Origin of the sequence: Thermosipho sp. 1074 (genome assembly GCF_001999655.1) — a bacterium.
In the GTDB taxonomy this organism is placed as follows: Bacteria; Thermotogota; Thermotogae; order Thermotogales; family Fervidobacteriaceae; genus Thermosipho; species Thermosipho affectus.
The window spans coordinates 1-57,671 of record NZ_LBEX01000013.1; the positions used below are offsets into that span (position 1 = coordinate 1).

Annotated in this window: 59 protein-coding genes, 11 tRNA genes and 1 rRNA gene (1 of these 71 running past the window's edge); 27 read left to right on the forward strand and 44 right to left on the reverse strand. The window is 32.8% G+C overall.

Features of this window, described 5'->3' with window-relative positions; all coding sequences use genetic code 11:
- Window positions 1-130, reverse strand: a 16S ribosomal RNA gene (locus XO08_RS09330); the annotation flags it as partial.
- A gap of 352 nt (window positions 131-482) precedes the next feature.
- On the opposite strand from XO08_RS09330, the gene XO08_RS03525 reads away from it, so the two are divergent.
- Genes XO08_RS03525 through XO08_RS03535 form a run of 3 tightly spaced genes read left to right on the forward strand, consistent with a single transcriptional unit; the run spans window position 483 to window position 5,444 of the window.
- Window positions 483-2,429, forward strand: coding sequence for an anaerobic ribonucleoside-triphosphate reductase (locus tag XO08_RS03525; RefSeq protein ID WP_075665671.1), 1,947 nt, complete (start codon window positions 483-485; stop codon window positions 2,427-2,429).
- 10 nt (window positions 2,430-2,439) lie between these two features.
- On the forward strand, window positions 2,440-2,973 hold the full coding sequence (locus XO08_RS03530; protein WP_075666696.1) for a 4Fe-4S cluster-binding domain-containing protein: 534 nt from the start codon (window positions 2,440-2,442) through the stop codon (window positions 2,971-2,973).
- Window positions 2,955-5,444: an adenosylcobalamin-dependent ribonucleoside-diphosphate reductase gene (locus tag XO08_RS03535; RefSeq protein WP_075665672.1), complete on the forward strand. Its 2,490-nt coding sequence runs from the start codon at window positions 2,955-2,957 to the stop codon at window positions 5,442-5,444. Before XO08_RS03530 ends, XO08_RS03535 begins: the two co-directional genes overlap by 19 nt.
- A 107-nt stretch (window positions 5,445-5,551) precedes the next feature.
- On the opposite strand, the gene XO08_RS03540 is transcribed toward XO08_RS03535, so the two are convergent.
- The 15 genes from XO08_RS03540 to XO08_RS03610 all read right to left on the reverse strand — a co-directional run bounded on the left by XO08_RS03540 (window position 5,552) and on the right by XO08_RS03610 (window position 20,275).
- Window positions 5,552-7,420: an isoamylase early set domain-containing protein gene (locus XO08_RS03540; protein WP_077287264.1), complete on the reverse strand. Its 1,869-nt coding sequence runs from the start codon at window positions 7,418-7,420 to the stop codon at window positions 5,552-5,554.
- A gap of 13 nt (window positions 7,421-7,433) precedes the next feature.
- Window positions 7,434-8,609 (reverse strand): hypothetical protein, encoded by a 1,176-nt coding sequence (locus XO08_RS03545; protein WP_075665674.1) that lies wholly within the window; start codon window positions 8,607-8,609, stop codon window positions 7,434-7,436.
- Window positions 8,610-8,618: 9 nt separating this feature from the next.
- The gene (locus XO08_RS03550; RefSeq protein WP_077287267.1) at window positions 8,619-9,302 is read right to left on the reverse strand and encodes a hypothetical protein; all 684 of its coding nucleotides are present in this window, start codon (window positions 9,300-9,302) and stop codon (window positions 8,619-8,621) included.
- Window positions 9,303-9,371: 69 nt separating this feature from the next.
- Complete coding sequence (locus XO08_RS03555; protein ID WP_075665676.1) at window positions 9,372-10,133, reverse strand: hypothetical protein; 762 nt, start codon at window positions 10,131-10,133, stop codon at window positions 9,372-9,374.
- Window positions 10,134-10,268: 135 nt separating this feature from the next.
- A tRNA-Arg gene (locus tag XO08_RS03560) sits at window positions 10,269-10,345 on the reverse strand.
- A gap of 45 nt (window positions 10,346-10,390) precedes the next feature.
- A tRNA-Ser gene (locus tag XO08_RS03565) sits at window positions 10,391-10,480 on the reverse strand.
- 56 nt (window positions 10,481-10,536) lie between these two features.
- Complete coding sequence (locus XO08_RS03570) at window positions 10,537-11,310, reverse strand: thermonuclease family protein (protein WP_075665677.1); 774 nt, start codon at window positions 11,308-11,310, stop codon at window positions 10,537-10,539.
- Window positions 11,311-11,356: 46 nt separating this feature from the next.
- Window positions 11,357-12,919 carry a DNA-binding protein gene (locus tag XO08_RS03575; RefSeq protein ID WP_077287270.1) on the reverse strand — a complete coding sequence of 521 codons (1,563 nt, stop codon included), beginning with the start codon at window positions 12,917-12,919 and terminating at the stop codon, window positions 11,357-11,359.
- A gap of 61 nt (window positions 12,920-12,980) precedes the next feature.
- Window positions 12,981-13,667 carry a hypothetical protein gene (locus XO08_RS03580; protein WP_077287272.1) on the reverse strand — a complete coding sequence of 229 codons (687 nt, stop codon included), beginning with the start codon at window positions 13,665-13,667 and terminating at the stop codon, window positions 12,981-12,983.
- A gap of 66 nt (window positions 13,668-13,733) precedes the next feature.
- Window positions 13,734-14,285, reverse strand: coding sequence for a glycerol-3-phosphate responsive antiterminator (locus XO08_RS03585; protein WP_077287274.1), 552 nt, complete (start codon window positions 14,283-14,285; stop codon window positions 13,734-13,736).
- 2 nt (window positions 14,286-14,287) lie between these two features.
- Window positions 14,288-15,757 carry a glycerol kinase GlpK gene (glpK, locus tag XO08_RS03590; RefSeq protein ID WP_077198080.1) on the reverse strand — a complete coding sequence of 490 codons (1,470 nt, stop codon included), beginning with the start codon at window positions 15,755-15,757 and terminating at the stop codon, window positions 14,288-14,290.
- A 16-nt stretch (window positions 15,758-15,773) separates the two neighbouring features.
- Entirely contained in the window at window positions 15,774-16,133 is a 360-nt protein-coding gene (locus XO08_RS03595; protein ID WP_077287276.1) for a DUF1667 domain-containing protein, read from the reverse strand.
- Window positions 16,126-17,352, reverse strand: coding sequence for an NAD(P)/FAD-dependent oxidoreductase (locus tag XO08_RS03600; RefSeq protein WP_077287279.1), 1,227 nt, complete (start codon window positions 17,350-17,352; stop codon window positions 16,126-16,128). Before XO08_RS03600 ends, XO08_RS03595 begins: the two co-directional genes overlap by 8 nt.
- Window positions 17,349-18,785 carry an NAD(P)/FAD-dependent oxidoreductase gene (locus XO08_RS03605; protein ID WP_077287281.1) on the reverse strand — a complete coding sequence of 479 codons (1,437 nt, stop codon included), beginning with the start codon at window positions 18,783-18,785 and terminating at the stop codon, window positions 17,349-17,351. Before XO08_RS03605 ends, XO08_RS03600 begins: the two co-directional genes overlap by 4 nt.
- 101 nt (window positions 18,786-18,886) lie before the next feature.
- Window positions 18,887-20,275 carry a GGDEF domain-containing protein gene (locus XO08_RS03610; RefSeq protein ID WP_143609919.1) on the reverse strand — a complete coding sequence of 463 codons (1,389 nt, stop codon included), beginning with the start codon at window positions 20,273-20,275 and terminating at the stop codon, window positions 18,887-18,889.
- A gap of 172 nt (window positions 20,276-20,447) precedes the next feature.
- On the opposite strand from XO08_RS03610, the gene XO08_RS03615 reads away from it, so the two are divergent.
- Complete coding sequence (locus XO08_RS03615) at window positions 20,448-21,242, forward strand: flagellin (RefSeq protein WP_075665685.1); 795 nt, start codon at window positions 20,448-20,450, stop codon at window positions 21,240-21,242.
- A gap of 47 nt (window positions 21,243-21,289) precedes the next feature.
- On the opposite strand, the gene XO08_RS03620 is transcribed toward XO08_RS03615, so the two are convergent.
- Window positions 21,290-21,378: transfer RNA gene (locus tag XO08_RS03620), tRNA-Leu, on the reverse strand.
- 25 nt (window positions 21,379-21,403) lie between these two features.
- A complete protein-coding gene (locus XO08_RS09390) occupies window positions 21,404-22,537 on the reverse strand; it encodes an HAD-IA family hydrolase (protein WP_232218219.1) in 1,134 nt (377 codons plus the stop codon).
- Window positions 22,538-22,584: 47 nt separating this feature from the next.
- Between XO08_RS09390 and XO08_RS03630 the strand changes: the two genes are divergently transcribed.
- The 3 genes from XO08_RS03630 (at window position 22,585) to tsaD (ending at window position 25,241) form a co-directional block, all read left to right on the forward strand.
- Window positions 22,585-22,941: a DUF123 domain-containing protein gene (locus tag XO08_RS03630; RefSeq protein ID WP_075665686.1), complete on the forward strand. Its 357-nt coding sequence runs from the start codon at window positions 22,585-22,587 to the stop codon at window positions 22,939-22,941.
- Window positions 22,942-23,039: 98 nt separating this feature from the next.
- On the forward strand, window positions 23,040-24,263 hold the full coding sequence (gene clpX / locus XO08_RS03635; protein WP_075665687.1) for an ATP-dependent Clp protease ATP-binding subunit ClpX: 1,224 nt from the start codon (window positions 23,040-23,042) through the stop codon (window positions 24,261-24,263).
- Window positions 24,264-25,241 carry a tRNA (adenosine(37)-N6)-threonylcarbamoyltransferase complex transferase subunit TsaD gene (gene tsaD, locus XO08_RS03640; protein ID WP_075665688.1) on the forward strand — a complete coding sequence of 326 codons (978 nt, stop codon included), beginning with the start codon at window positions 24,264-24,266 and terminating at the stop codon, window positions 25,239-25,241. It abuts the gene before it with no gap.
- On the opposite strand, the gene XO08_RS03645 is transcribed toward tsaD, so the two are convergent.
- The 8 genes from XO08_RS03645 to XO08_RS03680 are packed head-to-tail and all read right to left on the reverse strand — an operon-like array spanning window position 25,231 to window position 33,094.
- Window positions 25,231-26,154 (reverse strand): CBS domain-containing protein, encoded by a 924-nt coding sequence (locus XO08_RS03645; protein ID WP_075665689.1) that lies wholly within the window; start codon window positions 26,152-26,154, stop codon window positions 25,231-25,233. The genes tsaD and XO08_RS03645 overlap by 11 nt on opposite strands.
- A gap of 43 nt (window positions 26,155-26,197) precedes the next feature.
- Window positions 26,198-27,049, reverse strand: coding sequence for a protease modulator HflC (gene hflC, locus XO08_RS03650; protein WP_075665690.1), 852 nt, complete (start codon window positions 27,047-27,049; stop codon window positions 26,198-26,200).
- Window positions 27,046-27,975: an FtsH protease activity modulator HflK gene (gene hflK / locus XO08_RS03655; RefSeq protein WP_077287286.1), complete on the reverse strand. Its 930-nt coding sequence runs from the start codon at window positions 27,973-27,975 to the stop codon at window positions 27,046-27,048. Before hflK ends, hflC begins: the two co-directional genes overlap by 4 nt.
- A 41-nt stretch (window positions 27,976-28,016) precedes the next feature.
- Window positions 28,017-28,523, reverse strand: a complete 507-nt coding sequence (locus tag XO08_RS03660; RefSeq protein WP_075665692.1) for a rubrerythrin family protein — start codon at window positions 28,521-28,523, stop codon at window positions 28,017-28,019.
- Between the two features lie 26 nt (window positions 28,524-28,549).
- On the reverse strand, window positions 28,550-30,535 hold the full coding sequence (glyS, locus tag XO08_RS03665) for a glycine--tRNA ligase subunit beta (RefSeq protein ID WP_075665693.1): 1,986 nt from the start codon (window positions 30,533-30,535) through the stop codon (window positions 28,550-28,552).
- The gene (locus XO08_RS03670) at window positions 30,535-31,386 is read right to left on the reverse strand and encodes a glycine--tRNA ligase subunit alpha (RefSeq protein ID WP_077287288.1); all 852 of its coding nucleotides are present in this window, start codon (window positions 31,384-31,386) and stop codon (window positions 30,535-30,537) included. Before XO08_RS03670 ends, glyS begins: the two co-directional genes overlap by 1 nt.
- Before the next feature lie 14 nt (window positions 31,387-31,400).
- Window positions 31,401-32,030 (reverse strand): hypothetical protein, encoded by a 630-nt coding sequence (locus XO08_RS03675; RefSeq protein ID WP_075665695.1) that lies wholly within the window; start codon window positions 32,028-32,030, stop codon window positions 31,401-31,403.
- On the reverse strand, window positions 32,030-33,094 hold the full coding sequence (locus XO08_RS03680) for an FtsW/RodA/SpoVE family cell cycle protein (protein WP_077287290.1): 1,065 nt from the start codon (window positions 33,092-33,094) through the stop codon (window positions 32,030-32,032). Before XO08_RS03680 ends, XO08_RS03675 begins: the two co-directional genes overlap by 1 nt.
- Before the next feature lie 98 nt (window positions 33,095-33,192).
- On the opposite strand from XO08_RS03680, the gene XO08_RS03685 reads away from it, so the two are divergent.
- From XO08_RS03685 to rplA, 13 genes are all read left to right on the forward strand, one after another.
- A tRNA-Cys gene (locus tag XO08_RS03685) sits at window positions 33,193-33,269 on the forward strand.
- Between the two features lie 9 nt (window positions 33,270-33,278).
- Window positions 33,279-33,354, forward strand: a tRNA-Met gene (locus tag XO08_RS03690).
- A gap of 89 nt (window positions 33,355-33,443) precedes the next feature.
- Window positions 33,444-33,803 carry a 30S ribosomal protein S6 gene (gene rpsF / locus XO08_RS03695; RefSeq protein ID WP_077287292.1) on the forward strand — a complete coding sequence of 120 codons (360 nt, stop codon included), beginning with the start codon at window positions 33,444-33,446 and terminating at the stop codon, window positions 33,801-33,803.
- Window positions 33,800-34,198: a single-stranded DNA-binding protein gene (locus XO08_RS03700; protein WP_077287294.1), complete on the forward strand. Its 399-nt coding sequence runs from the start codon at window positions 33,800-33,802 to the stop codon at window positions 34,196-34,198. The genes rpsF and XO08_RS03700 overlap by 4 nt, the downstream gene beginning before the upstream one ends.
- Window positions 34,199-34,224: 26 nt before the next feature.
- Window positions 34,225-34,449 (forward strand): 30S ribosomal protein S18, encoded by a 225-nt coding sequence (rpsR, locus tag XO08_RS03705; RefSeq protein ID WP_077198092.1) that lies wholly within the window; start codon window positions 34,225-34,227, stop codon window positions 34,447-34,449.
- 39 nt (window positions 34,450-34,488) lie between these two features.
- Window positions 34,489-34,564: transfer RNA gene (locus tag XO08_RS03710), tRNA-Thr, on the forward strand.
- 9 nt (window positions 34,565-34,573) lie between these two features.
- Window positions 34,574-34,660: transfer RNA gene (locus tag XO08_RS03715), tRNA-Tyr, on the forward strand.
- 28 nt (window positions 34,661-34,688) lie between these two features.
- Complete coding sequence (rpmG, locus tag XO08_RS03720; protein ID WP_075665700.1) at window positions 34,689-34,838, forward strand: 50S ribosomal protein L33; 150 nt, start codon at window positions 34,689-34,691, stop codon at window positions 34,836-34,838.
- A 9-nt stretch (window positions 34,839-34,847) separates the two neighbouring features.
- Window positions 34,848-34,923, forward strand: a tRNA-Trp gene (locus XO08_RS03725).
- A 22-nt stretch (window positions 34,924-34,945) separates the two neighbouring features.
- Window positions 34,946-35,134 carry a preprotein translocase subunit SecE gene (gene secE, locus XO08_RS03730; RefSeq protein ID WP_075665701.1) on the forward strand — a complete coding sequence of 63 codons (189 nt, stop codon included), beginning with the start codon at window positions 34,946-34,948 and terminating at the stop codon, window positions 35,132-35,134.
- 17 nt (window positions 35,135-35,151) lie between these two features.
- Window positions 35,152-36,222 carry a transcription termination/antitermination protein NusG gene (gene nusG, locus XO08_RS03735; RefSeq protein ID WP_075665702.1) on the forward strand — a complete coding sequence of 357 codons (1,071 nt, stop codon included), beginning with the start codon at window positions 35,152-35,154 and terminating at the stop codon, window positions 36,220-36,222.
- A 46-nt stretch (window positions 36,223-36,268) separates the two neighbouring features.
- On the forward strand, window positions 36,269-36,694 hold the full coding sequence (gene rplK, locus XO08_RS03740) for a 50S ribosomal protein L11 (RefSeq protein ID WP_075665703.1): 426 nt from the start codon (window positions 36,269-36,271) through the stop codon (window positions 36,692-36,694).
- Window positions 36,695-36,720: 26 nt separating this feature from the next.
- On the forward strand, window positions 36,721-37,416 hold the full coding sequence (gene rplA, locus XO08_RS03745; RefSeq protein ID WP_075665704.1) for a 50S ribosomal protein L1: 696 nt from the start codon (window positions 36,721-36,723) through the stop codon (window positions 37,414-37,416).
- A 166-nt stretch (window positions 37,417-37,582) separates the two neighbouring features.
- On the opposite strand, the gene XO08_RS03750 is transcribed toward rplA, so the two are convergent.
- The 5 genes from XO08_RS03750 to XO08_RS03770 form a co-directional block, all read right to left on the reverse strand.
- Window positions 37,583-37,657, reverse strand: a tRNA-Gly gene (locus XO08_RS03750).
- 10 nt (window positions 37,658-37,667) lie between these two features.
- A tRNA-Leu gene (locus XO08_RS03755) sits at window positions 37,668-37,753 on the reverse strand.
- Window positions 37,754-37,758: 5 nt separating this feature from the next.
- Window positions 37,759-37,834: transfer RNA gene (locus XO08_RS03760), tRNA-Lys, on the reverse strand.
- Window positions 37,835-37,911: 77 nt separating this feature from the next.
- Complete coding sequence (locus tag XO08_RS03765) at window positions 37,912-38,961, reverse strand: sensor domain-containing diguanylate cyclase (RefSeq protein WP_075665705.1); 1,050 nt, start codon at window positions 38,959-38,961, stop codon at window positions 37,912-37,914.
- Between the two features lie 11 nt (window positions 38,962-38,972).
- Window positions 38,973-39,437 (reverse strand): GNAT family N-acetyltransferase, encoded by a 465-nt coding sequence (locus tag XO08_RS03770; RefSeq protein ID WP_075665706.1) that lies wholly within the window; start codon window positions 39,435-39,437, stop codon window positions 38,973-38,975.
- A 61-nt stretch (window positions 39,438-39,498) separates the two neighbouring features.
- On the opposite strand from XO08_RS03770, the gene XO08_RS03775 reads away from it, so the two are divergent.
- Window positions 39,499-40,002: a dihydrofolate reductase gene (locus tag XO08_RS03775; protein ID WP_075665707.1), complete on the forward strand. Its 504-nt coding sequence runs from the start codon at window positions 39,499-39,501 to the stop codon at window positions 40,000-40,002.
- On the opposite strand, the gene XO08_RS03780 is transcribed toward XO08_RS03775, so the two are convergent.
- The 9 genes from XO08_RS03780 to XO08_RS03820 all read right to left on the reverse strand — a co-directional run bounded on the left by XO08_RS03780 (window position 39,979) and on the right by XO08_RS03820 (window position 49,862).
- On the reverse strand, window positions 39,979-40,428 hold the full coding sequence (locus tag XO08_RS03780) for a hypothetical protein (RefSeq protein WP_075665708.1): 450 nt from the start codon (window positions 40,426-40,428) through the stop codon (window positions 39,979-39,981). The two genes, XO08_RS03775 and XO08_RS03780, sit on opposite strands and share 24 nt — an antisense overlap.
- A 13-nt stretch (window positions 40,429-40,441) precedes the next feature.
- Window positions 40,442-41,539 (reverse strand): NADH:ubiquinone reductase (Na(+)-transporting) subunit F, encoded by a 1,098-nt coding sequence (locus tag XO08_RS03785; protein WP_075665709.1) that lies wholly within the window; start codon window positions 41,537-41,539, stop codon window positions 40,442-40,444.
- Between the two features lie 10 nt (window positions 41,540-41,549).
- Window positions 41,550-42,140: an Rnf-Nqr domain containing protein gene (locus XO08_RS03790; protein ID WP_198022715.1), complete on the reverse strand. Its 591-nt coding sequence runs from the start codon at window positions 42,138-42,140 to the stop codon at window positions 41,550-41,552.
- A complete protein-coding gene (gene nqrD / locus XO08_RS03795) occupies window positions 42,133-42,729 on the reverse strand; it encodes an NADH:ubiquinone reductase (Na(+)-transporting) subunit D (protein ID WP_075665711.1) in 597 nt (198 codons plus the stop codon). Before nqrD ends, XO08_RS03790 begins: the two co-directional genes overlap by 8 nt.
- Window positions 42,722-43,333 carry an FMN-binding protein gene (locus XO08_RS03800; protein WP_077287298.1) on the reverse strand — a complete coding sequence of 204 codons (612 nt, stop codon included), beginning with the start codon at window positions 43,331-43,333 and terminating at the stop codon, window positions 42,722-42,724. Before XO08_RS03800 ends, nqrD begins: the two co-directional genes overlap by 8 nt.
- Window positions 43,330-44,211, reverse strand: coding sequence for an RnfABCDGE type electron transport complex subunit D (locus XO08_RS03805; RefSeq protein ID WP_075665713.1), 882 nt, complete (start codon window positions 44,209-44,211; stop codon window positions 43,330-43,332). The genes XO08_RS03800 and XO08_RS03805 overlap by 4 nt, the downstream gene beginning before the upstream one ends.
- Before the next feature lie 64 nt (window positions 44,212-44,275).
- The gene (locus tag XO08_RS03810; protein WP_075665714.1) at window positions 44,276-45,316 is read right to left on the reverse strand and encodes a mannose-1-phosphate guanylyltransferase; all 1,041 of its coding nucleotides are present in this window, start codon (window positions 45,314-45,316) and stop codon (window positions 44,276-44,278) included.
- Window positions 45,317-45,373: 57 nt separating this feature from the next.
- Window positions 45,374-47,386: an exopolysaccharide transport family protein gene (locus tag XO08_RS03815; RefSeq protein ID WP_077287302.1), complete on the reverse strand. Its 2,013-nt coding sequence runs from the start codon at window positions 47,384-47,386 to the stop codon at window positions 45,374-45,376.
- A gap of 13 nt (window positions 47,387-47,399) precedes the next feature.
- The gene (locus XO08_RS03820; protein ID WP_077287304.1) at window positions 47,400-49,862 is read right to left on the reverse strand and encodes a polysaccharide biosynthesis/export family protein; all 2,463 of its coding nucleotides are present in this window, start codon (window positions 49,860-49,862) and stop codon (window positions 47,400-47,402) included.
- A 74-nt stretch (window positions 49,863-49,936) separates the two neighbouring features.
- Here XO08_RS03820 and XO08_RS03825 point away from each other — a divergent pair, with 74 nt between their 5' ends.
- From XO08_RS03825 to XO08_RS03850, 6 genes are all read left to right on the forward strand, one after another.
- The gene (locus XO08_RS03825) at window positions 49,937-50,809 is read left to right on the forward strand and encodes a phosphoesterase (RefSeq protein ID WP_077287306.1); all 873 of its coding nucleotides are present in this window, start codon (window positions 49,937-49,939) and stop codon (window positions 50,807-50,809) included.
- Window positions 50,810-50,812: 3 nt separating this feature from the next.
- Window positions 50,813-51,616 carry a PHP domain-containing protein gene (locus tag XO08_RS03830; protein WP_075665717.1) on the forward strand — a complete coding sequence of 268 codons (804 nt, stop codon included), beginning with the start codon at window positions 50,813-50,815 and terminating at the stop codon, window positions 51,614-51,616.
- Window positions 51,617-51,682: 66 nt separating this feature from the next.
- Window positions 51,683-53,158: a UDP-N-acetylmuramoyl-L-alanyl-D-glutamate--2,6-diaminopimelate ligase gene (locus tag XO08_RS03835; protein ID WP_077287308.1), complete on the forward strand. Its 1,476-nt coding sequence runs from the start codon at window positions 51,683-51,685 to the stop codon at window positions 53,156-53,158.
- Window positions 53,155-53,502 (forward strand): hypothetical protein, encoded by a 348-nt coding sequence (locus XO08_RS03840; RefSeq protein ID WP_075665719.1) that lies wholly within the window; start codon window positions 53,155-53,157, stop codon window positions 53,500-53,502. The genes XO08_RS03835 and XO08_RS03840 overlap by 4 nt, the downstream gene beginning before the upstream one ends.
- A 5-nt stretch (window positions 53,503-53,507) precedes the next feature.
- Window positions 53,508-54,374, forward strand: a complete 867-nt coding sequence (mraY, locus tag XO08_RS03845) for a phospho-N-acetylmuramoyl-pentapeptide-transferase (RefSeq protein WP_075666699.1) — start codon at window positions 53,508-53,510, stop codon at window positions 54,372-54,374.
- Between the two features lie 4 nt (window positions 54,375-54,378).
- Window positions 54,379-55,218 (forward strand): glycosyltransferase family 4 protein, encoded by an 840-nt coding sequence (locus tag XO08_RS03850; protein ID WP_075665720.1) that lies wholly within the window; start codon window positions 54,379-54,381, stop codon window positions 55,216-55,218.
- A 92-nt stretch (window positions 55,219-55,310) separates the two neighbouring features.
- Here the strand turns inward: XO08_RS03850 and XO08_RS03855 are convergent, their stop codons facing one another.
- The 4 genes in view from XO08_RS03855 to flgA are tightly spaced (at most 10 nt apart) and all read right to left on the reverse strand, a layout consistent with a single transcriptional unit that may run on beyond the window.
- Entirely contained in the window at window positions 55,311-55,577 is a 267-nt protein-coding gene (locus tag XO08_RS03855; RefSeq protein WP_075665721.1) for a rod-binding protein, read from the reverse strand.
- 9 nt (window positions 55,578-55,586) lie between these two features.
- The gene (locus XO08_RS03860; protein WP_075665722.1) at window positions 55,587-56,576 is read right to left on the reverse strand and encodes a flagellar basal body P-ring protein FlgI; all 990 of its coding nucleotides are present in this window, start codon (window positions 56,574-56,576) and stop codon (window positions 55,587-55,589) included.
- A gap of 10 nt (window positions 56,577-56,586) precedes the next feature.
- Window positions 56,587-57,171, reverse strand: coding sequence for a flagellar basal body L-ring protein FlgH (locus tag XO08_RS03865; RefSeq protein ID WP_075665723.1), 585 nt, complete (start codon window positions 57,169-57,171; stop codon window positions 56,587-56,589).
- A protein-coding gene (flgA, locus tag XO08_RS03870; RefSeq protein ID WP_077287310.1) for a flagellar basal body P-ring formation chaperone FlgA crosses the window boundary here: on the reverse strand, window positions 57,168-57,671 show its 3' portion. Its footprint extends 429 nt past the window's final position; only the last 504 of its 933 coding nucleotides appear in the window; its start codon lies beyond the right edge, outside the window — the gene reads right to left on this strand; its stop codon occupies window positions 57,168-57,170. Before flgA ends, XO08_RS03865 begins: the two co-directional genes overlap by 4 nt.

The window sequence follows — 57,671 nt, forward strand, 5'->3', positions numbered from 1 at the left end:
TCCGCACCCGTCCGCCGCTCAGTCTACTAACCTTCACCCCGAAGGACTCCAGTTAGCAGCTTCGCTCGACTTGCATGTGTAAGGCACGCCGCCAGCGTTCACCCTGAGCCAGGATCAAACCCTCCATCTCTATCTCGGGCTCGTCCTTCTTATCCGCAGAGCTGCTATCTATTTTTCAATGACCTCCTCAACCTCGCGTCTTCTAATTTACCATACTTATTCCAAACCGTCAATTTCATGTTTTTAACATTTTCTTTTATTCTTTGTAACATCTTTTACACTTATCCAGGTGTTTTAAGTTTCTTTTTTTATAAAAATTACCCTATTTTGGAATACTTTTAAAGTTTTACTATCCGTTGTTTTAGAATCTTAATACACAATATATTGTGTATGTAAAGCAACTAATACACAATATATTGTGGTATAATATGATTTCAAATACCGATTATAAATACAATAAATACAAAACAGGGGGGGATTTTATGTTCATTAATTTTGGTTTTTCAACAGATTTTGATAGAAAACTACGTGAACTTGAAAATAAATACGGGGAATATATCTTAGAACTTGAAGGTCTTGGCTCCCATCTTGATATTGACAAATTTAATAAAACATTTTTTCAATCTGAACTTGTAGGAGATATTTCTATTGATTCAAATGCAAATGTTAGATCAAAACACATTGGTACATATTTTACCGAAATATACAAACCGTTCACAAAGTTAAATTCTCTCTACGTCATTTGGAAAGAATTAAAAAAACATTTTGGAAGAGACTATGCTGACAAATTTCTAGAATATCAAATCAACGGTGCCATATACCTGCATGATGCGCACCACGCGGCATTTATGCCATATTGTTTTGCCTACACCCTAAAACCCATTGTGGAAAAAGGATTACCATTTATAGATACTATCCAATCCACTCCAGCAAAGCACCTTAGCACGTTTATTCAACATGTTATTCAATTTGTTATGTTTGCTTCAAATCAAAGCTCTGGCGCTGTTGGATTACCAGATTTCTTTGTGTGGATGTGGTATTACATAAAAAAAGACTTAAAAGACGGAGTTATACCAAAAGACAAAACAAAGTGGTATATAGAACAACATTTTCAAATTTTAACTTATTCATTTAATCAACCAATTAGAACAAATCAAAGTCCTTACACAAATTTTACATATCTTGATAGGAATTATATAAAAGCGATATTTGAAGGGGAAAAGTATCCAGATGGAACGTATATAACAGATTATGTAGAGGATATTATTAACCTTCAAAAACATTACTGGGAATGGGTAGCCAAAGAAAGGGAAAGACAAATGTTTACATTCCCCGTACTAACTGCCACACTTTTGTACAAAGACGGAAAATTTGTAGACGAAGATTCAGCAAGATTTATAAACAAAGTTAATATGAAATGGCAGGACACAAATTGGTACATCTCAGATTCAGTTGATGCTGTTGCTTCTTGCTGTCGCTTAACATCCTCTACCAAAGATTTAAAGTTATCTCTTTCTTTGGATGAAGATGAACCAAAACTAACAGGTATGGCAAATTCAATAGGTGGTTCTGATCTAAACATAGGGTCATTTAAAGTTATCACAATTAATTTACCGAGAATTGCGCTTGAAGCAAACGGTGATGGAAAAAAATTCTTTGAAATTTTAAAGGAAAGGGTAGATATCGTTCAAAAAACCCTTTATGTTATTAGAAAAATACTAGAAGAAAGAATCGCTCAAGGGGTACTTCCGTTATACTCAATAGGACTTATGAAACTTGAAAGACAATATGGGACTATTGGAATTACAGGAGTATGGGAAGCAGCCGACTTTATGGAACTAACCGCGGTAACGCCCGAAGGACTTGAGTATACAAAAGAAGGAGAAAACTTTGTAGAAGAAATTCTTGACACTATAAGGAAAATGGCAGAAGATGGGTTTAAAAAATACAAATTCACATTTAACATTGAACAGGTTCCCGCTGAAAAGGCTGCTATTGTTTTAGCTGAAAAGGATAGTTATATTTATGGTAAAGACAAACAACCATATAAACTTTATTCAAATCAATGGATCCCACTTACAGCGGAAACCGATATGATGAATAGGGCTAAATATTCCGGTAAATTTGACAAAAAAGTATCAGGAGGAGCAATTCTACACATCAACCTTGGAACACCTTTAAAAAACGAAGAAGAATCCTGGAAATTAGTAAATGCCATTGCAAAAATGAATGTTATGTATTTTGCGTTTAACCAAAAGATAAGCACATGTGAAAATGGTCATGCATTTATAGGAAATAAATGTCCAATATGTGGAAAAGAAAAAGTCGAAGAATACCTTAGAATAGTAGGATATCTAGTACCATATTCTTCGTTCAACAAAGTAAGGAGAAAATATGAATACAAAGAAAGAAAATTCTATAATGTATGAAGGTAAAAAAATGAAAGTGTATGTAAATAGAGTATTTTTTAACACAATTGATCACCCCAAATATTTCGCATTATCTATATACTTTCAAGGTTGCGACAAACAACCAAAATGTCCTCTTTGTCACAACAAAGACACATGGGAACCTTTTAAAGGGTTTGAATACGATGTTGAGGCTCTAATAAAACGGCTAAAAGAAAAAATCAACACTATCATTGATTCATATGACAAATTAGCAGTTGTGTATTTGGGTGGAGAACCACTTGCACCATACAATAGAAAAGCCGTCTTTGAAATATCAAAAGCCTTAAAAGAAGAATTCTCAGATAAAATAGTCAACACCATATATACATGGCGCACACTAGAAGATATTGATACTCAAAATCTACGCAATTACATCACATATATGGATGAAGGTATATTGGGGCCATATGAGCACGATAAAAGAAACATTGATGAAAACGGCAACTTACTATTTCCCGCATCTAAAAATCAAAAATATGTGAAATTTTCAAGGAGGAGAAAGACGTGTATGAAGACGTACTAAACAGATGGTTAGACATTAAACCATCAAAAAACGCCTACAAAATACTTTCAGAAAGGTACTTTTATAAAAATATGGAAGGGGAGTTTTTGGAAACAAAATGGGAAGAAGTTTGCAGAAGAGTTGCAAGGGTTGTAGCTACATCTGAAATTCTCTACAACAAAAATTTGGATAAAGTAAAAGAATATGAAGAAACATTCTACAAAATGCTCAAATCTAGAATCTTTATTCCAAACAGTCCAACACTTTTCAATGCGGGAATGGGAGTAAGACCAGAACTTTTGTGGAAACCTATTGAAAATATGACATTGGAAGATTACGAGGAAATTTACAATACAAGAAATCACCTTCACATGTTATCTGCTTGTTTTGTAGTTCCTGTTGAAGATAGTATCGAAGGTATATTTGAAGCCGTAAAAGAATATGCTTTAATTACAAAAGCTGGTGGTGGGATTGGTTCAAACTTTTCTAGTTTAAGACCCAAAGGAAGTTTTGTTGCAGGCACACATGGCCAAGCATCCGGTCCTATCTCTTTCATGCACGTTTTTAACTCTGCAATTGGAGTAGTAGAACAAGGATATAAAAGACGCGGCGCTTTGATGGGAATTTTAAACATTAATCATCCTGATATTGAAGAGTTTATAGCAGCAAAAGAAAATAATGACGGAGAAAAAGTGTTAAAGTATTTCAATATTTCAGTGGGAATTCCCTTTGAGAAGGAAGAATTTCTAAAATTGTACAATGATGATAAAGAAATAATTCTAACTCATCCAAAATTTAACAATAAAAAAAGCATAAAAGCAAGGTATATATTAGAAAAAATAGCTAAAAATGCATGGAAAACAGGTGACCCAGGACTTGCATTTTTACATGAAATGAACAAATACTATCCACTTTATCCAGAAAAAGAAATTATTTCTACCAACCCATGTGGTGAAATTGGACTTGCACCGTATGAGGCGTGTAATCTTGGATCAATAGATGTTGCAAAATTTGCAAATGAAAATGGTGAAATAGATTGGAAAGCGTTGGAAAAAACCGCAAGACTTGCCGTAAGATTTTTAGACGACGTAATTGACGTTAACGTATTTCCACTTGAAAAAATTACCAAAGCCGTCAGAGAAAGCAGAAGACTTGGACTAGGGATAATGGGGTTTGCAGATTTGCTATATAAATTAAATATCCCTTACAATTCAGAAGAAGGAAGAAAGATTGCTGTTGATTTAATGGGATTCATTGCACTCCATAGTCATGATGAATCAAATAAACTGGGAAGGGAAAAAGGAAACTTTCCATTATTTGAAAAAAGTAGATTTTACACCGAAGATGGATTTGTACCATTTGCAATGGGATTAAGCAAATACGATGATGAAATAAAAAACGTTATGAAAGAATCTAAACATGGAAAAAGAAACGTTGCAGTATTAACTATTGCTCCAACGGGATCTATCTCAAATATAGCAGATACAAGTAGCGGACTTGAACCAAATTTCTTACTTGCATACGTTAGGTATATGAATAAGCATGATGGCAATAAAGAAGCTTTATTTTACGTTAATAGGGTACTTGAAGAAAAGTTAGATTCATCAATACTTGAAAAGATAAGAGATAAATTAATTGAAAAAGGTTCTCTACAACAACTTGACGTTCCTGAAGAAATAAAAAGAGTTTTTGTGACAGCTATGGATATTTCCCCAATGGACCATCTTTTAATGCAAGATGCCTTTCAAAGATATACAGATAACAATATATCAAAGACTATTAATATGCCATCAACAGCAACTGAAGAAGATGTATTAAATATTTACCTTGAAGCGTTTAGATTAAACGTAAGAGGACTTACAATATACAGAGACGGATCACTCCAAACACAGGTATTAACATCTGCCAAACATGTAAAAACAAAAGATGCACCAAAAGTACAATTTTTCCTCTTAGATGAAAAACATAAACTTAGACCAAAACCACGTAAAAACACGCTACGTAGTGTAACGAGAAAATACAAATCACTGGAAAATACTACTTACATTACCGTTTCTTTTGATGACAGCGGCGAAGCTGTGGAAATATTCCTCTCAAATGGAACCGAGCTTGCAGAATCTATAGGAAGATTATCGTCTATTGCTTTAAGAGCAGGGGTGTCAATTGAAGAAATTCTTGAACAACTTCAAAAAGTTAATGGAAAATACACAAATGGCTTAGCAGAGGAAATCAAAAAAGCCATAGATGACTTTATAGAACTTTGGGGAAATACAGAAATACAAGATGACGAAGTTTTTGTAATAGATGGAACGATAAAAACGGCAGAAGAGGTAGAAAAATTTGTAATGGCAAATGACCTAGAGTGGAGTGAAGGATATTATGTAGATGAAAATGGAAATGTATATTGCCCTTCATGTCTATCTAAAAATAGTATTATCAAACAAGAGGGTTGTATGAGCTGCAAAAAATGTGGCTGGAGTAAATGTAGTTAAATAAAAGCTCCCTTTTGGGAGCTTTTATATTTCTCTACGAAAAATCTACATATAAAAATTAATTGGCTATGTTTGCAACCGGAGGAATTTTATCCAATATTAGAACGTTAAAACACAACTTTTCCAAAAATGTCAAAGTAAATATTAGAGTTTTCCATTCTCGCTTTTAAACCAAGTGTGTAATCGGTGTCATATAGTAATCCAAAATTGTATTTATCCGATAAATTTGTGTGACTGTATCCTCCAAAAATTTTGTAATTCTTCACAACTGGTATATACATTGAAATATTATAACTCAAATCTATTATGGAAAAGTCTGTTACAAGATCCCAATTGAATAGACTTAAATCCATAGCAAATTTATTTTTGAAATATTGCAACGTTGTATTCCAATCATTTGATTTCGCCTCACAATAAAATCCCAATTCTCCTAAATTGAAAAAGTATCCACCGTACAATTCCACATCTGCATCAAAAATACTAAAGTTATATCCCAAAAGTATTCCATTCCTATCGTAGAAATCTCCGTATAAAAGTGAGAAATCGCTATATCTTGCTCCAATTATAAATGGAACAGCACCAGACTCTGCTCCTAAATCTACAAAAACACCGGCAAAAGAAAGATATACACCACTTTGGATACCGTTAAATGGTAAATCAACTGGCAAATTGTAATGTGCCATAATATTCCATTTGTCTACTTTAAAATTAATTACTCCGTATTCGATATTAGCTCCTGAATAACCTATTGAAAATTCAAGTTCATCTGAAGGTTTAAATATCAAAGATAATTTATTTGAAAATCCTATACCTTTTATTAAAGTCGTAGAATCGTATTTATAAGTAACAGTAAAGTTATAAATTCCACTCAAATTCACAGAACTTTTACTTGAATTTTCTGATTTTTTTATCACTAAATTCCCGCCTTCTAAAACAAGTTCAAACGCTCCATTTTTTCCTCCATATCCATCTGGTACATAACCAGGAGCATTTGGATCTTCCTGCCAAACTTGATTACCATTAATTAAGAATACATATTTATACTGATACTTACCTGGATTTAATTCCATCGAAACTTGCCAATATCCATCTACATTTTTCATCTCAATTGCCTGTGAATCCCAATTATTAAAACTTCCAGCCAAAAATGCTTTTGTTGCTTCTCTTTTTTCTACTTTAAAATATACCTTACCATCAACTACACTCACACCCAATGGTATCTCTTTTTTTCCTTCCACTACACTTTCCGGTGCTTTAACAATAAGACTTTCACCCCCTCTACAAACTTTTAAAACAGAATTTTTACCTCCAAAACCATCTGGAACGTATGCAAATGCATTTGGATCCTCTACCCATTCTTCACCATTAACAACAAACTTGTACTGATATTCTCCTGGTTCAAGTTCCAAGATTGCTTCCCACCATCCATCACCTAAACCGTACATTTCATCACTCTCTGCATCCCAATTGTTAAAGTCCCCTGCGATCATAACATAATCAGCATCTGGATTGTAATACCTAATAACTACATAACCTTCCTCATCGACAAATATAGTGTCTTTCCTTTCTTTGTTAATTTCATACTCTTCTGCACCATTTTCTTTTTCCATTAACTTCCCAATAGGTTCTATTACAAGAGAACCATCCTGTAAGACTAATTTAAATGCCCCGTTTTCTCCCCCATAACCATCATCAACATACGATGGAGCATTCGGATCCTCTACCCATTTTTCACCATTAACAACAAACTTGTATTGATACTCACCTGGTTCAAGTTTAAGTGCTACCACCCATACACCATCTTTAAATTCCATTTCTGTGGATGTTGTAGACCAATTATTAAAATTTCCAGCTAAGTACACTTGTTCTGCATCAACTTCGAACGTAAAATAAACCATTTCCTCTTTAACAAATACATTTGAAAAGATTGAAACAGATAGAATAATTAAAAATACAAATAAAGATTTTTTCCTCATCTTCACACCTCCATTACCACCAAGTATTAAATTCCAACGAAACAACTTTTTTGAAATTATTCACATTGTAAAAATCTCCATTTCCAATGGAAAGTTTTACCTCTCCGTTTGAAAATCCAGTAATTTTCATTTCTGCATATACCGTATTTCTTATTTCATACACACCTACTATTCTCTGTGCCTTTCCAAAAAATGAAATATTTCCAAAAGTTTTTGAAATTTCAATATAATACACTTCTCCCAAAGTTCCAATTGTGTTATGTGCAGGTTTCCCAAAAGAATAAGAGATCTTTCCGTTAAAATCAAATAACGAATAGTCATATTTCAAAGTAAAACTAAACTTTTCCCATAAATCAGGTGTTAAACCTATACTATCAAAACCTATTTTTGAAAGAGAAACTGAAAATTTAGAAACATTAAAATTTAGCCCAACCTCACTTAAACTTTCAAAATTTTTTCCATTTTCATCACTTTTAATATTTCCCCAAACCCCAAAATTATCAGCATTATACCACATAGTTATAAAATATCTATTTGATTTATCTATACTTGTAAAATCTGGTAGCATCACATTTTTACCCAAAAAAGTGGATTTTACCCCCCATCTTAAGTTCTTATCCACCAATCCAAATTGGTAAATTCCCTTTTCAAAATCAACACTTCCATCATACGTATAAACCGCTTCAAACTGAATATCAACAAAAGTAGGTAACATTATTTGAAATAAAAAATCTTTCAATTGATCTCTTATACCAATTAATATTAATCCATTATTTAACTTGTATTTTAGATAATTCAAAGAAAGACTATTATACAAAAACAAATAAAAGTTCGAATAATTCATCATTACCCCATCTGAGCCCGTACTAAAATTATACAAACCAAGAAAATCATCCAAGTTCCCAAAAATTCTATTTTTATACAAATAAAGTCCAAACGTTTTCTTTGAAAAATCCAATTCTGCAGATTCCAAATTCTCACCATTCAAAGAAAAATTCCCAGAAAAATCACTTCCCAAAACACTCATGTTGAATCTAAACTCTGTCGACATATTATAACTTGGAACAAATACTGGAAAACCATTTGAAAAATCTGCAAAGTATACAAATTTAAAAGAATAAGATGGAGAAATCATACCAAATGAAAACAGCGAAAAAATAATCAAAACAAAAAATATATATTTTTTCACATTACCACCTCACTTAACATAAACATTCAAAATGCTAAACTTTGGATCAAATTCTATGTAAAGAGAACTTCCAGATTTATCCGCAATAAATAAAGCATCTTGTCCATACCCGGCGTTATAATTTTTTCCATCAAACTGTTCTTCATAAGGTTTCCAATCGATTCCCCTGGCAATTTTATACTTAAAACTATCACCCTTATTAACATCTATATTCAGCTCATATACAAATTTTCCATCAATTTTTTCCATCTTTTCTAAAGACCAACCGTTGAAATCTCCCGCACAATACCAATCACCTATTTCTTTTTCAATATCCCCTGCACCCACAGCATATCCATCACGCATAATATTAGGTGAAGCAAATACAGTTATTGAAGTAGCATCAGCTAAATTTTCCTTCCAAACAGGAACACTTGATTGAACTTTTGTCACACCACCTACATATATAACTTTATACCACCCAATATTCCCAAGACTTCCAGGGTAAAAAGTAATAGATGCTACAGGAATTTCAAATTCATAAATTCCATTATTTAAAATCATTCTATCGCTTTGTGTTGGAACCCAATTATTCCATTCACCTGCCACATATACACCCGATTCTAAAGATAAATTAAATAGTTTCATACAACCTGATAATAATAGTGCCAGGACAAAAAAAGAAAATATAAATATTTTTTTCAAATTAATCACCTCCAAAACTCATAATAACAAGGGGACCTTAAGGTCCCCCTTTCGTCATCAGGTAAATATAAAAACAATTTACATATTTTCCCAACTATGCACCTTTAGTATTACTATGGTTGCATCGTCGTTTAAAATTAAAGCTCTATTATCTTCATACCCGCCGGTCTCATTACCTTCTGGATATGCCCAGGCATTTGATTCATTTTTCAATCTTAGTTTAAACTCATAATAAGTGTTTGATTCCAATTGTTTTGTTATAGTCCATACATTACCTTCTTTCACCATATCTTCTCCATTCCAACCATTCATATCTCCAACTAGTTGTACTACCGAACCATCTGGAGTTGTATCAGGTACATAAGCAATAAATTTAACTGTTATTGTAGATGTAGCTGGATTTACAAGATCTTCGCCTTTCCAATTTAAAACTGCATCATTTACAATATTTCTTAAATTTTCATTTACGTACACAAAACGATTTTTTATATCACTTGAACCATCTTTTTTCATTTCGACATTATCCCAACTTTTACCAATCAAATATTTGTATCGAAATTCTACTCCACCAGTAATGGAAGCTTCTGGAAGATCATATTCTCCAATTGCATATTTCTTTCCATCAACATCAGTTACATTAAGCACCCACACATTATCCAATTTCCAATTATTCATCTCACCAACAACATATATCTGAGTAGCGGTAGTTGTATCTGGCAAGAGTACTCTAAAAGAAAGTCCCGGTTTTTGCACTTCTTTACTCAACTCAGGATTTACACAACCAAAAAATACAAAAACAATTAATAAAAGACTAACCATAAGATACACACTTTTTCTCACAACAATCCCTCCTTTTAATAAGCTAAATTTTTGGAATCACTTCCACCAAGTTATTTTAACAAAAATAAAATAAAAAAAATTCAAAAACATGGAAAAATTCCAAAAAAAAATGCAAGGCAAAAAGCCTTGCATTTTTGGCGTGCCCGGGGAGATTCGAACTCCCAACCTTCAGATCCGCAGTCTGACGCTCTATCCAATTGAGCTACGGGCACAACTCCTTTTAATTTAAAAATGGGGGAATACATCCCCCAAAAACCTGGCGGAGAGGGAGGGATTCGAACCCTCGGTGGGAAAAATCCCACACTTGCTTAGCAGGCAAGCGCCTTCGACCACTCGGCCACCTCTCCATACTATCACGTATAGATTTTAACTTAATTTCATTTAGATGTCAAGTAAAAAAAATCTAAAGTACTACCATTTCATTTGGACTTCTCAATAGAATTATAGGCTTTTCACCATCATCCCAAAGTTCACCGTAAAATCTTACAATTTTATCTTTTAAATCATACAAGTTGTAATCTTTGAAAAAATAATCATATTCTTCTTCCCTTATTTTAATTGTAAACCAATCGCCATATATTTCCCACATTCCACCACTCTGGTGTACATTACTAACTTTTCCCTCAAGAAATACTATATTTCCAATATATGATTTATAATTACTTGAATTTTTCAAAATAGGTGCTGTACTCCATTTTGAAAAAATCCCTACTTTTTTTTCAAAAGCATAATTGTACGCACTAACAATTCTGGAAGTTAATTCTGGATCAACATTTTCAAAATATATTAATGGCCTTGCAAGACCTGCTTTTAAAATTTCTTCTTCGTAAAAATACGTTTTATCTTTTGATTTTCCAAATACATATGCTAAGACTCTACCGTATCTATCTTTTCCCTCTTCTTTCAAATAAATTTCATACTTTTTTACAAAATCTTCTAAAAACTGTTTTGCTTGTACTCCAAACTCACCTACAGGTTTACTACTTTTATGGACTTCCGGAGTATCAATACCAATAATCCTCACTTTATCCCTCACTGTATGAAATGTATCTCCGTCAACAACACTACTAACTAAAACTCCACTTCTTCCGTCTAGATTAATTATATCCAAATTAACACAAGAAGTTAAAATCAAAAAAACTAAAAAAGCATACAAAAACAGCCTTTTTACATCCATTAACCTTACCTCCTAAAATACGCTGCAAATGCGGCGCGTATTAAAACTACCTTATTTCAATATCTTCCTGCCATCTAGGTAAAATTTCATACTCGCCCTTGTAAACAGCTAAAATACCTTGGACTTTTACCTTTTGCCCAACATTTAAATTTGATATGTCTATATTTGTACCCTTTTTCAAATACACCTTTATAATAAAATCCCCTGTGTCAACTTTAAAGTTATACTTATTTTTTTCTTTTACTACTCCCTCAACATACACAAATGCAGAAATAAATGTCTTAGACAAACTTGTTAAAACGTCTGGAATAACTTTTGCACTGCCAACTTTTTCAACATTATTTGCAACCAATTCAATCACACCATTCCACAATTTACTCTTCCCAGAAATCACCACAACATCTCCTACGTTTAAATCTCCTCCTAATACTGGAGAATAAATCATTAGTCCTGCAGTTTCATCTTGTATATAAAAGCTACCTTTTCCCAAAAGATCTTTTGGAGAAGTAACTATACCTTTAACTACAAAACTTTTTCCTTCTTCTCCAAGTATTACATCCATTATAGAATTAAATTCCTTCTTTTTTTCCTCAACTGGAGTAACAAGCTTAGAATTAAACGAGAATAATTTATCAAACTCAAGGCTGTAGAAGTAATTAAGCTCTGCTATTATCTTTTGTTCTCCTGCTATGTTGCTTTCTAAATCTCCATTTCCCACTTTTAAAGTAAAATCTTTATATGCCAATTTCAAACCATACAACGGCAAATAATTTGGATCCGATGCCCAAACACTGTTATACCTTAAAAACACACCTAAAACATAATCGTTTAAAGCATAATCAACATCCAAATAATATGCCCATGCATTTGGCAAAAACGCAACATCATTTGGATCACCGGTTTGAAAATCTGCATCGTATCTATTAACACCTAAACTTAAAAATTGTGTGCTTAATGCTAAATTATTAAAGTTTACCTTTCCACCCACCAAATACGAAAAATTGGCAATATCAGATGATTTAGCCGACAAAGCTGTCCAAGCCAAAATTGAAAAATTACCTAAATCAAAGCTTCTATTTACATCCAATGAAATTTGATTATATTTTGTTTCATAATAGCCACCTAATTTAAAACCAAACAAATCAGCCTGGACATATCCTGCAACACTTCCTAGACCTAAATCATATGCTGCTCCAAGATTTATTTTTCCAATTTTAACATCCAAACCTGCACCATAGTAATCAAATTTCAATCCACCAACCCTCAAACCCTCTAGCTTTTCCGTTTGACTTTTTTTCAACCTTGTCTTTAGAACATCTAGTTTTACATCATAACCAAATAAATCAAATTTTCCCTCAAGATAATAATATCTTGGCTTGAAAATCGAATATGTTCCCAAATTCCAAGAATCATGGGAAAGTTCTAAATAATCAGTTACTTTAAATGCCAAAAAATCAAATGGTTGGTATGTAACATAAAGTATGGGAAAGTAATCAAATGCACCATCATCTAAACCCATCGTAGTTAAATTTAAAATAGAAAGAGAAAAATTTCCCGAAAAAGAAAGTATAAAAAAAAGCAAAGCTAAAGAAATAAAAATCCTTCTCACAATTTCACCTCCGAGAAAAATAGGGCCTCTACGGCCCTAAAATTTTATTAATTTAAAAGACTTAAAATTCTATATCTTCTGCTGTTCTTGGATAAATTTGCCATTCATATTTATATCCTGCAAGATATCCTGTTACCGTTGCAGGTGCATTTTCACATGTACTTACAGCTGTATAAGTATACACTGTAACTGTTGCAGTTCCAGAATCTACTGGATATTCAAATTCAAATTTTTTACCAGTGGTATCTAAAGAAGTTAATGTACCTTTTGCCGTTACAAACCTATAATTCCACAACGCAAGAGCAGTTGCATCTGCCGTATTACCGGTAGCATCAAATAACCAAGTATTATCAAGTTTTACATTTAAAACACTTGGCTCACATTCACTAGCTGTTTCAGTTGAAACCACTGTAACATCCTTCATCCTTAAATTTCCATTATAAGTATCTTTATACAACGTTCCTGTAACTGTTACTTTATCACCTACATTTAAGCCTGCTGAAGAAATATCCTTGATGTATATTCCAGAAGTTGAATCACTTAATATTCCATAATAATTATATTTATAAACAAGTATACCTGTTACAGTCGCAGAAGATGTATCATTTAAAAGATAATCTAGCTTAGCACCTGCAATACCTGTTAAAACAACTTCATCTCCACCTTGTGGAAGATTTTGTTGTAAACATCCACTAAATAAGACAAAAACCAATATAACACCCAAAATTACCCCTACATATTTCTTCATAAAATCCCTCCTTTGTATAAAGCTCAGCAAAATTATTATATAACACTTTCTTAACTTTTCAAAATTCTAAAACATATCCCACAATTCTTCTTTACTGGTAGATACAGCTATTGCTCCTGCATCTAGTATTTTTTTAACTTGATTTTTTTTACTCACAAGTCCTCCTGAAATAATTGGTTGTTCTATATTTTCTTTTATGTACTTTATAAATTCTGGAATAAGTCCTGGTAAAACTTCAACAAAATTAACTTTGTGTTTTTTTATTTGTTGGATTCCCGTTTCTACCGCTTTAGAATCTATCAAAAATATCCTTTGAACAGTCATTAACCCTAATTTACTTGCGATAACAATAAGGTTTGATCTTGTAGTAATTATTCCATCTGCGCCAACAAACTCCTTGACAAGTTTCACACTTGCCTCATCTCTGCCCAAACCACTTACAAGATCCAAATGTACAAAAACGATTTTACTGCTTTCTTTTAATATTTTAGTTGCATTCTTTATTTTAAAAATATCTCCCTCTAACAAAAAAACCGAAGAAACAGGTGTGGGAATAATTCTTTCAACAGCTCTTAAATCTCTTATTGCAGGGACTATTGGGTATACAAATGGATGCAATATTACTCACTCCATTTCATGGATCTTTTAACTGCTTCTTTCCATTTTTTATACATATTTTCTCTTTTTTCTTCTTCAATCAGTGGCAAAAATCTTTTGTCCAGATTCCACTTTATTTCTTCTTTACTTTTCCATACACCAGTTGCAAGTCCTGCAAGATATGCGGCACCTAATGCCGTTGTCTCGGTAATTTGCGGCCTTTCAACGGGAATACCAAGGATATCCGCCTGAAATTGCATTAAAAAGTTATTGTTAGATGCTCCTCCATCTACTCTCAAAGTCCCCATATTTATCCCAGATTCTTTTGCCATAACCTCAAGAACGTCTCTAGTTTGATACGCTATAGATTCAAGTACTGCTCTAACAATATGTGCTTTTGTTGTACCACGTGTTATTCCAATTAAAAGTCCCCTTGCATACATATCCCAATACGGTGCACCAAGTCCTACCATAGCAGGGACAAAATAAAGTTCTCCTGAATCAGGCACAGACATGGCAATTTCTTCAGTTTCGTATGCAGCATCAATAAGTTTTAAGTTATCCCTTAACCATTGCACAGCAGCTCCTGCTATAAAAATACTTCCTTCAAGTGCATATTCTACTTTTCCGTCAACACCCCAAGCAATTGTTGTAAGCAATCCAGAATTGGAATAATAAGGTTTTTCTCCTGTGTTCATTAATATAAAACAACCCGTACCATATGTGTTCTTTATCATCCCTTTATCAAAACACGTCTGACCAAAAAGCGATGCCTGTTGATCCCCTGCATCACCAGCAATTGGAATCTTCCCACCAAAAATATCCGTATATCCGTACACCATGCTAGACGGCACAGGTGTTGGTAAAATACTTTTTGGAATATCTAATATTTCTAAAATTTCTTCATCCCACTGTAACGTATTAATATTAAACAACATAGTTCTCGATGCATTAGAGTAGTCGATAACGTGTACTCTTCCACCTGTTAAATTCCAAATAAGCCAAGAATCTACTGTTCCAAATAAAATATTACCTCTTTTTGCGTCTTCTTTTACTCCTTCAACGTTATCTAAAATCCACTTGATTTTTGTTCCAGAAAAATACGCATCAACTACTAATCCCGTTTTTTCTTTAATTAATTTTTCATATCCTTTTTCTTTTAAATCATCACAAATTTCAGCTGTTCTTCTACATTGCCAAACAATTGCGTTATACACAGGCTTCCCTGTTCTTTTATCCCAAAGGATTGTCGTTTCCCTTTGGTTGGTAATACCTATTGCCGCTATATTTTCTACACCTACTGTATCAACTGCTAACTTTGCCACTTCTATTTGTGAATTTAGAATATCAAATGGATCATGTTCTACCCATCCCGGCCTTGGATAAATTTGTCTATATTCTTTGTTTTTCACAAAAACATCTTTCCCACTTTCATCGAACAAAATAGCTCTGGAACTTGTAGTTCCTTGATCAAGTGCCAATATGAACACCATATCCCCCCTTGCTTTTTCAATCCTTTTTTAACACTGTTCGTGTGGCAACAAGATTTGCGCCCGTTGACAATATATCATTAATTATTATATCACCTCGCTTTACTGGAGCTTTTATTTTCAAACCTTTAATATATTCTATTATCTCATGCAACATTTTCTTTGGAACTGGTTTATCAGTTTTTGCAGAAACAAGTTCCATTACCCCATCTTCAACTTTTACACTAATAGTAAGTATTCTTTTTGGATTAGTAACCTCATTTTTTGCATATTCCAACCCCCTTGGGCAACGATTACCCTCAACTTTTATTTCACCATTTACAAATACCGTCAACTCACAACCAATAGGACACGATATACATGTCATTTTTTTAATCAATTTCATTCACCTCCACGGTGACATTTGGACCAAAATTGTTAAAATCCTTTACAACTAAATCTATCATCTCACTTGGTCTAATCCGCCAATTAAATTTCCTTATTACTTTATTATCAAACTTTAAAATGGATTTCTTAAAACTCTTTAGAGGCCTTAAATAAATTTTGAAAGATTTTTCTTGTGAAAATCTTTGCGGAAGTAATACTCCTACATTTTGCCCCCTTAAAAACCTTTTATCTGAATTTGGTAATCTTTCGCCTTTTGAAATTAGTGCCGCATAATACCCTGCTATTTTTCCCTCTTCGTATACAAAGTCTACAAGATCATGGATAGCCACGTTATTTCCCGCTGCAAATATCCACTTAATACTAGTTCTCATAAATTCATCTATTATAGGACCTCTATTTATGGGATCCATTTCAACAAACCCTTCTATTAACTCATTTTGTGGGATTAATCCCACCGAAGTAACCAACGTATCCACTTTGATTCTTCTTTCCGTACCTGGTATAGGCTTTTTATTTTCATCTACTTTTGCAATAGTTACCGCATTAAGTCTCTGAGCCCCATGAATTTCAACTATTGTATGACTCAACCAAAGTGGTATTTCAAAATCCTCCAAACATTGTACAACATTTCTAATAAGTCCACCTGGTTCTGGCATAATTTCCACTACACCTACAACATCCATTCCCTCTATTTTCAACCTTCTTGCCATAATAAGTCCTATATCGCCTGATCCTACAATTAAAACTTTTCTACCTGGCAATCTGTTATAAATATTCACCATTTTCTGTGCCACACCTGCAGTGTATACACCAGCTACCCTTGAACCAGGTATTTGCAAAGAACTAAGAGGTCTTTCTCTTGCTCCAGTTGCCATAACAAGGGCCTTTACTTCAAAAATAACTAATCCCTCTTCAGATAAAGTTACAACTTCTCTTGTCTTTGGTTTTATCTCCAAAACCGTGTAATTAGGGCGTATAACATCTTCCTTTAATTCATCCCACATTCTTTCCATAAACTCTGGACCTGTTAGTTCTTCTTTGTAAACGTGTAATCCAAATCCATTGTGTATACATTGGTTTAAAACACCTCCAGTACTCCTATCACGTTCCAACAATACAGTTTTAACACCTTCTTTTGTAGCCGAAATTGCAGCAGCAAGGCCTGCTGCACCACCACCTACGATTAACACATCCACCTTTTCTCTTCTCATACTCTCACCTTGCCATCCATTATCCAGGATTTTTCATAATTTAATTTTATTTCTTCTATGGGGATATTTAACTCTCTAGAAATTATTTCCATAATCTTCAAACTACAAAAACCACCTTGGCATCTTCCAAAAGATGCCCTAGTTCTAAATTTAACACCGTCCAAAGTTCTTGCGCCCCTTCTAATCGCCTCTACTATCTCTCCTTCTGAAACATTATTACAAAAGCATACTGTTCTTCCAAATCTTGGATCTTTTTTCACCAATTTTTCCCACTCTTCTAATCCAACCTCTTTTATATTCGGTATCTTCTTTCTATAAGGATTAAAATGTTTTTTTCTTTGTAAATTAATCTTTAGGTCTTCTGGAAAAATCTTTTCCACTACATATTTAGCTATTGCAGGTGCAGCAGTAAGTCCTGGGGATCTTATACCCGCAACATTTACAAATCCCCAAACCTTTGTAGGTCCAATAATAAAGTCTTTCTCCTTTGTCTCAGGTCTTAAACCCGCAAATGTTTTTATTGTATATGAAATATCAATCTTTGGTACCAATTTTTTTGATTTCACATATACCTCGTCTAATCCTTCCCTTGTCGTTGATAAATCGTACTTCTTCTCCTTTGGTAGATCAACTGCGTTAGGACCTAACAAGATTCCACCATCTACCGTTGGCACAACAAGAATTCCTTTTGATTTTTTAGTAGGCGTTGGAAAGATGACACTATTTACAAGTCCTTTTAATTTTTTGTTTAATAATATATATTCTCCTTTTCTGGGAAATATTTCAAAATTTGCGACTTTCACCATCTTTGCAATTTCATCTGCAAACAATCCCGCTGCATTTATTATCACATCAACTTTATACTCTGCCTTATCCGTAATAATTTTTGAAACTTTCCCATCCTTTACTACAATATCTTTTACACTTTCACCAAGGTGTAGCATAGCACCATTTTCAACTGCATTTTCAATTGCAGCCATCGCCACATCCCACGGCTCAGTTATACCTGCAGTGGGACACCACAAAGCGGCAATGACTTTATCACTTAAATTTGGCTCCTTCTTCTTTAATTCTGTTTTTTCCAAGATTTCCAAGTCTTCTACTTTGTTTTCTCTTCCTTTCTTTTTTAACTCTTTTAAATACTCTACATCTTCTTCTTTAAACGCCACAACAAATGATCCCACACGTTTGAAACTAACATCCAACTCCTTTGCTAGATCATCGTAAAGCTTGTTTCCATATGATGCAAACATTGCCCGCACTGATCCAGGTGGATCATCGTACCCTCCATGTACTATCGCAGAATTTGCCTTTGTAACACCCCAACCAATATCAGGTGCTTTCTCAACAATATGTACTTCAACATCGTACTTTGAAAGTTCTCTAGCTATAAGACTACCTGAAATGCCTGCACCTACAATAAAGATTTTCATAATAACACCTCCATAACAAAAAGAGCCATATACCACATATGTGGTATATGGCATCTCCTATTCTCCTGCCTAAAATCTATTAACTTTCTATTTAAATTATATCACATTTTATTTTTATATTTTAACGATTTTTGCCTTTTCATTTTGTATAATTTTTCATCTGCTTTTTTATACGCCCTCTCAAATTGACTATATTGTGAAATACCGTAGGAAAAATCCAAATTTATTTTACGTTTCACCTGTAGTCTAATTTTTTCTATTAAATCTTTTGGATCCTCAAAATACGTTATTATGGCAAATTCATCTCCACCAAGTCTTATAAAATAATCCTTTTCTGGTAAATTTTCTACAACTATCTTGGAAAAATCTTTTAGTACCCTATCCCCATATTCGTGTCCATATCTGTCATTTAGCCCCTTAAAATCGTTCAAATCTATTAAAATAAAACACCCACCGGGTCTCAACTTATCAATTATCTTTCTATTGTATGCCCCGGTTAAAGGATCAGTTAACACTTCTTCTGTTAAAAGACTATGTTCTAATACTACTCTTTTAAAATCTCTAGAAATCATAATGATAACAGAAATTGCAGATGCTGAAAATGCATATCCTGTAAGCAATTCCCTTACAGAAGGATAAAACAACAAAATAATTGTATGGATAACAGATATTGCGGAAAAAACAGAAGAAAAGTACAACCACTCAACTTTTAAATAAAACACTCTAATTGCAGCATATATTAAAAAGAAAATCATAATAATATTTGAAATTTGCGTTATTTTCACATAAAAAACAAAATCATACGACATAGAAACTAAAAATAAAATAGGCACAAATACGTAAACTATCCATTTTGAAACGAAAAAATTTCTTTCATACACTTCAACAGCATAAATGTAAAAAACTATAGAGCTATACGTTGCAAGAGAGATTACCTTTAAAAACAGAAGATAAAAATTTGGGTTAAACATAGTTTCACGTACACCAAAATGAAAAAGATGCAAAGCGGTAAAAAGCAAAAAAATTCCAAAACTTAAGTATGAAATTTTCAAATTTCTATCTTTAATAGAACTTCCAAAAATCCACGAAACAATAGCCGAAATCAAACTTATACCAATTGAAATATAAACAAATTTTTCTTTGAAAAACTCCTTGTATATAACATACCTTGTTGCTATTTTGTAATTTGTTAGAAATGGAATATTTGCCAAACCCACATCGTATATTCCGAAAATCTCAATAATTAGCTCATTTTCTTCTTTTAAATTTTTCAATTCTATCTTAAAAACTTTATTCCAAATATTAGCAGTTTCATCACCAAACTTATATACAAGCTCTCCATTTAAATATACTTTCAACATATTTCCCGAAATGCGATTAATCACTAAAGTATCATATCCCACATTCTTAAAGTGGGACTTTAGAGTAACACTCTTTGCTTTTCCAGTTGCATTATAAAAAGGAAGAGAAAGATCAAAGTTTAAATCCATTCTCTCTTTTGGTGGCGAAATATTTAACAAAAAAGAAATAAAAAAATACAAAGCTAATGCTAAAAATACGCTATAGATTACCTTTTTAATCTTCTCTCCCCCCAAGGTATTATAACATAGAACAAAATAATATCTACTTTAGTCAAAATTATACGGAAAAGGGGGTGAAAAAATGAGAATAAACAACAACATCAATTTATGGATCACCCACCGGCTTTTATCGATTCAAAACCAAAACAGAACAAACCTAGCTGAAGTAAGTGATGCACAAAAGCTTCTTACATCGGATATTTCAGGGGCAACAATATATGAAAGGATGAAAAGCCAAATAGAAGGATATGGAAAAGTAATTGAAAATATCTACAGTGGTGTAGATATGTTAAATTCAGCAGATTCTGCTCTTTCGTCAATCCAAGATAACCTACAAAGAATGAGGGAACTTGCACTGCAGGCCTCAAATGGAACATTGACAGAAAACGAACGTTCCGCTCTAAACGAGGAATACAATCAATTGTTAAATCAGATTAATGATACGATTAAAAATACCCAATTTAATAACAAACAGCTTTTAAATGGTGAAATTGAGAATCTAAAAATTACCATAAATCCAAATGGTGAATCGGAAAGTATAACAATTCCAGATGTAACCCCTACAACACTTGAAGATTCAAACTTACTAAGTGTGGAAAATGCGCAAAGCACATTAAAAAAAATAGATGATATTACTTCTAATATATCAAATATAAGGAGCAACATAGGTGCACATGTAAATTCTCTAAAACAACATGGTTCTGTTGCAGCAAGTGCCCTTGAAAATATTACATCAAATGCAAGTATAATACACGATACAGATATAGCAAAAACGTTGCTGGAAATAACTAAAAATAATATATTAACTCAAAACCTTCTCTCACTCTCCACCCAGTCAAACGTATCTGCTTGGTCTGTGTTAAGGCTTCTTGGATGACTCGGAAAAATAAAAAAAGAGCCGGATGCTTCCGGCTCTTTTGTTTTTGGTGCCGAGGGCGGGACTCGAACCCGCATGGGGCGTCAACCCCAGTTGATTTTGAGTCAACCGCGTCTCCCAATTCCGCCACCTCGGCATCGCATTAAATATTTTAACATATATTAAAGCAATGTCAATAAATCTTTTTTAGACAAAATTTTCCAATTTTTATCTTCATCGTATACAATTTCGACAATTTTTACATTTTCATCTGAAAAAATATCCGGTATTAAATGTTTGTCTATATCCGTAAGGTTTGCATTTAAAATATCTTCCTTTTTGATCCAAAGTAGTTTTCCTTCATCGCTCTCTTTTACATCATTTGAAAATACATCTCCTCTAAAGACAAATAAGATCCAATTGTAATTTTTAGGACCAATTTCGGTAGTCACCATTCTCAACCTCAAATTATGTAACTTCAATCCCGTTTCCTCAAAAAATTCTCTTACCATTGCTTTCTCAATTTCTTCCCCATTTTCCACCTTTCCACCAGGTGGTACCAAAAAGTTTGCAAATGGTTCTTTGTTTCTAGAAATAAATAACACTTTGTCATTGTATTCTGCATAACACATAACGGCCAATTTTTGCTCTTCATTCTTTCTTATTTTTCCTATAACTTTAGAATAATCAACATTCAAAAATGCCTTTTTTATCTTTTCTTTTTCATCAACATGGATAAATTTTATACCTACTTTTTCACACGCCTTGTCATTTTCAGAATCACCTATCATAACACAATCTTTTGGGCTGATAGATAAAGTTTGTATTATCTCTTCAAAAAATCTAGGGTCTGGTTTTGCATAGTGCGCATTTTCCATAGAAGTTATATAGAAAAAATCACCTGGGTTTAAATCTACAAATTCAATTCTTTTTTCCACTGCAACTTTTGGAAAAAGTGGATTTGAAGCAAAAATAACCTTGTTATTTGTGTTCTCTATTAAGTCCACCAAAAATTGATTTTTTCTTATTATTTTTTTCAAATTCAAAAATTTTTCATCGTAAAACTCAAAAAATAAATCTTTCCAATATTTTCTTGACCGATTACTTTTATTAGAAATCTCATCCAAAAACCTTTCAAATAAATTCTTGGAAGTATTTAAATTGGACAAAATTTCATTTATACTTTCCATTACCAAAACCATCAACTTTTTTGAATCTATATTGGAAAAATCTGAGAGTAACTTAAAATATTCTTTCATAAACTCCTTTTCATCGTTTTTTATTAAAGTTCCATCGTAATCTACAAAAATGTACATGTTTTTTCTCCCCCTTATTTATATTATAATTATTAGTGGTGATATTAATGAAAAAAGGGATATATTTACTCTTTATAACAGTAAAAAAAGACATTAAAGTAAAAGTTGGATCTCTTGGAGAAATTAAAATAAAAAATGGACTATACGTTTATGTAGGTTCTGCTCAGAATAATCTAGAACAAAGGATAAAAAGACATACTTTAAAAGAGAAAAAACTCTTTTGGCATATAGATTATATCACTTCACACCCCTATGTAGAAATTATCGGTGCAATACTCATAAATGGTCCAAAATCACTTGAGCCTAATATTGCATGCAAACTTTCTCAAAAATTTCCACATATAAAGAAATTTGGTGCAACTGATGATAATGCGTGTAATTCACACCTCTTTAAAATTATATAGGGTGTTTATTATCTTGAAAAAAATAAGATACACCTTAGAAACACACTATCAATTTTTTATGATAGAATTATGATGAATTATTTTAAGGAGGAAAAAATATGGCACAAAAATTTTGTTCCTTTTGTGGGAGATCTGCAGACAAGGTAGAAAAGCTAATAGCCGGACCCGGAAATGTATACATATGCAACGATTGTGTGGAAATCTTCCACGACATACTTTATGAAGAAAAACAAGCAATCCCTCAAAAGAGGGAAAGAGAAGAACTTCCAAAACCATCACAAATAAAAGCAGAACTTGATAAATACGTCATTGGTCAAGAAAGGGTTAAAAAAATACTTTCTGTTGCCGTATACAACCATTATAAGAGAGTTTTTTCAAACTTAGATTTTGACGATGTAGAAATAGAAAAATCAAACGTAATATTGATAGGCCCCACGGGAAGTGGAAAAACCTTAATTGCAAGAACACTTGCAAAGATACTTGATGTGCCCTTTGCAATAGCAGATGCTACTCCGCTTACTGAAGCAGGATACGTTGGTGAAGACGTGGAGAATGTTATCCTAAGGTTACTTGAAGTTACAAATTTCGATGTAGAACGCGCACAATACGGTATTATATACATAGACGAAATAGACAAAATTGCAAGGAAATCCCCAAACCCATCTATAACAAGAGATGTATCAGGAGAAGGGGTACAGCAGGCACTATTAAAGATCGTGGAAGGTACTATAGCCAACGTCCCACCACAAGGTGGCAGGAAACATCCGTATCAAGAATTCCTAAAAGTAGACACATCAAATATACTATTCATAGTAGGTGGAGCATTTGATGGGATTGAAGAAATTATAAAAAGGAGAATACAAAGCAGCGCTCTAGGTTTTAACGCTCCAATAAAAAGTAAAAAAGAAATGAAACTTGGTGAAATACTTTCACATATAACCCCTGAAGATTTAGTACAATATGGATTAATTCCAGAATTTGTTGGAAGATTCCCCGTTATTGGCACACTTGAAGACCTTTCAGAGAAGGAAATGGTAAAGATACTTACAGAACCTAAAAATGCCATTTTAAAACAATACAAAAAATTGTTCTTAATCGATAACGTTGAGCTTGAAGTTACCGAAGATGCGCTCTATGCTATTGCAAAAAGAGCAACAAATAGGGGAACAGGAGCACGTGCATTAAAGAGTGTATTTGAAGAGGTAATGATAGACGTAATGTTTGAATTACCTGATCTCAAAAACATAGAAAAGATTATAGTAAATGAAGCATGCGTTACAAAAAAGGAAAAACCAAAACTTATAGTCAAGGAGTCTGCATAAATGATTGTTTTGGGTATAGAAACTTCTTGCGATGAAACCTCAGTTGCTATATTAAAAGATGGAAAAATCCTAAGCAACATAGTATCCTCGCAAGTTGAAATACATAAAAAATTTGGTGGTGTTGTACCCGAAGTTGCGGCGCGACACCACCTTTCAAATTTACCGATCATCTTTAAAACGGCAATAAAAAAAGCAAATATTTCACTAAAAGATATAGACTTGATCGCAGTAACACAAGGCCCTGGACTAATTGGTGCATTACTCGTTGGGATATCTTTTGCAAAGGGTCTTGCTTTGAAATTAAACAAGCCTATATTCGGTGTTAACCATATTATTGGACACGTGTATGCAAATTACATTACATATCCAGAGCTCACCCCACCCTTTATAGTATTAATGGTATCGGGAGGTCATACTGAAATTTTGAAAGTAACAAAAGATAAAATAGAAGTTTTGGGAAAAACCTTGGATGACGCCGCAGGTGAAGCATTTGATAAAGTTGCAAGAATATTGGGATTAGGATATCCCGGTGGTCCTGAGATTGAAAAGATAGCAAAATTTGGAAATGAAAACAAATTCAATTTCCCAAAACCTTTGTACAACTCCAAAGATTACAATTTCAGTTTTTCAGGACTTAAAACTTCCGTACTATACACTGTAAGAAAATTAGACGACATTCCAGTTGCTGATATTGCCGCCTCTTTCCAAAAGGTTGTAACGGAAATACTTTTGCACAAAACTTTTAAAGCCGCACAAGAAAAAGATATCCATACGGTAGTGCTTGCAGGTGGAGTTGCGGCAAACAAATACCTTAGAAAAAAAGCACAAGAAAAGGCACAAAAATTGGGGATAAACATACTTATACCACCACTTGACTTTTGTACGGATAATGCCGCAATGATAGCTATGGCGGGATATAAATTGTTTGATGGAAAATCAAATATTCACATAGATGCTATTCCAAATCTCAAGCTCTAAAAAAGATAATTTCAACAATTACACCTTTATCCTTTTCGGACAAAACTACCATTTTATCCGAATATCTTTTTATATTTGGAAGTCCCATACCAGCACCAAATCCAAGCTCTCTTACGTGATCAGGTGCCGTTGAAAATCCCTCTTTCATTGCAAGTTCTAAATTTTCTATACCTTTTCCCTTATCTTCTATCCTTACAACAATACTATCATCTTTAATAAAACAGTAAATTTCACCTGTACTTCCACTATGAATCACAACATTTGCCTCTGCTTCATACACACTTATTGCAATACGTCTTACAAGTTTTTCTTCTATTCCTTTTGAAAGAAGAAATTTTTTCAATTGCGCTGCACCTATTCCAATAGAATTAATGTCGTAATAATCTATTTTAAAATAAAAATCACTGTCATTTTTATTTATATTAACTCCTGTAATTAGTGATTTTTCCACATCTTCATCGAGGGCTTTTTTTCTTCTTTCATCGTGTAAATACAAAATACCCAATTTTAATGCAACCGCCTTCAAAATATCATTTTTCGTCACAATTCCCACTAACTTTCCAATTTTGTCTACAACTGGAAATCTACCATATCCGTATTTTTCAAATAATTCTATAACATCTCTTAAAGTATCATCCAAATTAACAGTAACAACTCTTTTGGTCATTTGCTCTTCAACAAGACTTTCAAGCTGATTTTTTTCAATACTCCTTATTATATCCTCAATACTGATAATCCCTATAACCTCTTTCTGGCTGTTTACAACTGGTACCCCTGATATCCTTTTTAATCTCAATATTTCCTTAACCTGTGCAATTGTCCTATTGGGTAAAACATAAATAACATCGCTATTCATAAATTCAACGACTTTCATATGTGAAAATATCGACTGCACCTTTTCCAATATATCCATACTTTACACCTCTTTAAAAGAATAATAGGGGGAACCTCCCCTATTATTTTACACCAAAAATGTACTTAAATATCTCCAAATTCTTTCCGAATATTATCGTTCCATCTTTAAAAATTTCATCGTATGCACTTAAGCTTCTCCATAAATCAAAAAATTTCGGATTTTTCTTGAACGCCAACGCATATATTTTCGTTGCACTGGCTTCTCCTGTACCTTTAATAATTTCCGCTTGACTCTTTGCTTGGGCTAAAATAACGGTAACCTTTTTATCCGCTTCTGCACGTATCTTTTGTGCCTCTTTTTGCCCCTCTGCTCTGATTTGCGCAGCTATACTATACCTTTCTGCTTTCATTCTTTCATACACCGACCTAACATTCTCAGTCGGAAGATCCGCATGCTTCACCCTAACATCAACAACTTCTATTCCAAAATCCTTTAAATCTTCTCTTGAAAGCAACGTAACTTCTTTCAAAAAATTTGCCCTCTTATCGGAAATAATCTCATCAAAAGTGTGCTTTGCAAAGACATTTCTTATGTGAGAATATACTATATCATCTATCCTTGATTCTGCTAGAAAAATTGTTTTCATGGTTTCAATAAATTTTTTGGCATCATTTATTTTCCACAAGGCATACGTATCTACAATAAGCGTTTTTTTATCCAGCGTTATTATCTTTTCAGGTTCTATATCGTACAACAATATCCTCTTTTCAAACTTTACCACATTATCCACAAACGGCATTTTAAAATGAACACCAGGTGTTGGATAAACCTTTAGAATCTGTCCAAACCTTAACACTACTGCCTGTTGTGTTTGATCTACAACAAACATGGAGAGGGATAAAAAGATCAAAGCAATCACTAATATTGAAATAAACGTAATTGACTTTTTCATTTTGTACCACCACCAATCAACTCGTTGACATCTAACAACTTCAACGCTCCACTGTCATCTAACACAAATACATTCTTCGTATTTGAAAATACCTCTTCTAACTTTTCAATTAACAATCTTTTCATTGTAATATCTGGTGCTATTTCGTATTCTTTTAAAACGCTTAAAAACCTATTTGTTTCACCTTCTGCTTCTAATATTTTTTCCTTTGCATAGGCTTCGGCCTTTCTTAGTATCTGTTCTGCTTCACCTTCTGCTTTAGGTACTATATCATTTGCATATCTATTTGCTTCGTTTATAAACCTTTCTTTATCCTGTTTGGCATTGTTAACATCGTCAAATGCCTCTACTACTTGATTGGGAGGAGCAACTTCTTGTAAATACACTTTGTTAATCAAAATTCCCGATTCGTATTCATCTAGAATTTTTTGTACTTCTTCTGCAGTTTCTATGGCAATTTTATCCCTTTCAACGGTTAGAACATCGTCAATATTCCTTACCGCGACCCTTTCCCTTAAAACAGATTCAGTAGTAAACCGCACTATATTCTTTCCATTAATTATGTTAAATGCAAACTTTACCGGGTCCTTTATCTTATACTGCACCGCAACTTCTACACTAATAATATTTCCATCACCTGTCAACATCAAAGATTCTTCGGGAATTGTTCTATAACTTACACCACTGCGCGATTCAATAGTTCTAAACCCTATTTCTTCCTTTCTTATTGTCTCTACATCAACAATAACATGAGACTGTATTGGATAAGGTAAATGATAATGCATACCTGGTCCCGTTGAATGTGTATATTTACCAAATGTCTTTATCAAAGCAACTTCAGAAGGCCCTACTTGATATACTCCTGTTCCCAAAAAGATTAAGATAATAACAATTAAAACTATCCATACGGTTATTTTCTTCCACATTTAACCACCTCCAAAATAATAAGGGGGATTCCCCCTTATTCTTAAAATTCCACAAATTTATCTTTAGGAGCACCACATACAGGACACTTTTCAGGTGCTTCATCTTCTACTGTATATCCACAGATTGGACATATATAAATCTTTTCTGCAGGATAATCTTCTCCTTTTTCAACTAACTCTTTGGCTTTCTTGTACATCTCTGCGTGTATTTTTTCCGCTTCAAGTGCATAATTTGTGCTTCTTACCGCTTCCTTTTCCTCTTGAAATTCCGCTGCATTTTTGTATACGGGATACATCTCCTCGATTTCAAAAGTCTCTCCATCAATACAGCTTTGTACATTTTCTTTCATATCATCGGAGAGTTTTTTTAATACCTTAAAGTGATTTTTGGCATGAACATACTCAGCATATGCAATAGCTTTAAAAAGTTTCGAAAGCTTTATTAACCCCTTCTTTTCCGCCTCTTCCGAAAAAATCAAGTATTTCATATGTGCCATGGATTCACCTGCAAAAGCAGCTTCTAAAAACTGTTTTGTCATATCTCTCATTATTTCACCTCCCACAACTCATTATATCATTTTTTCTCAATTAAATTCAAATCACCAAGTTTTAAGAACAGTTTATCAAGATTTTTTAAAAATGCTAATCTGTTCATACGTATATCATCCTGTTTAGTCATTACAAAGACGTTATCAAAATAATTGTCTATATATGTTCTAAATTCTATTAAATAAGAAAGCGCCGCTTTGAAATCTAATTTTTCCAATGATTCTAAAACTTTTGGCTTTACTTCGATATATTTGTTAAATAAATCTTTTTCCGCTTTATCGAGAAACTTTGTACTATCAAAATCGAATGAATTGTGTTTTTTGGATATATTGTGAACTCTCTCAAACCCCGTAAGAAGTGTTTTAAATTCTTCTTTATCCACAATGTTCATTAACGCATCAGCAATTAATCTTCCCCTAAGCGGTCTTTTCCAGAATTTTTTTACAGCTCTTGCAATATCATACCTTGCGGATGTGTTAAATAATTCGTATCTTGTTTCAAAAAATTCAAATAATTCTTTCGGGATTTCTTTTTCAAATAACGAAGAAGAAAATTTTATAAGTTCTTCTAAATCTATATCCCAAGAAAAATGTACAGCAATATCAAATATCGTATCCACCTTTTTTCTCAATCCAAAAGGATCCTTTGATCCAGAGGGAATATTACCCACTATGAAATTTCCCACAATTGTATCTAACCTATCCGCTATGGCAACTATTGCGCCTGAAACATTTTTTGGAACATCTTTGTAATGTTCTTCTATTCCCAATGCCACATTGTAATCTTCTCCATCTTTTAGCGCATATATTCTTCCCATTACACCTTGCAATTCAGGAAATTCGTATACCACATTAGATGCAATATCTGCTTTACATAAATAAGCTGTTCTTAAAACCCTCTTTTTATCTGAAAAATCTATTTTTAAATCATCTGATAATTTCTCCGAAATTTTTTGAATTCTTTCAACTTTATCCATTAGAGTTCCAAGTGATTTTTGAAAAACTATATCTTTCAAACTCTCATTAAACTTCTCAAGGGGTTTTTTTAAATCTTTTTGGTAATAATACCTTGCATCTTCTAATCTCGCATTGACAACCTTTTCATACCCTTTTCTTATTAACTCTATTTTACCATTTGGTGAATCAATAAAAGAAAGGAACTTATTTGTAATTTTGTCATTCTCATATACAGTAAACGATCTTTGATGATGCTTTATTGTAGTTGTGATTAGCTCTTCAGGAAGTGAAAGATATTTCTCCAAAAATCTTCCCTCAAGTAAAATGGGATATTCCGTTAAAGTTACTACTTCATTTATTAAATCATCATCTAGGCTTGACTTGTATTTTTTCAAACTTTCAAGAACTTTCTCCTTTCGTTCCGTATGCAATGCTATTACTTTTAATTCCCTTAACTTTTCAAGATAATCTTCCACTCCTTTTATTTCCACAATGTTATTTTCTACAAACCTATGTCCATACGTTCTATTGGATGCTTTTATTCCAAACAATTCAAATTCCAAAACATCTCCATTGTAAACGGATAAAACCCAATGCGGAACTCTAACAAAGGAAAATCTTCCGTCCCCCCATCTCATCGGCTTTTTAAAACTAAGGCTGTAAATAATTCCAGGGATTTTTTCCTTTAACAATTCTCTTGCGCTTTTTCCCTCAATTTTCTTTGATATAAATACGTAGTTATCTTTAATCTTTATATCCTCAATACTTGCATTATTTGATTTTAAAAAACCATTTAACGCCTTTGTAGGATTGTTGTTTTCGTCAAAAGCTATATTTTTTGAAGGTCCTCTTCTTTCAATTATCTTATCCTTTTGTTTTTCGTCCACTTTTAAGACAAAAAAACCAAACCTTCTTGGAGCATAAAAAACTGTTAAACCTTCGTAATTTAACCCTTCGCTTTCAAAAAAATCCTTAACCTTTTGATAAAGTTGTATCAAAATGTTATTTACCTCTGTTGTAGGAAGTTCCTCGAGACCTATTTCAAATATATACATTACTCCTCACCTTCCTCGTACTCTATAAATCTTTTTGCACACAATGTCGCCATACTTCTAATATCCCTTATGTAATTTTGCCTCTGTGCAACACTAATTACATTTCTAGCATCAAGTAAATTAAATGTATGCGAACACTTGATCAATTGTTCATAAGCAGGTAAAAAGAGATTATCTTCTATTAAAGCTTCAAATTCTTTTCTGTATATTTCATATAACTTGAACAATTTCTCTACATCTGCTTTTTCAAAATTGTACACGGAAAATTGTCTTTCATTTTCCAAAAATAGTTCACCGTATTTTACATCTTTATTCCACATTACATCATAGACATTATTCACACCTTGTAGATACATAGCTATTCTCTCAATCCCATACGTTATCTCAAGTGGTATTTTTCTTAAAGAAATTCCACCTACTTGTTGAAAATAGGTAAATTGGGTAATTTCCATACCATCTAACCAAACTTCCCAACCTATTCCCCACGCTCCAAGTGTAGGAGATTCCCAATTGTCTTCTACAAACCTGATATCATGATCTTTTGGATTTATTCCAATACTTTCAAGAGATTTTAAATATATCTCCTGTGAATCTTCGGGATTTGGTTTTAATATAACTTGGTATTGCAAAAATCTTTGCATTCTGTTAGGGTTTTCCCCATACCTTCCATCTGTAGGTCTTCTACTTGGCTGAACAAATGCCACCTTCCAGTCTCTTTTTCTCAAAACTCCAAAAAAAGTTGAAGGGTGAAACGTACCTGCACCCATTTCCATATCGTACGGAAGGTCTATAAAACAACCTTGATTAGCCCAAAATTCATCTAATCTCCTTATTATATCCTGCAAATACACCTTTTCATCCTCCCTTATCTACCTGGAACGTATAGATTATACGTCTTTTTTAAATTACTAACAGTCATATCGGTAATGTGCACCACTTTTGTAGGATGGTAAGAAGATCCTACTCCATAGAATAAAAGGTATACCTTTCCCGCTTTTCCCACAACTATATCCACATCGGGTGTTACTACAATATCGTAATCTGTCTTTATTCTAGGTTCTTTAAAATAATAAAATTTGTATTTTGAAAGACCTGGTAAAAGTTCTCTTGAAAAATACGTCTTTTTGCCTCTTTTAACGGTAAACCAACTAGATTCCTGACCAACCACAAAGACCATAAAGTAACCTGTTCCCGGTTCATCGTAAATATTGTTTAAAACTTGCTCTAGGTCTGCGCCAAAATTTCTTAAGTAATTAACCGAAAGAATGTATTTATCAACTATGGAATTGGGGCCTAATTTTGACTCCAAATCCTTTATCTTTACTTCATAACTTTCAAGTTTTTTGTTTACGTAATTTTTCAGCGCATTATAGTCATTTAATATTTTCCTGTATCTAAAAAAATTACCAAATGCAAAAAACACAGTTATTACAAAAATCAAAACAATAGATAGCACAATCAAAAAAGGCCAAATTGATTCTTTTTTTCTCCTCATCAAACCACCTTCCTGCTTTTATCTACAAGCGCCAGTGCCTTTAGCAAAAAACCCACCATTAATCCAAAAATAAACGTAGATGTCCCACCATAACTGATAAAAGGTAAAGGGATACCTGTAACTGGCATTATACCTATGTTCATACCGATATTTTCAAATACGTGAAAAACAAAAACAGCGAGAATCCCAACAGAAACTAATTTCCAATAATCATCTTTATAGTATTTCATTTTTGAAAAAACCCTTAAGACTATTAAAATATATCCACTCAATAATACTACGCTTCCCAAAAAACCAAACTGCTCTCCTATTGCGGAAAATATAAAATCCGTTTCCATTTTTGGCACATAATATCCTTTAACAGCTGGTGAAATTAGATATCCATTTCCAAATAATCCACCAGACCCTATCGCACTCCTTGACATTATAACGTTGTATGCCGCACCTTTTGCGTATTTTTCAGGATTTAAAAATGATAAAATCCTGTTTCTCTGATAATCTTTCAAGAAAAAAAAGTATACAATAGGTATCATAGTAAAACCCGTTCCTATAAGTGGTAATATTATCTTTAAAGATACTCCTGAAAAATACAACAATATAAACCAAATAAACAAGTGCAAAATCGTCATTCCCAAATCAGGTTCCTTTAAGATAAGAAAAACGGGAATTAATGTAGCTACAATAGAAATAAATATACTTTTTACATCTCTTTTTAAAAAGATATAACTTAATAAAAGTATCAAAGTAAGTTTTGAAAGTTCAGATGGTTGAAAAGAAACTCCAAAAATTCTAAACCATCTAATTGAACCATATATTCTTGTTCCAAAAAATAACACAGCTAAAAGTAAAATAGTTGATAAAAAATAAAGCAAAAATATCATTTTACGTAAAAAATTCTCTTTTAAAAAATATACAGATATAGCGCCAAATGCAGCTAAAAAATCCCAAATAAGCTGTTTTAAAAAAAGTGTCTTTGAAACACTATACAGGTTTAAAAGACCAAAAATCATTAAAATTACCATGAAAAGAAACACTACTAAATCAAAATTTTTATTTTCTTTCACCACACATCACCCAAAAAATTATATCACAAAATTTAAACTAATTAGTTAAAAAAAGTTATTGACATCAAGAACATATTATGTTAAAATGTGACTTGCGAGGCGACGTGGCCAAGCGGTCTAAGGCGGGGGTCTGCAAAATCCCTATTCGTGGGTTCAAATCCCACCGTCGCCTCCAAAAGGAAGTGGGCTCGTAGCTCAGTTGGCAGAGCGTCCGGCTCATAACCGGATGGTCGGGGGTTCGATTCCTCCCGAGCCCACCAGAAAGGGAGCTTAAGCTCCCTTTATTTCTGAAGTCCCGTTCCGCAAGGAATTTGCGGGACCTTAATAGTCCGAGGGAGGAGGTGTAAAAATGAGGATTTACGAAACAATGTTTATTGTAAAACCAGATATTACCGAGGAAGAACGAGAAAATATTGCAAACGGTGTTGTAGAGTTTTTAAAAGAAAAACTCGGCGCGCAAGTTGACAACGTAGACAGATGGGGTATAAGGAAAACAGCATATCCACTTAAAAAGTATAACGAAGCAGATTATACCGTGGTTTATTTCAGAGGAGAGGGATTAGAACTTACGAGTCTTGAATCTTATTTCAAGGTAAGACCTGAGTTTTTGAGATGGCAAACATTCAGAAGAATAGACCTTGAAAAAAAAGAGCGTAAGCAATCAAAGAAAGTAGAGGTGTCTGAGAATCCTGAGAAGGTGGAAGAGTGAATTATAACAAGGTCGTCCTTGTTGGGCGGCTAACTAGGGATCCTGAAGCAAGACAAACGACAAATGGTACCTTGGTTGTTAATTTCACGCTTGCGGTAAATAGAGGAATAAGAAACGATGATGTAGACTTTATAAGAATCGTTACGTTTAATAAATTAGCAGAGTTTGCACAAAATTATTTAACAAAAGGAAGATTAGTACTTGTCGAAGGGAAATTAAGGATAAATAGATGGCAAACAAGTGATGGACAAAATAGAAGTACACCTGAAATTTGGGCTGATCAGGTTGTTTTTATGGAAAAGAAAAGTGACGTTATCAACGAAAGCACAGATGAAAGTGTAGTAGAATACGATGAATTATTCGATGAAAACGATAATGACGAACCACCGTTTTGATCTTTGAAAAAAAGGAGGTAATACGTATGAAATATAGAAGGAAAAAGAGAGTAAAAGTATGTAAGCTTTGTCAGGCAAAAGTTGAATACGTTGATTACAAAGATACAAAACTTTTAAGGGAATTTCTAACTGAAAAGGAAAAGATAGTTCCAAGAAGACTTACTGGAAATTGTGCAAAACACCAAAGAATGGTTAAAACGGCAATTAAAAGGGCAAGACATATGGCACTCCTACCATACGTAAAGTATTGACAAGTTCTTTGAAATAAGATATAATATTACTCGCGGCGAGCCAGCGTAGCTCAACCGGTAGAGCGATTGATTTGTAATCAATAGGTTGAGGGTTCAAGTCCCTCCGCTGGCTCCAAATATGGGTGGTGAGGTGCCCGAGTGGCCAAAGGGGGCGGACTGTAAATCCGCTGGCAGAATGCCTTCGAAGGTTCGAATCCTTCCCTCACCACCAGATTTTTTTAGTAGGAGGGAAAGGAAAAATGAGAATACAAGTTGCTTTGAAATGTAAAGAATGTGGAAATAAAAATTATTACACGACTCGCGAAAAAAACAGAAAAGAAAAACTCTCTCTTAGAAAATATTGCCCAAAATGTAACAAACACACCCAACATATCGAGACAAAAGCTTAATCCACACGCAGGGGCGTAGCTCAACTGGCAGAGCACCGGTCTCCAAAATCGGGTGTTGCGGGTTCAAGTCCTGCCGCCCCTGCCAATTTTTTTATGGGGGAGATAGCATGGAAAAACTTAGAAAATTTTTTAGAGAAGTTAAAGCAGAAATAAAAAAGACACATTGGCCAAATAAAAAAGAGTTATGGGGAGCAACAGGCGTTGTTCTAATTATTCTTTTGGTAACCGGTGTCTATTTCTTTGCACTTGATTTGATATTCTCAGGTGCATTAAGCGCCCTCTTTAAGCTTTTCTAAATTTTGAGGTGGTATAAATGAAAAAAAGATGGTATATTTTACAAACCTTGGCAGGATACGAAACATCTGCCAAAGAAAATTTGGAAGCAAAGGTAAAGGCTCAAGGACTTGAGCACGTTGTTTCTTGTGTGCTTTTACCAGAAGAAGTAGTTATCGATGCCTCGGCTAAATCAGTCGAAAGGCATATTATATCTTTAAATGCGAAAATTTTTGTATCAAATGGTGATCTTGTAAAAAAAGGAGATGTACTTGCGGAAGAACCTTCTGTTAGAGCAAGAAGAGATGGAATTGTATCTGATGTAAGAAATGCAAAAAAGATAGTTATTGAAACTTTAGACAAAAAATTCACTAAAACATATGTCATTCCTCAAAAGAATAAACCTATTACTGGATTAAAAGTCGGTGGTATGGTGAGACAAGGAATGCCCCTTTCTTCTGATGGGGAAATAATATGTGAAATCGATGGAAAAATTATTCAAACCGAAAATATGAAAAGAATCGTTGTTAGAAATTCCGTAAGTGAAGTAGATATTTATGTTGTTCCCATAGACACTTTTAATTCCGATGTTGTAAAAAAAGGGGTTCATATAAAAGCAGGACAAATAATAGCAGAACCAAAAAAGATTATGGCAAAGAGCTCCGGAAGAATTGAGATAACAGATTATCCAACGAAAAAGGAAATTAGAGTTCAAAAAGTAAAGGTTAAAAAATTGTTTCCAGGTTATATCTTTGTAGAGATGATTATGAACGATGAATTTTGGGATTTTGTTAGAACGGTCCCTGGAATAATTGATTTTGTTTCTTCTGGTGGAAGACCTCTTCCTTTAAGTGATAAAGAAGCTCAAATATTACTAAGAATCGCCGGTATAGAAGAAACACCGAAAGAAGAAAAGGCAAAAGAAGTAAAAATCGAATTTGATTTTGAAATTGGTGATTCCGTTAAAATTATCTCAGGTCCATTTGAAGGTTTTGTAGGAACTGTAAAGGAAATTAACCCAGAACACAATGAATTAAAAGTTACAGTTACCATATTTGGAAGAGAGACCCCTGTAACTGTTCATACTAGCGAAGTAGAAAAAGTTGTTTAAGTCAGTGGGAGGGTTTACCCTATAACCACAAAAAGGAGGTTGTATTATGGCAAAAAAAGTAGTTGCGCAAGTCAGGTTGCAACTTGAAGCTGGAAAAGCTACTCCGGCACCCCCAGTAGGACCTGCACTTGGTCAGCGTGGTGTTAACTTGATGGAATTTTGTAAAAAGTTCAATGCAGCCACAGCTGACAAAGCAGGAATGATTATTCCGGTTATTATTACAGTATACGAAGACAGATCATTTACATTTATAACAAAAACACCACCAGCTTCTTTCTTACTTAAGAAAGCGGCAAAGTTAAATTCTGGATCCCAAGAACCAAAGAGAAAGATTGTCGGAAAGGTTACAAGGGATCAAATTAGAGAAATAGCCGAAATTAAGAAGGAAGATTTAAACGCAAATGACATTGAAGCGGCTATGAAAATAATTGAAGGAACAGCAAAAAGTATGGGAATTGAGGTAGTAGACTAATAAATATTTAGGAAGGAGGAGGCAAAATGCCGAAGCACTCCAAGAGGTATAATGAAATCAAAAAGTTAGTTGATAGGTCAAAAGAGTACGATTTAAATGAAGCAGTAGAGCTTGCTAAAAAGGTTGCTACAGCAAAATTCGATGAAACAGTAGAACTTCACATTAAAACAAACATAGACTACAGAAAGTCAGATCAACAAATTAGAAGCACCATTTCCCTACCACATGGTACAGGAAAAGAAGTAAAAGTACTTGTATTTGCTAAAGGTGACAAGGCAGAAGAAGCAAAAGAAGCCGGTGCAGACTATGTCGGTGCAGAAGATTTGGTAGAAAAGATCCAAAAGGAAGGATTTTTAGATTTCGATGTTGCAATAGCTACTCCAGATATGATGAGGGTAATAGGAAAATTGGGTAAAATCCTTGGTCCAAGAGGATTAATGCCAAATCCAAAAGCAGGGACTGTAACAAATGATGTAGCTTCCGCTGTAAAGGAGTTTAAAAAGGGTAGAATGGAAATTAGAACAGATAAAACTGGAAACCTACACATACCAGTAGGAAAAGCATCATTTGATAATGCAAAATTAACGGAAAACATAAAATCTGCATACGAACAAGTGTTAAACTTAAAGCCCGCTGCTGTAAAAGGTACATTTATAAAAAAAGTAGTACTTTCAACAACAATGGGACCTGGTATAAAGGTAGATCCTACGACATTACAATAGAAAACTTTTACGTCAAACATAAAAAAACACCCCCGAATTGGCAAAATAAAACCAATAAAGGGGTGTTTTTCTTTTTATGCAAAAAAATAATAGATATTTAATTTTTTGATAAAAAACAAAAAAATAAAGCCCCAAACGGAGCCTCTTACCTTATCGTTTCATTTTTTGGAGCGGGCGACGGGATTTGAACCCGCGACCTCCTGCTTGGCAAGCAGGCGCTCTACCACTGAGCTACACCCGCACACTTTTTTTGGTGCGAGAGGTGGGACTTGAACCCACACGGGCCGAGCCCACTGGATTCTAAGTCCAGCGCGTCTGCCAATTCCGCCACTCTCGCCCCTCTGGTGACCCGGGCGGGATTCGAACCCGCGGCCCCCTGATTAAAAGTCAGGTGCTCTACCGGCTGAGCTACCAGGTCAATCGCTGCGAACCGATTAAAATAATATCATATCATTTTAGTTATGTCAAGTTTCTATGAGAATACAAAAGTAAAATCTAATTTAATTTTTTGTTTTTATCTTCATACATCTTCTCATCTGCAAGTTTTATTAATTCATCCAACGACTTTCCACTTACAACTTTTTGAATTCCTATTGACACACCTATACATATATCTTTATTTCCAATGTTTATCCTTTTTGAAATATGTTCTTTTAATCTTTTAACCAATACCTTTACACCTTCTTCAGAAGAATTAATAAGTAAAACAAACTCATCTCCTCCATATCTTATAAGCAAATCACCATTTTTTATTGTCCTTTTCATTCTTTCTGAAATTATCCTTAACACTTCATCCCCCATTAAATGACCATACGTATCGTTTATATTTTTGAATTTGTTTAAATCTATAAACAAAATATGCGTGTAGTTTTCAATTAAAACATCATCAAGTACTTTTCTACTATATAAGTTTGTTAAAATATCCCTATTTACATCGTTTACTTTTTCGTGTAATTTTAAATAATTGTACAAAATAAATGACAAATTTTCCGTAATCGATTTAAATATGATATCATCTGTACTTTTCTTTCTTCTTAACTTATACCAATCAATATTTAAGATACCGTAAACCTTTCCGTTATAGACTAAAGGTATTCCCACCCATGACTTTACGGAAATTTCTTTCACTTCCACCCAATAACTCTTCCCTATTACATCCTCAATATAAAAGTATTCTTTTGAAAGTATTATCTTTTTTAAGTTATTCGGTGATTGTTTTTGGAAATACTCTCCAAGTATTTCAAGAGGTTTTTCATCCAAAGTAGATGACCAAAGTAAGAACCTCCATTCCTTATTTTCCGGTGTAAAAAGAAAAGACCACGAATCTGCTCCAAGAAGTTTTTTTATATATTCAAACACATTGTACAAATTTTCTTTTTCATTTCTCAGGTTTTTTAGAAGTATTTCGTAAAGTACTGAAATAAATCTATTTTTTATCTGTAATTTTAAATTAAGGTTAAAACAAGATAGCTTAAAACATACATAAAAATAGTCTTTAAAAATCAAAAATACGAAAAATAAGAAAACAATAACAATATAAACCAATATATCTCTCCTCACATACCCAGTAAATCTTTATATATTCCCGGTGATGAACCTTCAATTTCAATTGCTCCAACAGTTTTTTTGTAATAATCCACTGGTCCTGCATCCCCAATTATTGCATACGCATACCCCACTCTATACATATCTTCCAAAGTTTTAAAAAGTAATATTTTGCCTATACCTTTTCCTCTGTACTCCTTCAAAACACCTATAGGTCCCAAAAAACCTCTACAAGTCGTGTCATAGCAAGAGAAACCTACAACCTTGTTAGTTTTATTTTCATAGGCAACAAACATTGAAATAGGGGGTTTTGAAAAGGATACATCTACTTCACTTGCCCATAATCTTCCAAAATTTTTCTCAATCCAATTAACCAGAAAAATCTTCTCAGGACCAATAGGTCTTTTTAGTAATATTCCATTTGGTGTTTGAATTTCAAAGTTTAAGTTGTATAATTTAACAAGTAAGTCTCCCATGATATTTCCCCCTTTTCATATTATACCATAATAATAATAATATAATACTGGAGGTGAAAACATGCATCTTTCAATGATAGTTGTAACAGACATTTTTGGTGGATTTTCCACAAAAGACTATGATCCAATAAATTGGGGTTCAAAAGAAGATAAAAAACATTTTCGAAAGATTACAACAGAAATTGGAACAGTTATAATGGGAAGAAAAACATTTGAAAGTATAGGACATCCTCTCAAAGATAGATTAAATATAATACTTACCACTCAGAAAAAAGAAAACAAAGAAAATATAATATTTACTAAAGGCTCACCAGAAAAAATTATAAAATTTTTGGAAAATCAAAAAATCCATTCTGCAGCGATTATAGGCGGAAAAAAGGTGTTTGAAGATTTTTTTCCGTTTGTAGATAAACTATATATAACAATCGAACCTATTGTACTTGAGAATGCACAAAAATTGAATTTTCCAAAAACATCATTTAAATTAGTCGCTACCAACGTATTAAATTCAAAAGGTACAATAGTACTTGAATACAAAAAACTATCCCAAAAAGACTTTCTTTAGGATTTTCGGTTCCAAACGAAATTTTGAACCCTTTCCCTGTAAAAAGTGATGCTTTTTCAAAAGGTGAATGGATAATTCACTATACATTATCTTTTCACCATTTTTCAAATTTTTTACAGTAGCTACCTTCTTCCTAAAAATTCCATCCTCAAATGGACAAGGAATAAATCCTCTAGCTTCATATACAAATATCTCAAAATCCTTGTATTTGATAGGTTCACCCAATCCCTTTTCTCCAATATTTAAAAATTCACTCATCATATTCGAAATCTCGTCAAAATCCATTCCCAATTTTGCAAATTCCCTTTCATCTTCGGCTATAATATCCACTATATTTCTATCATCATTTCCTAAAAAACCATCAGCTGTAATTACGCCCGGTTTCATGTTCTCTTGGGCTTTAATCATCTCAGGTGACATTTTCATAACTTTCAACCCCTTATGCAAATTTATCGTAATATACCTCGTTAATCCCATGTTTTTTCAATAAAGTCTCACATGCATTTATCATACCGGGGCTTCCACATAAATACCCTTCTTTTTCCGTTTCCTTATCAACCACAGTTTCCAAATACTTTACCATAACATCCGTTATAAGACCAACTTCTCCATCCCAATCTTTTTGTGGCTCAGAAAGTGCAGGAATAAAATGAAATTTATCCCACACCTTTTCAAGTTTTCTAAACAACTCCACATAAAACAGATCTTTTTCTGTCCTTGCTCCAAAGAAATACCACACATTTCTGTCTAAAATATTTCTCTCATACATATCAAAAATAATAGACTTTATTGGAGCCATACCAGAACCACCTGCAACACATATCATATCCTTTTTTGTATCCCTCATGTAAAATTCCCCAAATGGACCTATTACCTCTAATACATCTCCTTCCTTTAAATAATTATGAACATACGTTGTTGCGATACCACCTGGTACTAATCTAATTAACAACTCTATCTCATCTTTTTTACTAGGAGTTGAAGCAATTGAATACGCCCTTTGTATAGGTTGTTTTATTTTATCATACGGTGGAATTACCAATTGAACATATTGTCCTGCTTTAAAATTTATTTCTTCCGAAAGCTTTAACTTAACCTCCTTTATATCATGTGTTACATTTTCAAGTGAGATAACCGTCCCTTTAAATTTCTTCACATTAAATAATTCTTCTGGAAGTTCAATTTTTAAATTTTTCTTTACTTTTATCTGACAAGATAACCTTATATTTTGCGCAATTTCTTCTTTTGACATATACGGAAGTTCTGTTGGAAGATATTCTCCTACATCGCTTAATACTTTAACCTTACAAGCTCCACAACTTCCTCGTCCTCCACATGCTGAAGGAATAAAGATATTTTCAGATGCAAGTGTAAATAAAAGAGGTCTTCCGCCTTGAACTTTTAATTTTTTCTTACCACTGTTAATGTCAATCTCGACTTCTCCATAATTATTTACAATTGAATCCACTACAACTATCAAAGCAGAAAGTACAGCAGATATAAGGCCTACTATCAAAGGAGCAACTAATATATCCATACTATCACCTCTATTGAACATTTATCATACCGGCAAAACCTATAAAAGCCATTGCCATTATTCCAATAGTTATCAAAGTAATTCCAACACCTTTTAAGGGAGCTGGTACAGGAGATTTGTCCACCTTTGCCCTAATCGCCGAAAGTAAAACAATGGCAAGCCACCACCCTATTCCCGAACCAAAACCAAAGAAAACAGATTGAATAAGAGAATAATTCCTAAGTTGCATAAACAGAGCAACACCTAAGATCGCGCAATTTACCGTAATTAGTGGTAAAAATATACCTAAACTTATATACAAATTCGGTGAAACCCTATCTATTACCATTTCAAGTATTTGCACCACCGCTGCTATCACTATTATGTATATGATATACCTTAAATACTCTAGTTGAAATGGTACAATAATATATTTCTCAACAACCCAGTTCAAAACAGTTGTTACAGTCATAACCATTGTAACTGCCATGCCAAGACCATTTGACGATTTTAAAGACTTTGAGATAGATATAAAAGAACACATACCAAGGAAATTTGAAAGAAGAATATTACTTGTAAAAATTGAAGCAAAAAATAATACAAGTGGGTTAATATCAGGCATTATTATTCCCCCTTCCCTTTACAATCCAAATAAAGAGTGCCAACATGAAAAACGCACTAGGCGGCATAACCATAATCGTCCAATTGACAAATCCTTCTGGCATTATCCTATATCCAAACACAGTACCAAAGCCAAAAAGTTCTCTAAAAAACGCTATAACCATTAAAACCACCATATATCCCAAGCCGCTTGTAACACCGTCCCAAAACGATAAAAGGGGAGAATTCGATTGTGCAAAAGCTTCTGCTCTTCCCATAATAATACAATTAGTGATAATCAATCCAACATATGGACCTAAGGCTTTACTCACATCTGGCAAATACGCCCTAAGAACAATATCCACTATTATAACGTAAAAAGAAATTATCAAAACTTGAGTTATCATTCTAACTTTTCCGGGAATAAAAGATTTTAGCAACGACACTGTTAAATTTGAAAAACCCGTAACAAGTAAAACACCAATCGTCATAATCAATGTATTTTTTAAATTATTAGTTACTGCAAGAGTAGAACATATCCCCAAAACAAGTACAAAAACAGGATTTTCATACCACACATTTTTAAAGAATATTTCTTTATACTTATTCATACGTATCACCTCTTAGCACTTTTCTCATTTCACTAATCGTGTTATTTATAATCTTTATGAAAAATTTCGAGGTTAGGGTTGCACCTGTAATTGCATCAACAGAGTAGTTTTCCTTATTACTATCTCCTAATTTCTCAGATTTTTTAATTCCTATCTCTTTATCTACTTTTTCTCCTCTAAATTGCTCTTTGAACCAATCCTCTTCTATTCTTCCACCAAGACCTGGTGTTTCATTTTGAGATATAATATCAACACCCACAATTCTATCTAAATTTTTGTTTAGTGCAACAACACCTGTAATTGTCCCCCATAATCCATTACCCGAAAAAACATAAGCATACACCTTTTCGCCTACATTTGAAACATAAAAATCTTTCCCTCCAATGTTTATTTTTTTTACATACTTTTTAAACTTTTCAATGGCATCCATTTTGTCACTAAAATCAATTCTCATGGCGTTTAGTATAGCTCTTACCTTAAAATATTCACGATTTTCCAAAACTTTATCATAAGTAAGGGAATTTATATAAGAAAGAATAACCACAAAAACGAAAGTTATAGTAAAAGTAAACAAGATAACGTAAAATTTATTTTCCGTTTTCATTTTTTCACCTTCTTTGTTAAAAAATCAAGAAGGGGTGCAAAGGTATTTCCCAGCAAAACGGCAAAACTTGTGCCTTCAGAAAACAACGAAAAAGACCTTATAACCACTATAGAAACACCAATTATAACTCCATATATTAACTGTGCCTTTTTATTCTTAGGAGCAGTAACTGGATCCGTTGCAATAAACACAGAAACAAATACTAAACTTCCAGACAATATAGCAGACCAAAAATCCATCTTTCCCAAAAACAAATCAAAGACAAGGATAAGTGCAGACGCGCTCAAAAATGTTGAAAGCATTATCCTAAAACTTGCAGTCTTTGTTACAACAAGATATATAGCTCCTAAGATAATAAGAAATATGGCTCCTTCACCAAATGAACCTGCCCTAAATCCAAAAAATAAATCTTTTAAATTAACTACACCACCTGATCTCAAAATCTCCAAAGGTGTTGCAGAAGTAACTACATCGCTACCAAAAAAACCAAATCTTGGTAGCATCCATCCACTTGTCATATACGATGGAAATGTTATATATATAAACAACCTTCCCGTTATAGCTGGATTAAACACATTTCTTCCAAAGCCTCCATAGGCCTCTTTTGCAATGGCAATTCCAAAAACTATTCCAATAACTGCCATCCACCACGATATATTTGGAGGAAGGGATAATGTATACAACATACAACTTACAAGAACTGCTTCCGTAACCTTCTTACCTTTTCTTTTTTCAAAAAAATATTCGGTTAATACCCCAAAAATAAATACAAAAACACTTAAAAATATTAGACGAAAACCATAGAATAAAAAAGCATACACATATATGGGAATTAAAGCATAAAGCATCCTTCTCATCATAGGTTGTTTTTGAAACATTTTCTCCCCCCTTTTTTCACCTATTTTTTATTTTAACATAAACTTAATCTAAAAAAAAAGTTACCTACTTACGTAGGTAACTTTTTATTTCTTTTAATTTTTGAACACTTTCTTTTTTTGAAACTATTATATACTCATCTGTTTCAATGACAACTAAATCTTCTACATCGTTTAATATGGTCTTCTTTTTACTCTTTACTATATTTCCCTTTGATCCAAAATAGTACATGTTTTCACCCACAACATTTCCATTTTCATCTTTTTTACTGTATCTTTCAACCGCAGTCCAACTTCCCACATCGTCCCATCCAAATTCTGATGGAATTACGTAAATATTCTTTGCTTTTTCCATAATACCAAAATCAACGGAAATTTTATCCACTTTACCATAGAGTTTTCTTAGTTTATCTTTAAAATTTTCATCTTCAAAGACTTTACTTAATACATTATACGTATTCTGCAAAAATACCTTTGTATTTTTCAATATGGTATCTATTTTCCAAACAAAAATCCCTGCATTCCAAAGATAATTGCCCTCTTCTATATATTTCTTTGCCGTTTCTTTATCTGGTTTTTCAACAAACCTATCTACCTTTAAAATAGTTTCATTAATCTTTAATTCTTTTCCTATAAATTTTATGTAGCCATATCCCGTTTCCGGTCTATTTGGTTTTATCCCTAAAGTAACTATGGCATCTTCATTTGAATCTACAAATTCAAAGGCATGTGATAACGCTTTTTTAAAATCATCCACCCTTCTAACCAAGTGATCAGCGGGAAAAACAGCAAGGTTAACATTTCCCAAAAATTTTTTTATGTAAAAAGCAGACAACGCTATACAAGGCGCAGTATTTCTTCCTTCAGGTTCGATTATGATATTTTTTTCCGGTATATTTGGTAATTGTTCTCTTACAAGTTTTACATATCTTTCTCCTGTGACAATAAAAATTTGTTCATTTGGAATAAATCCTTCCAATCTTTCCACAGTCTGTTGGATCATAGTTTTTTCTCCAAAAAGATTTATAAATTGTTTTGGTCTTTCATCTGTTGAATAAGGCCAAAACCTTTCTCCCTTTCCACCAGCCATTATAAGCGCACAATTCAAAATTTCACCCCCAAAAAATTTTCCCATAAAAAACAAGCCCGAGAACCGGGCTTATTCCTATTCGCTAAGTATTATATATTCCGTCTTTATTTCTTTTAACGCTTCCAAAAATTTCTCTTTCTCAGTAACTTTTGATTTTAAGATAAGCAATGTTTCTTCACAAAGCTTCTTTAATAAAGGTATATTTGGAGAACTTGCTTCTGGAAGATTTATAACTATATAATCAAAGTTTTCTTTAAAATTCTCGATTAAACTTTCAAACTCTTTTGATAACAAAATATCATTTACATTTTCTTTTCCCTTTATAAGTAGATAAAGATTTTTTTCTACACTTTGAATATTTCCCGGAGCTTTCATGTATTCAACTAAACTCTTTCCACTATTTATATCAAACACTTTGAACATGGTATTTGAAAAATCCAAAATTAAAGTCTTTTTGGAATTTTTCGATAAAAATCCCGCAATATTTGCAACGAATATATCTTTTTCCTCAAAAGTTCCAGATGATGTAACCCCAAAAACTTTAGGATTACTCTCACTAATTAGTTTCATGCCAATTTTTTCAACCACATTGGTGTACCTAGAACCAGGCGCTTTAAAGACTGAAAGTTTCACATCTGGTTTTTCTAAAAGAACGGGAGTTTTTCCAATTAATTTTTCCACATCAAACCAATCTCTTACCTTCTTATCAGAAGATTCCACAACAAAGACGAATAATATTCCTAGAAAAATTCCTAAAACCCCACCAATGGCTAAAGTTAACTTTTTATTTGGTTTTACAGGATTATCCGGTATAAATGGTTCATCTACCACCACAGGTGCACTAAAATTAAAGCCCGCGGTTGACAGTTTCAACTCTTCTAATTTTGTCTTTAAGAGTACGTATGCATTCTGTTTTAATTGATAGTCCCTTTGAAGGTTTATATACTCAACTTCTATATCCGGTAAACCCTTTAAACGATTCTCCAAATCTGCTCGCAATTTTTCAAGTGCTTTTAAACTTGCTTTTGAAACTTCTAGCATAGATTGTGTCTCAATTAATTGCGTGTAAACACTTGAAAGCACCGGATCATCTGCATTGAAACTACTTTTTACTATACTATAAATTTCTTCTCTTATCCTTTTTTCAACTTCCTTTATTCTTGCTTCTAATTCCTTAATTTCAACCGAATCTGGTGAGTATCTTTGGAGCATCCCTTGATACTCAACTTGATATTCAACAAGTTTTTCCCTCAAACTCGATATTACTGGACTATTTGGAATATAATCAAGTTTACTTATAAGCCCCTTAAAGTGAGAAATAGCCGCCTTTAAATTTTCCAGTTTTACACTCAAGGACTTGTACTCAAGTTGTGCTGAATAATACCTATTATCAAGATCCGAAAGATTATTAATTAAAAGTTCTGCCTCTTTTGATGGTAAAATAGACTTTTGCTTCTTAAACTCTTTTAATCTATTTTCTATTTCTTCTAGTTCTTTTTCCGTCTCTGGAAGCTGTCTTTCAATAAACTCTACCATATATTCATCCTGGTCTTTATTTAATTCTTTAGAAACTTCTGTATATGCATCAAGTATTGCCTTTGAAAGTTTATATGCAAGCTCTTTATCATCAAGATTTACTTTAATTTCAATAAAAGATGTATCTTTTACCATTTCCACGGAAATAACATCTTCCTGTAATTTGTGGATAACGGAATTTAAAGTTAACTTCTCTCTTTCTTCTTTATCTTTAATCTTACTTTTAAAATAATCCATCAAATTTAACTCTTTAATAACCTTTTCAAGTGTTTTCCTACTCTTTATCAATTCCATTTCATCTGAAACCCCACGTGCCGTTGTACCACCACCAAGTATCAAAGCCGCAGCACCACTAAGCGATGAAAGGGATGGAGCTGAACTTTTTGCAGGAATTTTTATCTTTACACTAACTTCATAGATTGGAGTTGCAAAAAACAAATAAATACCTGTTAAAACTAAAGTCAAGAAAAATATAGTCCAAAACCAAAATTGTCTTTTTTTAAATATATGCAAAATATCGGATAATGTAAGTTCTTCTACTTGATTTTCCATATTCTATCCTCCCTTATTTTATCGTTTTAATGTTGTTGTATAGTCCTATAAGGTTATTTATAACAGGAACCCATTCAAGTGCTGTCTTAAACGGATCAGATGGCACATAAACCACATCTCCTGGTTCAACTTTTGGAACACTTCCATTTTTCTTTATTGCATCGTTTAAGTTTACCTTTATTGCCGTACCGTTTACTCCTCCTTTGTACAAGAACACAGATGATGGTGCGGCATTATCAGTAAAGTATCCCGCACGTATAACAGCTTCTAAAACATCCATTCCATCATTTAAGGAAATTATCCCAGGATTTCTCACTTCTCCCAAAACGTATGCAATATTTTGTGGGGCATCAACTATCTTTACAACATCTCCTGGTTTTACAATGTATCCCAATGCCTTTTCCACATCATCTACATCAATTGAAACATCTTTATTTAAAATCTTTATCAATCTAAAGTTTTTATTCACGTTAAAGTTTGAAATTAGCTCATACAAAGTAATAGGTTTTTCAGTATAAAACATGTTTGGTTTTCCATTCTCATCAATTACGTAAATATAATTTTCCGTGTCTTTTTCAAATAAAACCGTTGCACCACTTTTTAATTTCACGTTTTCATCCCATTTTACAGTAGTTGCCTCATTATCAAATAAAATCGTAATTTTCTTACTAATTCCCTTTTCTATTCCTCTTAATTTTGCCAATAAAGTTTTTAAATCAAATTCCTCACTACTATTGAATTTTACAATTCCATCTTTTTTACCATATCCAAGCACATAAACATGTCCTATTTCTTTTTCAGTTACAAAGACAAAATCTCCATCTTCTAACTCAATATTCTTTTTACCTTCATATACATCTCTTGCATCTACCTCTGCAAAAACTTTATTTTTTCTAACAACGTAAACTTTATCAGAAACAAAGTATAAATTTGGTCCTAAATAAAGACCACCCAACTTACCAAAAAGGGTAATTAAATCTGGAGATTCCGTATAATCTATTTCAACAGTTCCTTCATTCTTTAAATAACCTAACGCGGTAATGTATATTGTTTTTTTCAAAATAACGTTTAATATTGCACCGCTCTCTATTACTTCATCTTTACTAGTATCCAAAATTTTCCCATTTAATTTTATTTTCTCAATTCTTTTTAAATCAGAAACACCTGCTTTTGCTAAAACCTTGTGGAGGGTAATCTTTTCAGAATACGGAAATACAACATATTTTGAAACATCTCCTACAAGATAAACGGCATTCTCCGCCAAAGATTTTATAACAACTGTATCGTTTCTCTCTAAAACCTTATCAACCTTATTTAAAATCAAATCCTCTATTTTGTATTCTTTATCTCCAACAACGTAAATGTCTAAAATACTTTCCATATTATCTATTCCCAATTTTTTTACCAAATAAGATAAAGTTCTTGGTTCTTTAGAAGTTAAAGTAATTACTCCTCCCTTATACCCCACAACGTTAACCGTAAAAGGGGTATATATTAAATCTACTACATCTCCGCAGCTTAAACTTATTTTATCTATATCATCACTTAACTTTACCTTAATTTTCCCGTTTATGATTGCAAAACCATCGTTTATCAATTCTTGTCTATCAATATTTATCGGAGTTTTTGCAAGTAACATCTTTAGTGTTTTTGGCTCGTCTGGTAAAAATTCAATCTTTTGTCCTTCTGAATAAACATAAAATTCTGAGTATGTCTTTATATTGACAACTGCACCCCTTTTAAGGGATAAATCTTTTTCTAATATATCTGGTGGATAAATTCTAGAAATTTCATCTTCAATAACCTCAACTTCTTTTATGTACTTCTTTTTTTCATCGATTACTCCACCCGCCTTTGCAATTAAAAGGGACAAAGTGATATCCTCTGTATCTGAAAAAGAAAATTCTCCGGGTTTTTTTACAGGCCCGACGATATAAGCCACTTTACTCTTTTGTTTCGGGATATATATGATATCCCCTTCTTTTAGTAATACATCTACATCAAAGTTTGCACCATTGTAATAAGGTTCAAGATCTACATTAAAAATTTCTTTTCCCCTTTTTATCTTTATATTTGAGAAATCAATACTGGTATTTGTAGATAAATTCAAAAATGAAACAAGTTTTGAAAGGGTCATTTCAGGATCAATCGAAATATCAAATGCAACGTTTAACGCACCTTGTACGTAAACATACATAGGTGCGTATTTTTCTATATATACCGATACTATTGGATTTTTTATAATTTTTTTTATGGAATCCTTTATAATCTCTGCTATTTCATTAGTGGTTTTTCCCACAACATTTACCTGTCCAACAAATGGATATGAAATAGTCCCATCAACAGAAACAGTAACCTGCATTGGAAATTCTGGATGTTCAAAAACAGCTATATTTAAAACATCTCCTGGTCTTACAGTATAGGCTAAAACAAAAATACTAGCTATAACTATAGCTAAAATTAATAATTTTTTCATATATTTCCCTCCCAGACATTTTTTCAAGTTATATTTTATCATAGATGATATAATTTTTTAAGGGGGTGAATACTTTGGATTTACTTTACTTTAAATCAAAAAAAATTCTACACACTACACACAAAATGGCAGATTGTGATGGAATTGCATCTATATACTGGGGATTAAAAGTATTTGGCGGGACCTATTACATTCCACCATATGAATTACGCAGCGCATATGGGCTGTTAAAATATCTAAATCTTTCTTTTACCCACCCAAATGATTTTGATTACATCTTTGTATACGACACAGATAAAAGAGAAGATTTAAATATTAATCTTTCAAAACCTTATGTCATATTTGATCATCACAACAAAAGAGACCATGAATTTTTTCAAAACGCACTCTTTAGTTATTCGATTACTTCCAGTGCAAATGTTATAAATCTGTACAACCTTTCTATAGAACTTGGAATAGAACTAGATGAAACCACACTCTTTTCCTTTGCAATTGCACTCTATACGGACACCGCAATGTTCAGAACTGCAAGAAAAAACGAATTTTTGTACTTTTCAAAGTTTTTGGGAAACAAAAAATTTGAAGATATATACGAAATAATATATCAAAAAGAAATTTCACAAGAAAATTTTATATCCTCCATTAAAAATGCAAAATTTTTAAACAAAAACAACTTAAAAATATGCATCACACAATTTAAAACACACGATGAATTTTACGCATTTATAGATGGACTTTTTAACGTTTTAAACCTTGATATATTACTAGCGCTCCTTCCAGAAGGATTAAGAATCCATCTAAAAAAGAAACACGTACAAAAGATATACCATGCCCTTTTCGTACCCATTCAAAAGGAGTATAATATAAGAAGATATCAAGGAATCTGGTTGAATTTTTACGATTACAACTTACTTTTAAACGCACTAGATAACTACAAGGGAGGGTAAATTTTGTTAGTAGATTTTCACATGCATACCACTGCATCTGATGGTACATTTTCTCCAGAATCTCTAGTCAAAATTGTAGAAGAAAGAGACATAGAATATTTTTCCATAACAGATCACGACACCATTGACGGTATTAAAAAAATCTCCAAAGAAAATTTTGTTCCAGGTTTGGAAATAAGTGTAGAATACCAATCCACCCTTCACATTTTAGGATATGGAATAGATTTGAATAACAAAAAATTAATCGATACCCTTGAAATGTTAAAAAAGTATCGATTAGAAAGGAATAAAATTATAATTGAAAAAATGCAAAAAATGGGTTTTAATATAACCTTTGAAGAAGCGTTAAAAGAAGCAAAGGGAACTCTTATTGGAAGGCCACATTTTGCAAGCCTTATGGTAAAAAAAGGATATGTCAACAGTCAAAAAGAAGCTTTTGAAAAATATCTAAAAAAAGGCAAACCACTCTACGAAAACAAAAAACGCTTAAATATTGATGAAGCTATCAAAATAATAAAAGAAGCAAACGGAATAGCAATACTTGCACATCCATATCAAACTACAACCGATAATGAAAAATTAGAAGCTTTAATTAAAAAGCTCGTTTCTTTGGGTTTAGATGGAATAGAAGTATACTATTCAAAACACACAAACATCATGATCCAAACATACGAAAAACTATCTCAAAAATACAATCTTGTAAAAACTGCTGGATCAGATTTTCACGGAAAAAACACGCCAGATATTCACCCCGGTATAGATGTAAAATTAAAAGACATAGAAACATTTATCAGTCGTGTTTTTTAATATTGAAATTTTTAAAAATATGTTATATAATTTTTACAAGAACCCTTATCAAGGGAGTGATTTTTTTTGAAAATAAAAGAGATTTTAAAAGCCTTAAGTTCTGTCGTTTTAAAAGTTAATTGCGATGAAGAAATGGAATTTGATTATATTTCGTCAAATTCGAAAGATATTAAAGAAAACTCACTCTTTATTTGTAGAAAAGGATTTAACTTTGATTCTCACAAATTAGTAGATGACATCTCAGAAAAAGGGGCAAAGGTTTTTGTTGTTGAAGAAGAGATCAAAGACTATCCTTATATTTTGGTTGTTGATTCAAGAATAGCAGAATCGATAATCTCGGATGTTTTTTTCAACAAACCATACGAAAAATTAATAACTTTCGGAGTGACCGGCACTAATGGGAAAACAACAACTGTACATTTATTTCACCACATAATGCATGAACTTGGTATAAAAGGAAGTATAAGCGGTACCGTCATGAACGATATTATGGGAGACAAATTTTACCATCATAACACCACACCGGGGGCTATCGAAATAACGAAAAATATGTACAAAACCGTCCGTGAAAACGGAAAGTACTATGCAATGGAGGTTTCCTCTCATGCTCTTTCACAATATAGAGTAGAAAGTATAAAGTATGATATAGTGGGAATTACAAATATAACAAGAGATCATCTTGATTTTCACCAAACATTTGAAAATTACAAAAAGGCAAAACTACATATATTAAACCTTTTAAAACCAAATGGTGTTGCGGTTATAAACCATGAATTATTAAAAGATATACCAAATAAAAACACTAAAATTATTACTTTTGGCATCGATAACGACTCAGATTATGTAATTCACGAAATAAATTCAAACTGGTCTGGGATTTACTTTAGATTAGAAACACCGTATGGGGAAAAAAAGGTAGCCTCACAACTCTTAGGAGATTTTAACGCATTTAACATAACACTTGTGATTGCAGCTCTATCTGAAATAGGTTATGACATAGATGAAGTAATATCCTCCATTTCCACATTTAGAGGTGTAGACGGACGCCTTGAAGTAATCTCAGAAGCAAAAAAATTGGGAATAGAAATTATAATAGACTTTGCACATACCCCTGATGCCTTGGAAAAAGTCATATTATCACTTAGAAAAATTACCAAAGGAAGAATTATAACGGTATTTGGTGCAGGAGGACAATCCGATATTGGAAAAAGACCTATTATGGGAAAGATAGTCTCAAAATATTCAGATATTTCCATAATCACCACAGATGATCCACGTGGGGAAGATCCAGAAGAAATTATAAAAGACATTGAAATGGGAATTGTTCCTGGAAGTTTAAGCCTATCAATAATCGATAGAAAAGAAGCAATTGATACGGCAATTACACTCGCAAATAGGGGAGATGTAATTTTAATTGCAGGTCGTGGACACGAACCATACCAAGTGTTCAACGAAAATTACAAAGTACCGTTTAAAGACAGGGATGTTACAATAGATATTATCTATAAAAAGATCAACAAAGGGGAAAAGACATTCAAATGATTTGCTTAAAAAACGTAAATATATCACTTTTAAAAAACTTTTTAGGAATAGATGTAGAAATTGTAAAGAAAGACAATAAATCATTTATCAACATTCCCGTGGATTGTACTATAGAAAAAGACGGAAAGATTATAAAAATTAAACTAGATAAAGAATACAAGATATCCATCACAGATGGCGACTATTTTGTTATAGATTACAAATCTTCAAAAGATTTTCACAGATATTTGTTAAATCTAAATGGGGAAAAAGGCATCTTTATATTCAAAAAATGCCTTAATACAGAAGAGTTACTTCACTTTATGCTATCCATATTTTTTATAGAAAAACTCATAGAGGAGTGATTGTACTGCATATTTTATCTTTTTCTATATCTGCATTCTTGACTTATCTATACATCAAATTTATGAGAAAAGTAAAATTAGGACAGTATATAAGAGAAGAAGGCCCAGATCTTCACAATTACAAAACAGGTACCCCAACAGCTGGTGGAATAATTTTTGTAAGTATTGCTGTAATATTTGGAATTATATACAATATCCCCTTCTCGCTTATACTCTCTTTAATATTATTTGGATTTATTGGATTTCTAGATGATATATCTAGTATCTTAAAAAAGCAGGCATTGGGGCTTAGAGCTTATCAAAAATTATTTTTACAAATAATATTCTCCATATTAATCATTTCATATTCAACAAATTCTACGATATTTGGCTTAAACGTTTCAAAAATAACGTATTACGCATTTTGGATATTTACAATCACCGGTGCTTCAAACGCCGTAAATTTAACCGATGGAATTGATGGACTTGCTGGATGGGTTTGGATTACTTCCATCATACCACTTTCAATATATGCAAAAGATTTTTCAACTGTTTTTTTGATTTCCACAGTATTAGCATTCTTGTTATTCAATACCAGACCAGCAAAAATTTTCATGGGTGATACAGGTTCTCTTTCACTTGGTGCATTTATCGCAACATTCGCCATGTTACACGGTTTGGAAAAAGAACTTATATTTTCATCAAGTATATTCATAATAGAAACTATAAGTGTTATCCTACAGGTAACATCTTTTAAAATTTTCAAAAAAAGAATTTTTAAGATGTCACCTATACACCACCATTTTGAATTGCTGGGATGGAAAGAAGAAAAGATAGTAGGGGTATTTTCCGCAATAAATCTAATAATAGCACTTACAGTATTAGGCTGGTGAAAAGTTGAATATAATCATATACTTTCTTGTAACAATACTTGTATTAATAATATCCAAAAAATTAAACCTTTTTATGGACTATCCAACTCAAAGAAAAAATCATACACTTCCCACTCCACAAATAGGCGGAATAATTTTGTTTATTCTACTTGCAATATATTCCAAAAATTCAATATTTATTCTTTTATTGCTTCTTCTTTTTGGAATATTAGACGATATGATAAAATTATCCTACAAACAAAAATTTGTATTTGAATTTTTAATAGCTGTGTACTTCGTATGGAAACATAAATTAACCTTATTTGGGTATCAAAATATATTCACTGACATATTTGCAATTGTCTGGATCGTTGCGTTTTTTAATGGAATTAACATGATAGACGGATTCAACGGACTTTCAACAGGAGTCTCCATTATATACTTTTCAACAATTGGAAAATTTGATATATCTTTAATGTATTTACCTATATTCATTTTCAACTTCTATGGAAAGCTCTTTATGGGAGAAAGCGGTGTACTAATTACGGGGTATTTACTTCTTTCTTCTATATTGAAAATGGAAAACGAAATGGTATTTTTGACTATATTCTTTGGATATCCCTTCTACGAAGTTGTCGCAAGTTTTACAAGGCGAATTTTATCTAAAGAAAACCCCTTTATTGCAGACAGAAAACACCTTCATCATATCCTACATGAAAAAATGGGTAGTGCCTTTTTAGGGATTTCTTATTTACTTGCCTACACATTTACGCTTTTTCCAAGAAATTATGTAAGTATTATTTATTATCTCTCTATATCTTTATTCATTTTCTTTATACATTTTAAATTAACAAAAGAAAAATAATCAACTCCACTGTTTTACCTATTAAAAAAACAATCCCCAAAGGGATTGTTTTTATCTTTACAAAAACTTTATATGTAATTTTGTCCATAAAATTACTTTTTTTGATACACTTTCCCACCAAGATATTTATACACACTTTCTGTTAAACCTTTTAAATCTGTCTTTGCGGCGTTTTTTGAGTACTCATAAAGTAGGTTTTCTCTAAACCACTTTTCCCCAAAACTTTCTGGAACCAAAGATGATTTTGGAATAGTATCATACATCTCCCTAAAAATTTGAAAGAAAAAATTTGCAACAAATTCTTCTGAAACCTTTTTCAATTTATCAACTTTTACTTGATTAACAGATTCAACTCTCATACTATCACCTCACATTACTTTAACTTCCGCAAATATCGCACCTGCTTTATGTAACTCCTGAATTATCCCTATTATGTCTTGAGGTGTAGCTCCCAGTGCTTTAAGTGCAGATATCAAATTGGAAATAGTAGCTTCTTGTCCCTCTATTTCACCATTTTGAATATTCACCACAAAATTCCCATAACTTAATGTAAAATCCGAAATCCTAATATCTCCTCCAAAAATGACGGTTCCCGTTCGCTCGTTGATAATCACCTTTGCAGCTTGATCTGGAACTACTTCAAGTTCTTCAATTATAGACAAAAACGTTATCAAATCATCCAAGAAAGCATCTGGTATTTGCACCTTAATAGATGCGGGATCATTTGCCTTTGCAAGCTTTAAATCAAACTTCTGATTTATAGCGGCTGCAACCCTCGCAGATGTTGTAATATCTGGATTTTGTAAAAGAATAGTTATACTGTTCTCAGAAACAATATTTGAAGGGATTTCCTTTTCTATCAAAGCACCATTTGGTATATAACCTGTAACTTTAAATCTGCTTTGCAAATTAACAGATGATTTTACTTCCACACCACCTGTTGACACTGGACCTTGGGCAACTGCGTAAACATTACCATCCGCACCGTAAAGAGGTGTTTGTATTAAAACCCCATTTTCCAAACTTTTTGCACTTCCAAGAGACGCTACAACTACATCTAATCTCATTCCTTCTTTGTAAAAAGGTGGAATATCAGCTACAACCATAACAAGTGCGGTATTATTAGATTTTATATCACTTTCTGAGATGGGAATTCCAAAATTTTTAAACATATTTGCAAGAAGTGGAGAATTTAAAGATCCCCCATCACCAGTACCGTTAAGACCTACGACAATACCTACTCCAAAAAGTTGGTTATCTCTGGCTCCCCTAAATTTTGCAATATCTTTTATCCTTACAACCGCCGAAAATGAAATTAAAGATACTATCAAAAACGTAAAAATTATCCTTTTTTTCATACCTTCCACCTCATCTAAATAAATCTGCAATTGATGAAAGAACCAAACCCAACCAACTTCCCTCATTTGGATCATCTTCAAAAATTATCTTTCCGTTTTCCCATATCTGTGCATCCATCAAATCGGTGGAATCAACTGTATTTTTAGGCGATATAACTTCAGGATTTACCCACCCTGTTATTATAATCTCTCTTAAATCATTCCCAACCTTTATATTTTTCCTACCTTCAACGTATAAATTCCCATACTCATCTACTTTTTTCACAATTGCCGTTATTTGGAGTATAACACTTGTTTGGCTCTTATTTGAACTCTTTACTTTATCAGAATCCTTAATTGGCAAAAATTTAGATAAATCCGTTCCTAAAATCTTTGCCCCACTATTTATTGCACCTAATATCGTATTTTTAAAAGAATCCACCTCTGAACTTGTAGAAAACCTCGGTGTCTCATATACCAGTATATTTACCACATCTCCCACTTTGGAAGCCCTCTTGCTGGCTATTATATTTCCAAATTTACTATTTGGGTTATATATGGAATTTGAAAAGACAAAAATTGAAATAATCAAAAATATTATTAAAATCTTTTTCATTTTGACACCTCCACAACCCTCAACATAGGGCCCTTAACAACCAATCCGTAAACTATTTTTCCAGTATCCACATTTCTTGCCTTAATTACGTCTCCCACATTTCCACTTTCCATAGCCCTAAGCAATGCATGCACCTTTACACCTGGAAGCTCTACGTATCCAAATACTAACTGTCCTACAACCACATCCGGAATTTCTTCTAAATACTCTTCGTAAATAGGTTCACCTATTTTAAAATACTTCTTAGAAATCATGGGAAGTTTAGATATATCAACCGGTGTACCATGTAATGATAAAATATTTATATCGCTGTATACAATATCTTCTTTCTTTATTTGCTCTCCATAATTAATATTTCTCGCAGCAACAGGTATTTTCCTAATATATTCGGCTATCAAATTAACGTTAAAATATCCCCTCGTTCTACCTTTTTCCTTTAAAGAAAAACGTACAAGAAAACTACCACCAATTGATTCAATAACATCGTAATCAAAGTTATC

What these genes read in the sequence shown, in the direction of transcription:
- XO08_RS03525 (WP_075665671.1), top strand. Translation starts at nt 483, where the DNA reads ATGTTCATTAATTTTGGTTTTTCAACAGATTTTGATAGAAAACTACGT.
- XO08_RS03530 (WP_075666696.1), top strand. Translation starts at nt 2,440, where the DNA reads ATGAAAGTGTATGTAAATAGAGTATTTTTTAACACAATTGATCACCCC.
- XO08_RS03540 (WP_077287264.1), bottom strand. Translation starts at nt 7,420, where the DNA reads ATGAGGAAAAAATCTTTATTTGTATTTTTAATTATTCTATCTGTTTCA.
- XO08_RS03570 (WP_075665677.1), bottom strand. Translation starts at nt 11,310, where the DNA reads ATGGATGTAAAAAGGCTGTTTTTGTATGCTTTTTTAGTTTTTTTGATT.
- XO08_RS03580 (WP_077287272.1), bottom strand. Translation starts at nt 13,667, where the DNA reads ATGAAGAAATATGTAGGGGTAATTTTGGGTGTTATATTGGTTTTTGTC.
- glpK (WP_077198080.1), bottom strand. Translation starts at nt 15,757, where the DNA reads ATGGTGTTCATATTGGCACTTGATCAAGGAACTACAAGTTCCAGAGCT.
- XO08_RS03600 (WP_077287279.1), bottom strand. Translation starts at nt 17,352, where the DNA reads ATGAGAAGAGAAAAGGTGGATGTGTTAATCGTAGGTGGTGGTGCAGCA.
- XO08_RS03605 (WP_077287281.1), bottom strand. Translation starts at nt 18,785, where the DNA reads ATGAAAATCTTTATTGTAGGTGCAGGCATTTCAGGTAGTCTTATAGCT.
- XO08_RS03610 (WP_143609919.1), bottom strand. Translation starts at nt 20,275, where the DNA reads ATGGATTTAAACTTTGATCTTTCTCTTCCTTTTTATAATGCAACTGGA.
- XO08_RS03615 (WP_075665685.1), top strand. Translation starts at nt 20,448, where the DNA reads ATGAGAATAAACAACAACATCAATTTATGGATCACCCACCGGCTTTTA.
- XO08_RS09390 (WP_232218219.1), bottom strand. Translation starts at nt 22,537, where the DNA reads ATGTACATTTTTGTAGATTACGATGGAACTTTAATAAAAAACGATGAA.
- XO08_RS03630 (WP_075665686.1), top strand. Translation starts at nt 22,585, where the DNA reads ATGAAAAAAGGGATATATTTACTCTTTATAACAGTAAAAAAAGACATT.
- clpX (WP_075665687.1), top strand. Translation starts at nt 23,040, where the DNA reads ATGGCACAAAAATTTTGTTCCTTTTGTGGGAGATCTGCAGACAAGGTA.
- tsaD (WP_075665688.1), top strand. Translation starts at nt 24,264, where the DNA reads ATGATTGTTTTGGGTATAGAAACTTCTTGCGATGAAACCTCAGTTGCT.
- XO08_RS03645 (WP_075665689.1), bottom strand. Translation starts at nt 26,154, where the DNA reads ATGGATATATTGGAAAAGGTGCAGTCGATATTTTCACATATGAAAGTC.
- hflC (WP_075665690.1), bottom strand. Translation starts at nt 27,049, where the DNA reads ATGAAAAAGTCAATTACGTTTATTTCAATATTAGTGATTGCTTTGATC.
- hflK (WP_077287286.1), bottom strand. Translation starts at nt 27,975, where the DNA reads ATGTGGAAGAAAATAACCGTATGGATAGTTTTAATTGTTATTATCTTA.
- XO08_RS03660 (WP_075665692.1), bottom strand. Translation starts at nt 28,523, where the DNA reads ATGAGAGATATGACAAAACAGTTTTTAGAAGCTGCTTTTGCAGGTGAA.
- glyS (WP_075665693.1), bottom strand. Translation starts at nt 30,535, where the DNA reads ATGTATATATTTGAAATAGGTCTCGAGGAACTTCCTACAACAGAGGTA.
- XO08_RS03675 (WP_075665695.1), bottom strand. Translation starts at nt 32,030, where the DNA reads ATGAGGAGAAAAAAAGAATCAATTTGGCCTTTTTTGATTGTGCTATCT.
- rpsF (WP_077287292.1), top strand. Translation starts at nt 33,444, where the DNA reads ATGAGGATTTACGAAACAATGTTTATTGTAAAACCAGATATTACCGAG.
- rpsR (WP_077198092.1), top strand. Translation starts at nt 34,225, where the DNA reads ATGAAATATAGAAGGAAAAAGAGAGTAAAAGTATGTAAGCTTTGTCAG.
- rpmG (WP_075665700.1), top strand. Translation starts at nt 34,689, where the DNA reads ATGAGAATACAAGTTGCTTTGAAATGTAAAGAATGTGGAAATAAAAAT.
- secE (WP_075665701.1), top strand. Translation starts at nt 34,946, where the DNA reads ATGGAAAAACTTAGAAAATTTTTTAGAGAAGTTAAAGCAGAAATAAAA.
- nusG (WP_075665702.1), top strand. Translation starts at nt 35,152, where the DNA reads ATGAAAAAAAGATGGTATATTTTACAAACCTTGGCAGGATACGAAACA.
- rplK (WP_075665703.1), top strand. Translation starts at nt 36,269, where the DNA reads ATGGCAAAAAAAGTAGTTGCGCAAGTCAGGTTGCAACTTGAAGCTGGA.
- rplA (WP_075665704.1), top strand. Translation starts at nt 36,721, where the DNA reads ATGCCGAAGCACTCCAAGAGGTATAATGAAATCAAAAAGTTAGTTGAT.
- XO08_RS03770 (WP_075665706.1), bottom strand. Translation starts at nt 39,437, where the DNA reads ATGGGAGACTTACTTGTTAAATTATACAACTTAAACTTTGAAATTCAA.
- XO08_RS03775 (WP_075665707.1), top strand. Translation starts at nt 39,499, where the DNA reads ATGCATCTTTCAATGATAGTTGTAACAGACATTTTTGGTGGATTTTCC.
- XO08_RS03780 (WP_075665708.1), bottom strand. Translation starts at nt 40,428, where the DNA reads ATGAAAATGTCACCTGAGATGATTAAAGCCCAAGAGAACATGAAACCG.
- XO08_RS03785 (WP_075665709.1), bottom strand. Translation starts at nt 41,539, where the DNA reads ATGGATATATTAGTTGCTCCTTTGATAGTAGGCCTTATATCTGCTGTA.
- XO08_RS03790 (WP_198022715.1), bottom strand. Translation starts at nt 42,140, where the DNA reads ATGCCTGATATTAACCCACTTGTATTATTTTTTGCTTCAATTTTTACA.
- nqrD (WP_075665711.1), bottom strand. Translation starts at nt 42,729, where the DNA reads ATGAATAAGTATAAAGAAATATTCTTTAAAAATGTGTGGTATGAAAAT.
- XO08_RS03800 (WP_077287298.1), bottom strand. Translation starts at nt 43,333, where the DNA reads ATGAAAACGGAAAATAAATTTTACGTTATCTTGTTTACTTTTACTATA.
- XO08_RS03805 (WP_075665713.1), bottom strand. Translation starts at nt 44,211, where the DNA reads ATGTTTCAAAAACAACCTATGATGAGAAGGATGCTTTATGCTTTAATT.
- XO08_RS03815 (WP_077287302.1), bottom strand. Translation starts at nt 47,386, where the DNA reads ATGGAAAATCAAGTAGAAGAACTTACATTATCCGATATTTTGCATATA.
- XO08_RS03820 (WP_077287304.1), bottom strand. Translation starts at nt 49,862, where the DNA reads ATGAAAAAATTATTAATTTTAGCTATAGTTATAGCTAGTATTTTTGTT.
- XO08_RS03840 (WP_075665719.1), top strand. Translation starts at nt 53,155, where the DNA reads ATGATTTGCTTAAAAAACGTAAATATATCACTTTTAAAAAACTTTTTA.
- XO08_RS03855 (WP_075665721.1), bottom strand. Translation starts at nt 55,577, where the DNA reads ATGAGAGTTGAATCTGTTAATCAAGTAAAAGTTGATAAATTGAAAAAG.
- XO08_RS03860 (WP_075665722.1), bottom strand. Translation starts at nt 56,576, where the DNA reads ATGAAAAAAAGGATAATTTTTACGTTTTTGATAGTATCTTTAATTTCA.
- XO08_RS03865 (WP_075665723.1), bottom strand. Translation starts at nt 57,171, where the DNA reads ATGAAAAAGATTTTAATAATATTTTTGATTATTTCAATTTTTGTCTTT.